Consider the following 41,054-nt stretch of genomic DNA (forward strand, 5'->3'; position numbering starts at 1 on the left):
GGCCCGCACGCCTGGCCCGCACGCCTGCTGATTCGCGCCTGCCTTCGATCCGCGCCGGACAGAACTCGTTCCTGCCTGATCCGCCAGCCTGATCCGCCACGCAGGCCAGCGACCTGGGACGGACCGGCCGCCCGGGACAGCCCGGTCGCCCGGGGGAGCCCGGTCGCCCGGGGGGAGCCCGGCAGCCCGGGACAGACCAGCCGCCCGGGGCAGATCAGCTACCCGACGGCCGGCGAGTGGCTACGTCATCCTCGACGCCGCCAGGTTTGTCCGCGCGTGAGCACGGGCGAACCCGTCCGGGCGTGAACCTCGCTGGCGGCTGGACTTCCTCGCCGCTGGTGGGCACGGCTCACATCCTGGTGGGCAGGGCTTCGACCGCTGGGTGCCGGGGTGACCGCTGCAAAGCAACCCTACCCCCGCCCAACAAATCGATCTTCGGCGTCGTGACGGACCGTAGTTTCCGGGCTTTCACCAGGGGCGGAACGGCGGGGGACGGCGTTGCGAACCGTGACGGAGGGGCTACGGGTTCTCGTCGTTGCGGGTCTGTTCGGCGAGGAAGCGCTCCAGCTCCGCGCCGATCTCGTCCGCCGTTGGGAGTGGGGTGGGGGAGTCGGCCAGGAGGTTGTTGCCCTGGCGGCCGCGGGTGTAGGCGTCGTACTGCTCCTCCAGCGCCCGCACCAGCGACGCGGCCTCGTCGGCCTGGGCGATCTGCACGTCGATCTCGGCGCGGACCGACTCGGCGGCGGTGTGCAGCTCCTCGGTGGGCAGCTGCAGGCCGGTCGCCTCGGAGACGCAGGAGAGCAGCTTCTCCGCCGCCGACGGGAACTCCGCCTGCGCCACATAGTGCGGCACGTGGACGGCGAAGCCGAAGGCGTCGCGGTCCTGCTGGCCGATGCGGAACTCGAGGAGGTTGCCGACGCTGCCGGGCACCTGGACGCGCTGCAGCCACGGCTCGAACCCGGCGATCAGGTCGCGGCTCGTGCCGTGGGCGGTCACGCCGGTGGGGCGGGTGTGCGGCACGGCCATCGGGATCGCGGTGAGGCCGACCGTCGCCCGCACGTCGAAGCGCTCGATCAGCTCGATGACCGCCGCCGTGAACCGCTCCCACTGCAGGTCCGGCTCGGGGCCGTCGAGCAGCAGGAACTCGGTGCCGGTCGCGTCGCGCAGGACGCGCAGGAGCAGGCGCGGCTGCTCGTAGTGCTCCCAGTGGTCCTCGACGAACAGCATCGCCGGGCGCCGGCTGCGGTAGTCGTAGAGCTGGTCGAGGTCGAACGTCGCCACCGTGCGCGGCGAGCCGATCGTCAGCAGATGCTCGCGGGCGAGGCGGCTCGCGTTGCCGGCGTCGACGAAGCCCGTCAGCGCGTGCACGAGCACCGGCCGGTCGACGGCCGGCGGGTCCTCGGTGAGCGTGTAGAGCTCGCTGGGGTTGAGCACCGGAACGCAGCCTCCTTGAACAACGATTGCAAGAAACGCAACTCGCGGGTGCGCTCGATCATTCCATCCCGGCGGACCAGGGATTCGTGAGGATCGCGTAGACCAGCTCGTCGACGGCCGGCGCCAGGGACGTGAACGACGGCCCGGCGCCCGTGTACGGGTCGGAGACCTGCAGCATCATCTCGTGCACCCCTCCCACCAGCGCGATCGCGAGCAGCTGGGACAGCTCGGGGATGGCCGGGTCGGCGGCCCGCGCCGCATCGACCACCTCTACCAGCGTATCGGCGAACCGGCGCTGCATCTGCTGCCGCAGCCGGTACGCCTTCGGGCCGGCCGCCTGGATCTCCACGAGCAGCGTGCGGGTGACCGCCGGCATGCTCTCCAACGCGTTCAGGTATGCGGTCACCCCGTGGTTGACCATGGCCTTCCAGCTGCCGCCACCACCGCCGGCGGCGCTGCGCACGACGGCGAGCAGGTGCACGCAGCCCTGCTCGTACAGCGCCATGAGGCACGACTCCTTGTCGGTGAAGTGCTCATAGAACGTCCGCTTCGACACCCGCGCGTGCATGACCACGTCGGCGATCGTCGTCGCCGCGTAGCCCTTGTCCGCGATCGCCGCCGCCAGCCCGCCGGTCAGCGCCTCGCGGACCTCCTCGGCGGTTCTCGTGCTCGTCATGCGCCTGCCTCGGCCTTTCGCCAGAATGTCCGTGGGTGTTAGTTTGCCTGGTACTGGACGGTACCGCCGACGGGAGGCCCACGGTGCAGCACAGCTTGTCCGGCCAGGTGGTGCTCATCACCGGTGCCGCCAGGGGGATCGGGGAGCACACCGCCCGCATCGCGGCCGCCCGCGGCGCGAAGGTCGTCCTCGCCGGCCTCGAACCCGACCGCCTCGCCGCCGTCGCGGCCGACCTCGACGCGGCGTGGTTCCCCTGCGACGTCACCGACCAGACCAGTCTCGCAGCCGCTGTCGAGGGCGCCGTCTCCGCCCACGGCCGCATCGACGCCGTCCTGGCCAACGCGGGCGTCGCCAGCCGCGGCACCGTCGCCACCGGTGACATCGAGGCGTTGGTGCGGACCGTCGAGGTCAATCTCGTCGGCGTCATGCGCACCGCCGCCGCCGTCATGCCACACCTCATCGAGTCCCGCGGCTATCTGCTCATCGTCGCGTCGGCGGCGTCGTTCGCCGCGCTGCCGGGGATGGCGCCGTACTGCGCGTCGAAGGCCGGCGTCGAGCACTTCGGCAACGCCCTGCGCCTGGAGGTCGCCCACCACGGCGTCCGCGTCGGCACCGCCCACCCGTCGTGGATCGACACCGACCTCGTCCGCGACGCCCAGGACGACATGCCCACCTTCCGCGAGACGCTGCGCAAGCTGCCGCCGCCGCTGGGCTCGACCACGTCGGTGGAGCGCTGCGCCGAAGCGTTCGTCTCCGCCCTCGAACACCGCCGCCGCAAGGTCTTCGTCCCGCGCAGCGTCGCCGTCGTGTACTGGCTGCGCACGTTCCTCAACAGCCGCCTGTCCGAACGCGTCATCGAACGCCAGGCGCGCACCAGCGTCCCCGCCATGGAGGAGCAGGTCCGCACCCTGCGCCGCGGCTTCGGCGCCAACACCGCCCACGGCCTGCCCGCGACGGGCGCGCCCGCGGAACCACCCACCCCGGGCTTCATCGCCGACCGCTACCACCGCTGACCCCCGCACGGCCCTCCGCGACGGACCGCCGCCGCCCGCCGTGCCCCGCGGCCCGGGCCGGTCGCGACCCTGGCGGTCGCGGGCTTCGTGGCGGTCAGCTGCCGCGGGTCGTGCGTGTCTCGTGGACCATGATGGCGATCTGGACACGGTTGGTGCAGCCCAGCTTGCCGAGGATGCGCGACACGTACGTCTTCACGGTGGCCACGCTCATCAGCAGCGCCGCACTGATCTCGGCGTTGGAGCGGCCCTCGGCGACGGCGTCGGCGACCTTGCGCTCCGCCGGGGTCAGCGCGTCCAGGGCTCGTTCAGCGACCGCGCGCCGCTCGGCGGTGTCGTCGCGGACCACGTGGTCGACGAGCCGCCGTACCACGGACGGTGACAGCATCTGCTCGCCGGCCGCGACCCGCCGCACCGCGTCCAGGATCGCCAGCGGCGGCGTGTCCTTGAGCAGGAACCCGTGCGCCCCGAGCCGCAGCGCCCGCAGCACGTGCTCGTCCGTGTCGAACGTCGTCAGCACCACCACCGCCCCCGGCACCCCGCCGGCCCGCAGCGCCTCGAGCGCGGCGAGCCCGTCCATCCGCGGCATCCGGATGTCCATGAGGATCACGTCGGGGTGGCTGGCCCGGACCACCTGGACGGCCGCCACGCCGTCGCCCGCCTCCCCGACGAGCTCCAGCTCAGGATCCCCGCCGAGGACCATCGCCAGCCCTGCCCGGACCAGCGCGTCGTCGTCGACGACCACGACCCGGATCATCCCCGCCACGGCAGCCACGCCTCCAGGTGAAACCCGACCTCGCCACCGTCCCCAGACCCGCCGTGCCCGTGCTCCCCGCTGTCCCTCGCCCCGTCGTGCCCCCGGCCGCCACCGTCGCCCGACCTGCCACGCCCGTGGCCCCCACTGTCGCCCGCCCCGCTGTGCCCTTGCCCGCCGCCGACCTGCGAATCAGAGCCTGCCTGCCGGACGCCGCCGGCCTGCTGCGCTCCGCTGACCTGCTGCGCCCCGCCGGCCTGCTGTGCCCCGCCGGCCTGCTGTGCCCCGCCGGCCTGCTGTGCCGCCCCCGACAGCTGCACCCCGCCAGACCGTTGCGTCCCACTGGACTGCTGGGCCACGTCGGATCGTGTCCCGTCGGACGGCCGTGTCCCGCCCGGCTGCTGGGCCCCGCTGAACTGCTGGGCCATGCCGAATTGTGTCCGGTCGGACAGCTGCGCCTCGCCGGGCTGTTGTGCCGCGCCGGCCTGCTGTGCCCCGCCAGACCGTTGCGTCCCACTGGGTTGCTGGGCTATGCCGGATTGTGTCCCGTCGGACGGCTGCGTCCCGCCGGGCTGCTGGGCCCCGCTGAACTGCTGGGCCACGCCGAATTGTGCCCGGTCGGACAGCTGCGCCTCGCCGGGCTGTTGTGCCAGGCCGGGCTGCGGTGACGGGGTGTGTCGTGGGGGCGGGGTCGTGCGGCGGGGGCCGTGTTCGAGGCGGCCGCCGGCGAGGGTGACGCGCTCGGCCAGGCCGACGAGACCCGACCGCGATCCCGGCAGCGCGGGCCGCACCGGGACGGCCGGCAGCGGGTTGCGCAGCCACACGTGCAGCTCGCCCTGGCTCGTGCGGTCGAGGCGGATCGCGACGGCGGCGCCGGGCGCGTGCTTGCGGGCGTTGGTCAGGCCTTCCTGCACGAGGCGGAACGCGGTCCTGTTCACCGCGGCGGGCAGCGTCTCCGGCCCCGCGTCACCGCCGGCGGTGAGCCGGTTGTCGAGGTCGACGGGGGTGCCGGCCCTGCGGACCTCCTCGATCAGCTCGTCGAGGTCGGCGAGGTCCTGGCGCGGCCGCAGCTCGTCGTCGTCGCTGCTGCGCAGCACACCGAGGATCTCCCGGAGCTCCTCCATCGCCTGGCGCGCGCTCGCCCTGATGGTGCCGCCCGCCTCGGCGACCTGCTCCCGCGACAGGTCGCGGCGGATCTCCAGGGCGCCGGCGTGCAGGCTGATCAGCGAGATCCGGTGGGCGAGCACGTCGTGCATCTCGCGGGCGATCCGCTCCCGCTCCAGCCCGCGCAGCAGGTCGGCGCGCTGCTCGGCCTCCGCCTCGGCGCGCACGGCCCGGTCCCGCAGCGACGCGATCAGCTCCCGCCGGGCCCGCACCGTCGACCCCCACGCCAGGACGATGCACGTGAGCAGCGCCGCGGCCGTGGCGTTGCCCACGATCTGCAGGTCAGGGTCCGGATAGCGCAGCATCAGCGGGACCGGCACCAGCAGGTGCGCGACCGCGACGCCCAGCGCCACCCGGAACGGCCGGTGCACCGCGACCGTGAACACCGCGATCAACGCCGCCCCGCCGACGAAGTCGGTGAGCGCCGCCGGGACGAGCAGCAGGAGCGCCACCTGTACGGGCCACCGCCGCCGCCACCAGATCAGCACCAACGCCGGCACGGTCACGGCCGTCGACAGCAGCAGCCGCTCGTCGCTGAGAGCGCCGCTGTCCAGGCCGGACGCCGCGGCGACCACCATCGTCAGCGCCGAGATGACGAAGACGGTCGCGTCGACGACGAGGTTGCGGGCCTTCACGAGCGCACCAGGGGACGCCAGTGCTGCGTGGTGCCGTCGTCGCGGACCGTGTACCCCAGCTTCTGGACCTCGTCGCGCAGCTCTGTGGCGTCGGTGGTGCTCTTGCTGGTCAGCGCCACCGCCCGGGCGGCGAGGACCGCGTTGACCGCGGCCGGCAGGTCCGGCAGGTCGGGCACCCAGCGCCGGAACAGCTCCCCGAACGGGTCCTGCCTCTGCCACGGGTAGCCGTGCGCCCGGAACGCCTCCGCCACCTGCCGGTCACCGGCCCGCTCCAGCCGCTCCCGCACCACCTGCCGCGAGTCCCGGTCCAGCACGACGAGCAGCCGCCCGTCGACGAACACCGCCGACACGTCCTCCCGGCGCACGACCCAGGCGGCGTCGCCGAGCCGCAGCCGCAGCTCGCTGTCTGCGACGGTCACCCGCAGCGTCTCGTGCACCGCGACGACCACGAACACCACCCCGAGCAGCAGCCCGGCGGCCATCATCGCGATCCGCCCGAACCCGTGGTCGAGCGCCGCCACGAGCCGGACCGGCCCCCCGAACGGCACCCACGGCAGGGTCAGCAGCCAGCGCGCCAGCAGCGGCAGCGCCCAGCCGACCGCGACCCCGGCCAGCGGAAACCCGGCGCCGATCAGCCACTTGTCGGCGCGGGACAGCCCCAGCTCGTGTTCTGCCATACACCTCACGGTAGGCAGCCGGACCGTGGCGGGACAGTCTCCGAAAGTTGTCGCGTACACCTGGATCAGCCGCCATCGGTCGGTGTGATGTGCACCGACTCCACCCACGACGGCGGCAGCGGGGGGTTCGGTCCGATCAGCCCGGCGATGAGCCGGCACCCCGTCGGCTCGTCGGGCCACGGCGTGCCGCCGTCGGTGAGGACGACCACGATCTGCGGCTTGTCCGGCGACCGCAGCGCCGCCGCGATCCCGACCCGCATGTCGGTGCCGCCACCACCGCCGAGCTCGACCTGCTCCGTCTTCACCACCCGCGTCACCGCGTGCACGTCGGCGTCGCAGGCGACGACGGTGACCCGGTTGCCGCGGATGCCGACGGTACGCAGCACGCCCGTCACCTCGCTCAGCGCCGCCGCCAGGTCGTCGGTGCCCATCGAGCCCGACGTGTCGACGACCACCGCGACCCGCGGCAGCGGCCGGCGCAGGCTCGGCAGCACCACCCCGCGCATCGCCCCGGTCCGCCGCCCCGGCCGCGCGTACGTGTAGTCGACGGCACCGCTCGCCCACGCCACCGCCTGCCGCAGCGCCCCGGTCAGCAGCCGCCGCCAGTCGACGACCGGCTCGGCGATCTCGTCCGCCCACCGCTGCCAGCCCCCGGGCACGGTGCCACGCGACCGCACGTGCGCCCGGATCGCGTCGGCGGTCTGCCGGCGGATCGCCACCGCCTCCACGTCCCGCACGCCGGGCTCCGCGGCGTCACCGACCTCACCCGCGACCGGGATGCCGTGCGCGCCCGACCCGCACTGCACGTCATGCGAGTGCGTGTGCGGTATCCCGGCCAGGTACTCCTCGAACAGCCGCCCCTCCGGCAGCCCGAACGTCGCCGGCTCCACCCGCGACGCCGGCAGCACCAGCTTGTCCGCGACCAGGTCGTCGTTGATCTCGCAGTCCTGCGCGAGGTTGACCCGCAGGTGGTCGCCACGGTCGCCCGCAGGCAGCCGGTCCGCCCGCCCGTGATGGTCCCGCAGCAGGTGCGCCACCTCGTGCACCCACACCCCGGCGAGCTCCTCGACACTGTGCCCGTCCACGAACTCCGGCGACACGTACAACCGCCACCGCCGGTCGACCCCCATGGTCGCCAGGTGCCGGCTCGGCACGACCGACAACGCGTACAACGCCGTCGCCAGATACGGCCGCAGCATCGCCGCCTTGTACCGCGCCGCGAGCAGCTTCGTCCGATCCAACGCCCGCGCCGCCCCGACCGACGGCCCAGCAGGAACGGACGGCGCCGCCTGCGGTGTCGCTGGCACGGACGGCGTCGCTTGCGGTGTCGCTGGCACGGACGGCGCCGCCTGCGGTGTCGTGGGCACGGACGGTGGTGGCTGTGTCGCCGCGGGCAGGGGCGTCTGGGCGGGTGCGGGTGGCACAGGTTGCGCGTGTGTAGGAGAGCTGCATGCCGGCGGCACCGCGTCAGGGTGTCCCGGCTCGACCACCGCGGTGAATGGGGGACCGACCGCCCCGGCCGGATGCGGCGGACCGACCGCCCCGGGCGGATGCGGCGGACCGACCGCCCCGGGCGGATGCGGCGGACCGACCGCCCCGGGCGGATGCGGCGGACCGACCGCCCCGGCCGGAGGCGGCGGACCGACCGCCCCGGCCTGGGACGGCAGGCGGACCGCACCTGTCGGCGACGATGGGCCCACCGCGCCGGCTGGGGACGGTGGACCGACCGCACCTGCTGGGGGCGGTGGACCGACCGCACCTGCTGGGGGCGGAGGACCAACGGCACCTGCTGGAGGCGGAGGACCGACGGCACCTGCTGGGGGTGGAAGACCGGCCGCGGCCGCTGGGAGTGGTGGGTCCACCGCGCCCGCTGGGGGTGGGGTGGTCATCGGAGGGCGCCGGAGAGGCTCAGGATGTCGATGAAGGCGTCGATCGTGGCGGGCACGGGCCAGGCGGGTTTGCGCATGGCGGCGAGGTCGGCGGCGGCGCGGGCGGCGACGTCGGGGACGCCGGCCTCGACGGCCTTGCTCAGGACGGTCCAGCCGGCTTCCCAGCGCTCGCGGGTGGTGTTGCTCTGGACGGCGGAGACGACGGCGGTGAGGAAGGCGAGCTGGCGGTCCCCGCGGGCGGGGAGCTGGAAGGCGTCGGGGTTGGCGAGGACGCGGTTGGGGTCGGGGAGGTCGAGCTCGTCGAGGTAGTTGACCAGCTCGAGGCCGGCGCCGTCGCCGATGGCGCCGACGAGGGCGGTGGACAGGGCGGCGCGGGTGGCGTCGCTGGCCATGCCGAACGTGAGCAGGCGTAGCGCCATCTCCCAGGTGCGCGGGGACGGCCAGGCGCCGCCGCGGGCCTCGGCGTCGGCGGGCAGGTGATGGGCGAGGCCGGGGCGGGCGGTGAGGAACCCGGACAGCGTGCCGCGGGCCCTGGCGAGCGCCGACGCGCCCTTGCGCGGGTCGACGCGGGGGATGTCGGCGGTGGGCCAGGTGCCGGCGAGGCCGCGGGCGACGACGGCGGGGTCGTGCGTCCAGTGCAGGTGGACGAACCGGTTGGCGAGGGGTGGGCTGAGGTGCCAGCCGTCGGCGGCGCTCGACGGTGGGTTGGCGGCGGCGACGACACGGACCGCGGGCGGGAGCTCGAGGCTGCCGACGCGCCGCTCCAGGACGACGCGCAGCAGCGCGGCCTGCACGGCGGGCGGGGCGGAGGACAGCTCGTCGAAGAAGACCAGACCATAGCCGCGCTTGGCGAGCCGGACGGCCCAGTCTGGCGGGGCCATCGGCACGCCCTGCGTGGCGGGGTCGTCGCCGACGACGGGCAGGCCCGCGAAGTCGGACGGCTCGTGGATGCTGGCGATGACCGTCTCCATCGGCACGTCGAGCCGGTCGGCGAGCTGCTGCAGCGCCGAGGACTTGCCGATGCCGGGCTCGCCCCAGAGCAGGACCGGAAGGTTGGCGGAGACGGCCAGCGCCAGGGCCTCGAGCTGGGTGTTGTCGCGCCGCTCCACGCGGGTCGAGCGCGTCGCGGCGAGCAGCTCGTCGGCCGCGGCGAGCAGGGTCAGCGCCGTTGGTTCTGCGGTCATGCGCGACACGGTAGCCGCCGGGTACGACAATTCCGCGACCCAATTACCCATGAACGAACGACCCAATTACCCCACGAACGCACGACCCAACTGCCCCGAGAGCAAGCGGCCCGATCACCCCAGGAACGACAGCTCGTCGAGCCGCCCCGACCCCCGCGCCAGATCCGCCCACCCGAGACCGGCGAACGTGACGGCGTTCACGTCGGCGCCCATCGTCACCAGCGCCCGGACCGTCCCGGCGGGCCCGCCGTGCCCGACCGCGAACAGCAGCGGCGTCATGCCGGCCGCGTCCCGGGCCTCCAGGTCGAGCCCGGCGGCGAGGAGGTCGAGGAGCAGCGTCTCGGCGTCCGGCACCCACGCGAGCAGGTGCAGCATCGTCCGCCGGTTGCCGTCGCGGAAGTACGGGTCGCCGCCCGCCGCCAGCCACGCCGACAGGGCCGGTGCGTCGCCGTGACGCGCCAGTCGTACCAACGCCGCATGACGCAACCGGAGCTGCTTCGGCAGCGCCGCCAGGGGGTCGTGCCAGCCCGCGTCCGCGGGGTCGGTGAGCCGCCAGGCGCCGTCGCGGCGGACCCGGACGGGGCCCGTGTCCGGCACCGGCGACGGCGGCATGCACCGCAGCCCGGGGAAGAGGGCCGCGCCGACCAGCGGATGCAGCGCGCTCGCCGGCAGCATCCCGAGGCGGACCAGGTCGGCGTCGACGGGGCGTTCGACGAGCGGCGCCGGCAGCCGCAGCCCTGCCGCCTCGGCCGAGCCGCTGACCGTCGTGTCGCGGATCAGGGTGGTGTACGCCCCGTCGACGTGATCGATGAGCGCCTCCGAGGCCCCGGCCGACCGGATCGCGGCGGGCAGGCCGGTCAGGTCGAGCCGCCAGGTCCTGCGGGCCGGCCCCAGCGACGGCGTGCGGACCGACGCGCGCAGGTCGGCCCGGCGCTGCAGGAGCGGCTGGAGGTCGAAGCCGGCGAGCCGCCACGCCCCGATCCAGTCCCCGGCGTCCTGCAGCGTGATGACGTGCTCGGCGAGCCCCCAGCGCTCCGGCGGCAGCCGGTTCCCCGCGCCGTCGAGGAACGGCACCGGTCTCCCGCCGCCGAGGGTGCCGGTGCACCGGCCGTCCCACAGCGCCCGGTTGTACACCAGCGAACTTCGCGACGAGCCGGCCGGGACCGCGCCGTAGCGCAGCGACAGCCGCTCGGGCTCGCGCCGCGACACGATGAGCGCGCGGGCGCCGTAACCGTTCAGGACGGTGTCAGGCCGGGCTGGGTCGAGGTGCCAGCGCAGCAGGTCCGGCACGACGTGCCGCAGGTCGTCCTCGACGCGCGCCGCGACGTCCCGGCCGTCGCCGCGCCCGATCCCCGCCAGGTCGAGGTCGATGTCGACGCGGGCCGCCGCGCACGCACCCCGCCAGTCGCCGGCGGCCCGGCGCTCGGCCACCGCCTCGATCATCCACGCGGGCACCCCGACCCGCCGCGTCCACCGCGCGGCGGCCAGCTCACGCCGCCACATCGGACACCGCCCCCACCAGGGCCTGCGTCATGTGCAGCCCAGCTCCTCCAGGGCCCGGATCGCCGCGGGTGTGCCGCCGAGGTCGAGGGCGTGCCGGAGCGGGGTGAGGCCGGTCTTGTCGCGGGCGTGCGGGTCGAGGCCCGCGTGCCGCAGTCGTGCGACGACCGGTCCGGGGTCCGGCAGCCACGCGAGCAGGTGCAGCAGCGTGCGGCCGTGGTGGTCGCGCAGGTGCGGGTCGAGCCCGGCGTCGAGCCACGCGGCGATCGCCGGCCCGTCGCCGTTGACGGCGTGCAGCACGATGTCGCGGCGGCGCAGGCGCAGCGCCTTCGGCGTCCACGCGTCGGGGTCGCGCCAGCCGTCCCGGGCGGCGAAGCACCCGCGCAGCGGCGCCCCGCCGAGCGCCCGCAGCGCCAGCTCCCGGCGGGTCTCGTCGGGGGTGTGCTCGTGCCCGCCGAGGATGTGCCACTCGCCCTGGCAGCGCACCCGGACCGGCGCCATGTCGGGGACGGTCTCGGGCGGCCCGTCGAAGAGTCCGGCGAGGTCGGGGAAGAGGGCGTCGCCGACGAGCGGGTGCAGGTGTTCCAGCGGCAGGATCCCGTGGCGTACGAGGTCGAAGTCCACCGCCCGTTCCGCGCGCACGACCGGCACCATCGGTGGCAGGGGCGACGAGGTGCCGTACCAGACCCGCAGGTCGGCGTCGACGGTCAGCGAGGTGTCCGGGGAGAGCCCGAGCGGGACGCCGGCCCGGGGCCGTCCGGTAGCGAAGACGGCGGCGACGGCGGTCCGCAGCCCGGTGAGGTCGTGCCGGCGGTCGCGCAGCGCCCTGCCGACCCAGTATCCCTTGCCGGTCGTCGCGAGCAGCGGCCCGACGTCGAACCCGGCGAGCGTCCAGGCGGCGGCCCAGTCGCCGGCGTCCTGCAGGGCGATGATCCGCTCCGGGCCGCCCCACGCCGCCTCCGGCAGCCGTTCGCCGGACGCGGTGAGGAACGGCAGGTGCCCGTCGTAGCCGCCGCACCGGTCGAGGAGCTCACCGGTGCGCCGGCTGTCCCACCGCTCGCGGGCGCCGTCGAGCGCGGACCGCTGGTCGCCGTCCAGACCGGCGAACTCGAGCTCGAGCCGCTGGCTGGGGGTGCCGGGGTGCCGCCGCCGGACCCGCAGCGCGTGCCGCCCGTACACGGCGAGGGTCACCGGGCCCGGCGCAGGCGCCTGGAACAGGTGCCAGCGCAGCAGGTCCGGCGCCAGGTGCAGCAGGTCGTCCTCGACCGCGGCGGCGACCGCGGCGCCGTGGTCGCGTCCGATCCGGGCCAGGTCGAGGCCCGCGTCGACGCCGGCCGCGTCGCACGCGCCGCGCCAGTCCCCGGTGCGCCGGCACCGCGTCGCCCGCTCGATCATCCAGCGAGGCACCGCGAACCGCCGCGCCGTGCGCAGCGTCCTCACCCCGACTGCAGCAGGGTTTTCAGTTCGGGGCGGCCGAACCGGTCCAGGGTGTCGGCGACGGAGACGCCGTTGTCGTCCTCGCCGTCCGGGTCGGCCCCGGCGGCGAGCAGGGCGCGGACGAGCTCGGCGGATCCGGTGTCGTACACGGCGGTCTGCAGCGGCGTCATGCCCCGCCGGTCCCGGGCGTGGACGTCGAGCCCGAGGCCGATCAGCCGGTCGAACAGGGTCAGGTCGTCCGGCGCCGCCATCAGGCCGCTGATGTGGTGCAGCAGCGTCCGGCCGTGCGGGTCGCGGGCGTGCGGGTCGACGCCCGCGTCGAGCAGCTCCACGACGCCGGGCAGGTCGCCCTGCTGGGCCCGCAGCATGAGGTCGCGGCGCAGCTCGTGCAGGGCGCGGGGGAGCTTCGCGTGGGGTTCGCGCCAGTTCCGTTCGGCGGCGATGCAGCCGTGCACCTCGCCGCCGAGCGCGAGGAGGGCCTGCTCGCGGCGGCGCTCCTCGTCGGTGTGGGGGATCTCGAAGCGGCCGCCGGCCATCCGTACGTGATGCCACGCGCCGTCACGGCAGCGCAGCCGCGCCTCGGGCACCGCCGTCGCGCCCACCCGCGGCGAAGGGGCCACGGCCTCGGGGAAGAACGCGGCGTGCACGAGCGGGTGCAGCCACGACGCGGGGATCGTGCCGGTGCGGACGAGCTCGGCGTCGATGGGCCGCTCGTACGGTCGGGAGTCCAGGTGCCAGTCGGCGTCGCGGTCCCGGTAGCCGGTGCCCACCCACTCGCCGGTGAGCCGCTGGTCGGTGAAGCCGGTCAGCTTCAGCACGTAGTTCCAGCCGAAGACGATCCCGACGGCGTCGGTGCCGCGGGCGCGGGCGGCGTCGAGGACGGCGAGGTGCTCGCCGAGGAACCCGCGCCACAGCCGCCGCAGGATCCGCGCGTTCCAGTGGCTGCCGTCGTCGGGCAGTTCGGGCACGTCGGCGCCGGCGGCCTGCCACGCCTCGCGGAACCGTCCGGCGTCGTGCAGCGCCAGGACCCGCTCGGTGGCACCCCACGCCGCCTCCGGCAGCGGGCGGCCGGCCGGGTCGTGGAACGGCAGGTGCGTCCAGCCGCAGCCCTCGAGGAGCCGGCCGGACTCGCGGGCGTCCCAGAGGTGCCGGCGGGTCCGGTAGTCGTGCAGCGCGTGGAACGGCCGCGGGCCGTCGTCCCACTCCCAGTCGTCCCAGTCGTCGCTGTCGAGCGGCTCGTCGGTGGCGAACAGCCGCAGCCGCTGCGAGCCGAACCCGAGGCGGGTGCCGCCGACGTACAGCGCCGGCCCGTCGCCGGCCAGGTGCACGACCTGCCGGGCGTCCAGGTGGGTGTCGCCGCGGGCCGGTTTGCGCGGCAGGTGCCAGCGCAGCAGGTCCGGGGCGAAGTGGGCGAGGTCGTCCTCGAACAGCTTCGCCTGGCCCTCGTCGAGCTCGACGTCGACGTTGGCGGCGGCGCACGCGGCCCGCCAGTCGCCGGCGAGCCGGGCCTGGGTCGCCGCCCGGATCATCGACGGGGGCGTCGCCCAGCGCCGGATCCGCCGCCAGTTGCCGGCGCCCGCTCGGGTCAGGGTCGTCACCGGTACACGCTCACGATCTCGCTGCCCGGCTGGCTGTCGGCGGCCGGGAGCAGCGCGCTGATGGCCCGCTTCACGCGGCGCGGGACGTCCGGGCCGAGCGCGAGGCGGGTCAGGGCGGTCTGGGGGAGCGCCGCGAGGAGCGCCTTCGCGCCGCGACCACCGACGCCGGTGTGGCGCAGGTCGAGGCGGCGCAGCCGGGTGCCGGGCAGCGCGGCGGCGAGGAGCGCGGCACCGTCGTCGCCGACCTGGTTGTCGGTGGCGCCGAGCACCCGCAGCGACTGGGGCCGGCTCAGGTCCAGGCTGTCCAGCAGGTGCAGCCGCGGTGCGAGCGCGGCGACGGTGCCCGCGGTGAGCCCGTTGCCGCCCAGGCCCAGCGTCATGTCGCCGCCGTGCATCGCCTCGACGACCGGCAGGACCCCGTCGTCGCCCAGCCGGTTCGCGGCCAGGAACAGGCCGCGGACCCCGGCGTCGCGCAGCAGCCGCCGCAGGAGCGGGCCCGCCGACGGGCCGAGGCCGTTGCCGCCGAGGAACACCCGGGTCACCGGGGCGGGCCGGGCGGCGAGCGCGTCGACGAGCACCGCCAGGCCCGCGGTCGTCAGGCCGGTGTTGACGAGGTCGACGGTGTCGATGGTCGTGTTGCGGCGCAGCGTCTCCGCGAGCGCGGCGACCCCCTCGTCGCCGAGCGGGTTGCGCTTGAGCCACAGCGCCCGCACCCGGTCGTCGGCGGCGAGCCGCTCGAACAACGGTGCGGCGCCTGCCGCGTCGATCGCGTTGCAGCCGAGGTACAGCGTCTCGACCCGGTGCCCTTCCGGCAGGCCCTCGGCGAGGGCGGCGGTCCCCGGGGCGCCGAGCCCGTTGGTGCCCAGCAGCAGGTGCACGGCGTGCGGGGAGCCGACGACCCGGTCGAGGACCTGGGTGACCCCGGCCGCGCCGAGGCCCTGCTTGCACAGGTCGACCCGGCCGTCGGGCTGCAGCGTGCCGAGCGGGAAGCGCTCGGTCTCCCGGACCGGCTCGGGGTCGCGCAGCCTCTGCAGGAGGGGAGACAGGTCGGCGAGGTCGGCCTGCGGCACGGCCGGCACCGTCAGCACCGGGCACGCGATCTCTGGGGTGTCTACCACTGCACCACCTGGTAGTCCTTGAGGAAGACGCCGGAGATCCGGTCACCGTGCACGCCGCGGACGATCGGGTCGTACACCCTGGCGGCGCCGTCGACGACGTCCAGCGGCACCCGGAAGCCGGCCTCGTGGAAGGCCTCCTTGGTGCCCTGCGGCCGCTCGTCGGTGACCCAGCCGGTGTCGACGCTGGTGACGTGGATGCCGTCGCGGGCGTAGTCCTCGGCGATCGTGCGGGTCAGCATGTTGAGGCCGGCCTTGGCCATGTTGGTGTGCGGGTGCCGGCTGGTCTTGTTGCGGCGGCTGAAGCTGCCCTCCATCGCCGAGACGTTCACGACGTACCGGTCGGGGTGCGGCGAGGCGAGCATCAGCGGGCGCAGCCGGGCGGTGAGCAGGAACGGCACGAACGCGTTGACGACCTGCACCTCCATCCACTCCCGCGGGGTGACCTCGTGCAGGTGCAGCACCCAGCTGTTGACGGGGCGCAGGTCGAGCTGCTCACCGGTCTCGTCGACCATGCCGGCGGGGAAGAAGTCCACTGTGGACCTGATGGCGGGGACCGGCACCGGGACGCCCGGTCCGAGCGCCGCTGCTTCGGCGGCCCGCAGCGCACGGTAGTACTCAGCCGGCCGGGAGATGGTCTGGGCCGCGTTGTTGACGAGGATGTCGAGGTGGCCCCACTGCTCGGTGACCGCGTCGACGAGGCCCACGACGGCGGGCAGGTCGAGGAAGTCGACGCCGTGCACCCGCAGCCGGTCGCGCCAGTCGGCGAAGTCGCTCTCCGCGGCGAACCGGCGGGCCGCGTCGTGCGGGAAGCGCGTGGTGACGATGACGTCGGCGCCGTCGCGCAGCAGCTTCAGCGCCGTCTGGTAGCCGATCTTGATCCGCCCGCCGGTGACGATCGCGCGCCGGCCGCGCAGGTCGCAGCGGGCCGTGCGGCGGGCCGTGTTGCCGGTCGAGCAGGGCCGGCACATCAGCGGGTACGCCCGGTTGACCGTGCGGTAGTGCCGCTTGCACACGTAGCACCGCCGGGCCCGCAGCAGTTCCTCGTCCTGCTCCGTGGCCCTGGTCAGCACCCGCAGGTCGTGGGCGGCGCTTTCGGTCTTGCGCGCGCTCTTCTGGTGTTTTTTGCGGCTCTTGTACGAGCTGACGACCGCCTCACGGACCGCCTGTGCCGACGGGTCGTCGTCGTCCGCGCCGTTGAGCGCGGCGAGCACACGCAGGCACGCCGCGACGTCGGAGGGGTCCAGACGAGGCACCGGCAGAGCCTAGCCCCTGTGCGCAAGGAAGCGTGTGGGTGGACCGGCCGGAATCGAACCGGCGTCCTCCGCTCTGGCAAAGCGGTGCGTCGACCTCTGCGCTACGGCCCACCGGGGACGAGCATAGAGGGGCAGGGCCGGTCGGAATCGAACCGACGTCCTCCAGCGTGCTGTGCGGGCGCGACGACCTCTGCGCTACGACCCTGCCGGCGGGTAGCTTAGTACCCTCGTGCGCGGTTGGTAGAGCTGGTGCAGCACGAAGGTGTTGCCGTCGGGGTCGGAGAAGCTCGTGACCCGCGAGAACGGCCCTTCCTCGATCGGTCCGTCGAAGATGATGCCCCGCTCGGACAGCTCCTCGTAGGTCTTCTCGATGTCGTCGGTGTCCAGCACGATGCCGCGCAGCGAGCCCGGGGGCATGGTCTCGAACCAGGTGACGAGCGTGAACGCGGTCTGGCCGTGCTTCGGGGCCACCTCGACCCACCGGCGGTCGCCGGAGTCGTTGTCGCTCACCAGCTCCCAGTCCAGCGCGTTGACGTAGAAGTCGCGTGCCCGGTCCTGGTCGCTCACCGGGATGGACACGATCTGCACGTGATCGATCGGCATGCCTTGCAGGGTACCGCCGGATGTGTCCGTCTCGTGGCGAATTGCCCCTCTTAGAGCAGCACCCATTCCGTGTGGACGGGCGCACCGTCGGCCGGCTCGCACCGCAGTCGTACAGATGCCGCGACGACACCCTGGAAGCGGAAACGCCCCTCGTCGTCGACGTCGGTCTCGTGGCTGCCCGTCGGGGACTCCAGGACGATCCTGGCCGGCACCGCGGGGGACACCGTGCCGACCACCTCGACGGCGCCCGCGCGGGTCGTCGCCTGCACGTCGATCGTCAGTGAGCCGCCGAAGAACGACAGCAGCCGCGGCGAGCCGCCACCACGGACCGCGACGAGCCGCTCCCGGGCCGAGTCGGCGGTCAGCTCGGCCAGGGCCGCGTCGGGGTCACGCCAGCCGATGCTGGCCCGGGCGGCCGCGAGCACGTCGTCGGGCACCGGGTCGTGACGGCCCGCGATGTCGCGCAATGCCCTGAGCACCTCTTCCTCCCCGATCATCGGGTCGGCCCTGCCTGCGGCTGTGCCTGCGTCTGTGCCTTTGGAGTGGTCGGTCGTGGCCTCGGGTCGTGGTGTGCCTGTGTCTTTGGCGTGGTCGGTCGCGGCCTCGGGTCGAGGTGTGTCTGTGCCTTTGGCGTGGTCCGTCGTGGCCTCATGTCGTCGTCGAGCCCAATCTGCGTCGCAGCGTGCCGAGGCAGCGCTGCCGGGTCGGTCCGATGCTGCCGACCGGCACGTCGAGGGCGGCCGACACCTCGGCGTAGCTCGGCGGCGGGTCCGCGATGAGCACCCGCAACAACTGCTGGCAGGGGCCGGACAGCGAACGGAACTCGTGCCACAGCGCCTTGTCCCGCTCGTCGCGCAGCACCCCCGCGTCGAGCTCCTCGTCCTCGCCGGCGAGCACGCCGCCGAGGATCCCGATGAAGTCGGTGGCCGAGCCGGCCGGCACGTCCCGCCCGCCGCGGCGCAGCAGCGCGAGCGCCTCCCGCCGGGCGGTGGTGGCCAGCCACGAGCCGAGCCGGTCCGCGTCGCGGACGTCGGCGATGTGCTCGACCAGCCGTAACCAGGTCGCCTGGCTGACGTCGGCGGCGTCGGAACGGCCGAGCTGGAAGCTGCGCGCGACCGACCAGACAAGGTTGGCATATCTGTCCACGATGGACTCCCAGGCCTTCTGGTCGCCGGTGGCGGCCGCCCTCAGGAGCTCGGCGTTTTCAGGCTCAGCCATGGTCTCGAAGGCTATCATCGCGCCCTGCCGGTGACGGGGTGCGGCGACCTTTGTGCCGCACCCCGTCACCCCCCTCCCCCTGGTAATGCTCCCGGTGTGGCACCGCTGCCCCCTGCCGTGGCGCATACGATCACGCCAGCCCCGCGTAGCGGCCATACCGGCGGGACGCGCCGGCGATGACCGCCTCCGCCGCCAGCCGGGCCGAGCCGGCACCGGGCAACGCGTCGGCGATCGCCGCCGCGACGAACGGCGCGGCGAACGAGGTCCCGCTCCACCGCGCCCAGCCGTCGCCGAAGTCCTCGTGATGCACGAACGTGCTGGTGACGTCGGCGCCCGGCGCCACGAGCGTGATCCACGTGCCGGTGTTGCTCCAGTCGCTGATCCGCCGGCCGTCGTGCGCCGCGACCGCGACCACCCGCCGCCGCCACGACGCGCTGGTCCCCGCATACGCCGCCGGCCAGAACGGCCGGTCGTGCTGCCCGTCGTTGCCGGCCGCGGCGACCACCACCCGGTCGCCGCTGCCCAGCAGCTCCGTCAGCGCCGCCGTCAGCAAGACCGGCGGACGGTCGTCGAGCGTGTAACCGCCCAGTGACAGGTTGATGAGCTGATGGTCGTACGCCTGCCGGAGCCCCGCGATCAGGTCGGTCTCCCGGCACACCCCGTGCGTGTCGACGATCCTCACCACCCGTGGCCGCACGTGTGCGGACCTGGAGACCAGCACCCCGGCGACGAAATTGGCGTGCCCGACGTCACCGTCGCGCACCTCCTCGTCGCCCTGGATGCCGGACTCGAAGTCGTCGGTGACATACCGGTCCTTGGGCAGCGGGCTGTTGAGCCACACCCCGGTGTCCAGCACCAGCACCTCGACATCCGGCACCGCACGGTCACGGACCGTGAGGTGCCCCGGCGCCGCCGGCCGCGGCGGTCCATACGGCCCCGCGTGCTCGAACGGCGTCGACACGAACACGTGATTCGGCCCGGCGGCCACTCTGGTGTCACCGGCCGCCTCGGCCTGGACCCGCACCCGCCTCGCGGCACGCGCGACGTCCAGGCCAGGCAACCGCACCCGCCGGAACCCTTCCGGGACATCCCCCTCCTCCACGATGTCCCGGACGGTGAACCCCTGCTCCATGAACGCCTGACGAGCGGTGGCGAAGCGGTCGTCGAGCACCAGGAGCTCGTCCGCGACGAACCGCACCGGAGTGCCGTCCGCCCGGTCCTCGCGACGCACCCACCCCAGCCCGGCGAGCCTGCGGGCGCGTCGCGACCGCCACTGCTCCGAACGGGCGTCCGCTGGTGCCATGGGCTCTCCTCCTCACGTGGTCTGGAAACTAGAGGGAGGAAGTCAGCTTCCTGATACAAGAATCCCCGGCTGTTTTCTGTCGTACGTGGGCGGCATGATGATGGCCGTGGCGAGCAATGACCAGCAGACCGTGACCCGCGAGCTCACCGTCCTCGAAGTGACCGTCACCGGCCCCGCCGGTGAGGCGCGCTCACTGGTGCGGCCCGACGACACCGTGACCATCGGCCGCGACGCGGCCAACGACCTGGTCGTCGAGGGCACCCTGATCTCCCGCCGGCACGCCGAGGTGATCTGGAACGATGACGGTTGGTTCCTGCGCGACCTCGGCAGCCGCAACGGGACGTATGTCGACGGGGAGAAGGCCGCCTTCGTCGCCGCCGTCGACGGGGGAGCGGTGCACCTCGGCGCCGCCGACGGTCCCAAGGTCGCGTTCAAGGTCGTCACGATCACCGAGCCGGTCCCCGCGGCCCAGCCACCGGCGCAGCGGGAGGCCGCCCTGCACGACGCGGCGGCGCTGATCCGCCTCGGCCGCGGCCCTGACAACGACATCGTCCTCACCGACCTGCGCACCTCGCGCAACCATGCCGAGCTGCGCCGCACCCCGACCGGCTATGAGGTCGTCGACCTCGGCAGCCGCAACGGCACGTTCCACAACGGCAAGCAGGTCGCCCGCCAGGCGATGCAGCCCGGCGACATGATCTCCATCGGCCGGCACGAGTTCATCTTCGACGGGATGCGCCTGCACGAGTTCGAGGACGCCGGCCCGTCCTCCCTCATCGCCGACGACCTCACCGTGCGCATCAATGACGCGATCCTGCTCGACGACGTCAGCTTCGCCCTGGCGGAGGGCAGCCTGCTCGGCGTCATCGGCCCCTCCGGCTGCGGCAAGTCGACCCTCATCAAGGCCGTCGCCGGGCTGCGGCCCGCCACCCAGGGCACGGTCCGCTATGACGGCCGCGACCTCTACGCCGACTATGCCGAGCTGCGCTACCGCATCGGCATGGTCCCGCAGGACGACGTCCTGCACCGCCAGCTCACCGTCCGCCGCGCCCTGCGCTTCGCCGCCGCGCTGCGCTTCGCCGACGACGTGCCGCGCGAGGAGCGCCGCGGCCGCGTCGCCGAGGTGCTGCGCACCCTCAACCTCACCGAGCGCGCCAAGATGCGCATCGACAAGCTCTCCGGCGGCCAGCGCAAGCGTGTCTCGGTCGCGCTGGAGCTGCTGACCGAGCCGTCGCTGCTGTTCCTCGACGAGCCGACGTCGGGCCTCGACCCGGCACTCGACAAGGAGGTCATGGAGGAGCTCCGCGACCTCGCCGACAAGGGCCGCACCGTGGCCGTCGTGACCCACAACGTCATGCACCTCGACCTGTGCGACCGCGTCCTCGTCCTGACCGTCGGCGGCCGCATGGGCTATTTCGGCCCGCCCGGCGAGCTGCTCTCCTTCTTCGGCGCCGAGGACTACGCCGAGGTGTTCCGCGAGGTCACGACCAACGCCGACCACTGGATGCGGACGTATCGCAGCTCGGAGCTCTACACGAAGTATGTGACCGCCCAGATCGCCGAGGCGCCGCTGCCGAAGCCCGCCGCGGTCGAGCGCGTGACCGTCCCGAAGCCCCGCGACCCGGCTCCGTCCGAGACCGGTGTGGACTCGCAGACCGCGGAACAGACCATGCCGCAGCGGCCGGCGTCCCCTGCCCCCGTCGCTGCTCCTGGCTCCACTGCTTCCGCCGCGCCTGGTTCGTCGTCGGGTTCGTCGTCGGGTTCGCCGTCTGTTTCGCCGTCTGTTTCGTCGTCTGGTTCGTCGTCTGGGAGGCCGGCGCGGGCGGTCGGGCGGGCGCGGGTCAAGCTCGGCGGCGCGTCACTGCGCAGCAGAGCCCTGCACCCGGCGGCCCCGGTCCGGCAGTTCCTCACGCTGTGCCTGCGCATGTTCTGGGTCATCGGCGCCGACCGCGGCCTTGCCCTGTTCACCTTGGGCCTGCCGCTCGCCCTGGCCCTGCTGACCCGCACCGTCCCCGGTGACAACGGTCTCGCCCCGGGCACGGGCAGGATCAGCCTCGAGGCCCAGCGCCTCCTGGTGGTCCTGGCCGTCGGCGCCGCCTTCCTCGGCACCGCCGCCGCGATCCGCGAGATCGTCAACGAGGCCACCATCTACAAGCGCGAACGCGCCGTCGGCCTCTCCGCCGGCGCCTACCTCGCCTCGAAGGTCTTCGTCTTCTCCATCATCATCGTCGCCCAGACGGCCCTCTTCACCTGGCTGGCCCTCCTCGGCAAGAACCCGCCCAAGGCCCCCCTGATCTTCCCCGAGCACTGGCTCCTGGAGATCAGCATCCCCGTCGCCCTGGTGGCCCTCGCCTCGATGGCGTTCGGCCTGCTCGTCAGCGCCCTCGCCAAGACCACAGAGCAGACCACCCCCGTCCTCGTCGTGGTCGTGATGGCCCAGCTCGTCCTCTCCGGCGGCCTCTTCGAGCTCGAAGGCCAGACCGTCCTCCAGCAGATCGCCTGGCTCTTCCCCACCCGCTGGGGCCTGGCCGCCGGCGCCTCCACCGTCGACCTCACGTCGATGATCCCCTTCGACGACAGCCTCTGGGCCCACACCACCGGCGCCTGGTGGCGCTCGGTCCTGATCCTCCTGCTCCACATCACCGCTCTGATCGCCCTGGCCCGCCTGGCCCTCCGCCGCCTCGAACCCGGCCGCCAGTAACCCCCAACCCACGACCAGCACCCGTCCCGTCCACCCCACTCGCCCCCGCGCCGCGACCCTCACCCCAGCCCGCCAACCACGGCGTGGCGTGGCTGGGGTGCGGCGGTGCTGGGTGCCGAGGGCTCGCGTCACGTCGCCCGCCGCCCTCGCCGCGGTCGGTGAGCTGCCTCCGGCCGCAGCCGCCGCGCAACTCCGCCCAGCTGCGGCGCTGCTCATCCGGCTGCTGGTCGCCGCGTGGCGCTGCTGGCTGCTGCGTGGCGTCGTCGGCTGCTGCGCGGCTCCGGTGTGCCGCGGCTTGCTGGGTGCCGCGTCGCTTCGTCGACCACCGCTTGGCGCCGGCGCTCGGGTGCGGCGTGGCTTGGCCGGCCGCTGCGTGGCTCTTTGGCCGTGTGCCGCGTCGATGGCCGTTGCCCCGTTAACCACCGCGTGGGTGCGGCGGTGCTGGGTGCGGCGGTGCTGGGTGCGGCGGTGCTGGGTGCGGCGGTGCTGGGTGCCGTGGGCCCGCGTCACGTCGCCCGTCGCCCTCGCTGAGGTCGGTGAGCTGCCTCTGGACGCACCCGCCGCGCAACTCCGCCCAAGTGCGGCGCTGCTTAGCTGGCCGCGGCGCTGCTTAGCTGGCTGCTGGTCGCTGCGTGGCGTCGTCGGCTGCTGCGTGCTCCGGTGTGCCGCGGCCTGCTGGGTGCCGCGTCGCTTCATCGACCAGCGTTTGGCGCCGGCGCTCGGGTGCGGCGTTGGCTCGGCCGGCCGCTGCGTGGCTCTTTGGCTGTGTGCCGCGTCGATGGCCGTTGCCCCGTCAACCACCGCGCGGCGTGGCTGGGGTGCGGCGGTGCTGGGTGCCGCGGGCCGCGTCACCTTGCCCGTCGCCCTTGCTGAGGTCGGTGAGCTGCCTCTGGACGCAGCCGCTGTGCAACTCCGCCCAGGTGCCGCGCTGCTCAGCGGGTCGCCGCGCTGCTCAGCGGGCCGCCGCGCTGCTCAGCCGTCAGCTGACCGCTGCGTGGCGTCGTCGGCTGCTGGGTGGGTCCGGTGTGCCGGGACTTGCTGGGTGCCGCGTTGCTTCGTCGATCACCGTTGGGCGCCAGCGCTTGGGTGTGGCGTGGCTCTATGGCTGGTCTGCTGCGTTGAATGGTCGTTGCTCCGTCAACAACCGCGTGGTGTGGCTGGGTGCGGAGGTTCTGGGTGCCGCGGGCCGCAGCACGTCGCCCGTCGCCCTTGCCGTGGTCGGTGAGCTGCCTTCGGATGCAGCCGCCGTGTGACTCCGCCCAGGTGCGGCGCTGCTCAGTCGGCCGCCGCGTTGCGGCGGTGGTCGTTGTGTGGCTCCGGCTGGGCGTGGTTTTGGCCGTCGCGCCGCTTCGTCGGCCGAGGTGTGGCTCTGGCTTGGGGTGCGGCGTGGCTGGTCGTTGCGTGACTTTTGGGTCGGCTGCCGCGTCGATTGCCGTTGGGTGGCATGGCTGGGTGTGGCGCCGCGTCCTCGGGGCTGCTTCGCCCAACGCGGCGTTGGCCGGACAGGGCTCTTGGGTCGGCTGTCGCGTCGATTGCCGTTGGGTGGCATGGCTGGGTGTGGCGCCGCGTCCTCGGGGCTGCTTCGCCCAACGCGGCGTTGGCCGGACAGGGCTCTTGGGTCGGCTGTCGCGTCGATTGCCGTTGGGTGGCATGGCTGGGGTGTCGCGCCGCGCCGTCGGCTCTGCTTCGCCCAACGCGGCGTTGGCGGGACCGGCGGCCGGACTTCGACCTGCGCGGTCCGTGTCGCTCCCCGCCGTGGGCTGGCCGGTCGCGGTTTGGTCGCCGCGTGGTTCGCTTCGTGGGTGACGGTTCGGTGGGCGTGGTATGGGCTGGATCGGTGCCCGGCTTCGACCTGCGTCGTCCGGGTTCGGTTCGTGGCACCCCGGCCGATCGGCGTGGGCAGGCGGATGACGTTCGTGGCGCCGGCCGGGTAGCGGCTCGGTGCGGTGTCGGCCGGGCGGTGTGGGGCAACCCGCGTGGGTCGGGTCTGTGCGACTTCGATCCGATCCGTGGCGTCCCGCAGTGAGCTGCCCTGTGCCGGGCTGTGCTGCTCCGTTCTGGCTCGCGCTGTGCCGGGCCTTGGTGAGCAGTGCGCTGTTTAGCCCGCTTTTGTCCTCGCTGCGGGGATGTGGTCGATCGATGCGCGGGGGCTTGTGTCGGGGGAGGGAGGGGGCTGCGGCGGGGCTGTTCGTCGGGTCGTCCTGTGTGGTGGCGGTGGTCGCGGCGGCTGGTGGGGACGTAGATCGAAGGACGGATCTGGCTGTCGTCGCGGCCGGAATCCTCCTTTGATCATCACGTCGGGTGGTGGCGTTGAGGTGGGTGGGGGCGGCAGTACGTTGGGGGTATGTCTGATGCGATCCGTGCCGAGACGGTGTACGTCGGTGACGAGAAGATCCAGGCCTACCAGGCCCGGCCGGTCGGGCCGGGGGCGTTTCCGGGGGTTGTGGTGATTCATCATCTGCCGGGGTGGGACGAGTCGACGAAGGAGATGGTGCGGCGGTTCGCGGTGAACGGGTACCTCGCGATCTGCCCCAACCTGTTCTGGCGGGAGGCGCCGGGGGCGTCGCCGGATGACGCTTCGGCGTTCGTGCGGGGGCAGGGCGGGATTCCGGACGAGCAGATCATCCAGGACGTGCGGACCGCGGCGGACGCGTTGCGGGCGATGGACGGGCACAACGGCAAGGTCGGGGTGATCGGGCACTGCTCGGGTGGGCGGCAGGCGCTGCTGGTCGCGACGGCGATGCCGCTGGACGCGGCGGTGGACTGTTACGGGGCGTTCGCGTTGGAGCCGCCGGCGGCGTCGACGGGGCTGAAGATGACGTCGATCAAGGATCGGCTGCCTGACCTCGGGTGCCCGGTGCTCGGGCTGTTCGGCGACGACGACAGGAACCCCGCGCCGGCGGAGGTCGAGCGGCTCGCCGGGATCCTCGCCGAGCACGGCAAGCAGTTCGAGCGGCACAGCTACGAGGGGGCGGGGCACGGGTTCTTCTCGCCGGACCGGCCGGGGTACCGGCAGCAGGCGGCGGTCGACGGGTGGAAGCGGATCTTCGCGTTCTTCGACCGGCACCTCGGCGGCAAGCGGCTGGAGGCCTGAGCATGTGCACGTACGACACCGAGACCGTCGAGATCGAGGGCAGCGCGAAAGGGCCGGACGGCTGGTTCGGGGTGACGCGGGCGGCGGTGTACGTCGACCACCCGCACCACGCGCCGTTCGGGCACACGCTCAACATCGACTTCGCGGACCCGGCGCGGGGGCCGGCGGCGCGGGTTGCGGTCGAGCTGACCGAGGAGGCGGCCAGGGCGCTGGTGGCCGCGATCCAGGCCGCGCTCGACCATGCTCCAGCAGGTCTGGCCAGCCGGAGTGCTCCGGTGTAAGCATCGAGGGATGGGCGCCTATCGCGACACGTACGATCGCAGCCTCACCGACCCCGACGGGTTCTGGCGGGACGCCGCCGCCGGGGTCGACTGGGACCGCATGCCGATGCGGGTGCTGGACGGCGACCGCCCGCCGTTCTACCGCTGGTTCCCCGACGCCGAGCTCAACACCTGCTACAACGCCGTCGACCGGCACGTCGCCGCCGGGCGCGCCGACGAGACGGCCCTCATCTACGACAGTCCTGTGACGGGCACGCTCCGCTCGTACACCTGGCGCGAACTCAGACACGAGGTCGCCAGGTGCGCGGGAGCGCTGCGCGAGCTGGGGGTCGAGAAGGGGGACCGGGTCGTCGTCTACATGGCGATGGTTCCGGAGGCGGTCATCACGATGCTCGCGTGCGCGCGGCTCGGCGCGGTGCACTCGGTCGTGTTCGGGGGGTTCGGGCCGAAGGAGCTCGCCGCCCGCATCGACGACGCCCGTCCGAAGGTGGTCGTCGCGACGTCGTGCGGGATCGAGGGCAGCCGCGTCGTGGAGTACAAGCCGCTGCTCGACGCCGCGCTCGCCGAGGCCACCCACCGGCCCGACCGCTGCGTCGTCCTCCAGCGGCCGCAGGCCCCCGGCGTGTTGCAGGACTGCGACCTGACCTGGGAGGACGCCCTCGACGGTGCGGCGGAGGCGGCGTGTGTACCGGTGGCCGCCACCGACCCGCTGTACATCCTGTACACGTCGGGCACGACGGGCCGGCCGAAGGGCATCGTGCGCGACAACGGCGGGCACGCCGTCGCGCTGACCTGGTCGATGGCCAACGTGTACGCCACGGGGCCCGGCGACGTGTTCTGGGCGGCGTCCAACGTGGGGTGGGTCGTCGGCCACTCGTACATCGTCTACGGCCCGCTGCTCGCCGGCGCCACGACCGTCCTGTACGAGGGCAAGCCCGTCGGCACCCCGGACGCGGGCGCGTTCTTCCGGGTCATCGAGCAGCACGGCGTGACGGCCCTGTTCACCGCGCCGACCGCGATCCGCGCGATCCGCAAGGAGGACCCGTCGGGCAGCTTCGCCGGCCGGTACAGGACGGACTCGCTCCGGACGCTGTTCCTGGCGGGGGAGCGGCTCGACCCGCAGACCTACGAGTGGGCCGGCACCACCCTCGGCGTCCCCGTCGTCGACCACTGGTGGCAGACGGAGACCGGCTGGCCGGTCGCGGCGAACCTGCGCGGCCTGGAGCCGATGCCGACGAAGGCGGGCTCGCCGTCGGTGCCGGTGCCGGGCTTCGACGTGCGGGTCCTGCAGCCGGACGGCGCACCCGCCCCGGCCGGCGTCGACGGCGCGATCGTCATCGGCCTGCCGCTGCCGCCGGGCTGCCTGCCGACCCTGTGGCACGACGACGAGCGGTTCGTCGAGTCGTACCTGAGCGCGTTTCCCGACGTCTATCTGACCGGCGACGGCGGCCGGTTCGACGACGACGGCTACCTCTACGTCATGGGCCGCACCGACGACGTCATCAACGTCGCCGGGCACCGGCTGTCCACGGGCTCCATGGAGGAGGTCCTGGCCGCCCACCCGGCCGTCGCCGAATGCGCGGTCATCGGCGTCGACGACGAGCTCAAAGGGCAGGTGCCGCGCGGGTTCGTGGTGCTGAAGGCGGGCATCGACACCGAGCCCGAGGTCATCGAGCAGGAGCTGGTCGCGTCGGTACGCCGTAGCATCGGCGCGGTCGCCTCCCTGCGCCGCGTGCAGGTCGTGCCGGCGTTGCCGAAGACCCGGTCCGGCAAGATCCTGCGCAAGACGATGCGCGGCATCGCCGCCGGCGCCGACCCGGCGGTCCCGTCCACGATCGAGGACCCGTCGGTCCTGGACACCCTGCGCCCGATCCTGCGCCCCGAATGAGCGTCCCGTTGTGCTCCGGCCTACCGGACACTCTGCTTCCGCGTGCTTCCGGTCCTGTCAGGCGCTCCGCCCCCGTGGGCTCCCGGCCCTGCCAGGCGCTCCGCGCCCGTGGATTTCCGGTTTATCAGGCGCTCCGCGCCCGCTAAACCGGAAATATCAGCATTTGGCCTCATCGAGCACGCTGACAGCGAACACGCTCACAGCGAACCAGGGCTCCCTTCCCGGGGTGCGATCACTACGGTCGAGGAAAGCCCCGGGAAAGGACGCCGCTCATGGCAGACACGCAGATCCCCTTCGACAGCGCGGTGTTCGACCGGCTGCTCACCAAGCGCATCATCGTCCTCGGCACCGAGGTCAACGACGAGAGCGCCAACCGCATCTGTGGCCAGCTGATCCTCCTCGCCGCCGAGGACAGCGAGAAGGACATCAGCTTCTGGATCAACTCCCCGGGCGGCGTCATCAGCGCCGGCCTGGCCATCTACGACACCATGCGCTTCGTCCCCAACGACGTCTCGACCGTCGTGATGGGCATGGCCGCCTCGATGGGCCAGTTCCTGCTCAGCGCCGGCACCCCCGGCAAGCGCTACGCCCTGCCCCACTCCCGCGTGATGATGCACCAGCCCTCCGGCGGCATCGGCGGCACCGCCTCCGACATCGCCATCCAGGCCGAACAGATGCTCTTCACGAAGAAGACCATGCAGCGCCTGATCGCCGAGCACACCGGCCAGACATATGAGCAGATCGAGGCCGACTCAGACCGCGACCGCTGGTTCACCGCCCAGGAGGCCGTCGACTACGGCTTCGTGGACAAGGTCGTCGCGGGAGCGGAGCAGCTCGCGGTGAGCTGACCCGCCGCCGTCGCCGCCCTGGCCCACGCCGACCCGCCCCGCAGAGGCAAGGTCGCGCAACGGGCCAGGGCCGCGGACCGGTCCACCAAGAGGGTCTCGCCGGTGATGAGGGACGCGGCGGGCGAGACGAGGAAATCCAGCCGCGCCGGCACGGAACCGCCCGCCGGTTCGTCCCCACGAGGGTGTGGGTTCCGCATCTCGCGCGGAGCTGAGGTCGCGTTTAGGCTGCCGGGCGTGAGCATCGAACCTGAGGTCGCGCCGGGGCAGGTTGGCATCGACGCGAAGCGGCTGGCTGGGCTGGACGAGCACTTCGCCAGGTACGTCGACGACGGGCGGCTGGCGGGGTGGCAGCTGGTGGTGAGCCGGGACGGGCGGGTGGCGCACGCCTCGACGTACGGGTGGCGGGACATGGAGGCCGGGCTGCCGGTCGAGCCCGACACGCTCTGGCGCATCTATTCGATGTCGAAGCCCATCACCTCGGTCGCCGCGATGATGCTCTGGGAGGAGGGGCGGTTCGAGCTGACCGACCCGATCAGCAGGTGGCTGCCCGAGTTCGCGGCGCCGCAGGTGTACGACCGGGGGTCTGCCTCCGCGCCGTTCACCGTGCCGGCGGTCGAGCCGATCCGGGTGTGGCACCTGCTGACGCACACGTCGGGGCTCACGTACGGGTTCCTGCAGACCTCGGTCGTCGACGCGCTGTACCGCAAGGCGGGGTACGACGTCCTCGCCAAGACGGGCGTGGACCTGGCGCAGGCCAGCCGGGACTGGGCGGCGCTGCCGCTGCTCTTCCAGCCCGGCACCGGGTGGGGCTACGGGGTGTCCACCGACGTGCTCGGGCGGCTCGTCGAGGTGGTGTCCGGCCAGAGCCTCGGCGACTTCCTGCGGACCAGGATCTTCGAGCCGCTCGGCATGGCCGACACCCGCTGGTCGGTGGACCCGGACGGTGCCGACGCGAAGCGGCTCGCCGCGCTCTACGTGCCCAGCCCCGCCAGCGGCAAGGCGACCAGGTTCGACGCCATCGGCAAGTACGCGCTGGAGGAGCCGGCCATGCAGTCCGGCGGCGGCGGGCTGATCTCCACCGCCGCCGACTACGACAGGTTCACCGCGATGCTGCTGCGGGAGGGCACGACGAGCCGGGACGGGACGGCGGGGGAGCGGCTGCTGAGCAGCCGGACCGTGCGGTTCATGACCCGCAACCACCTGCCCGGCGGGGTCGACCTCGACCGGCTGCAGACGGGCGGGTTCGCCGAGACGACGTTCGAGGGGATCGGCTTCGGGCTCGGGTTCGCCGTGGTCCGCGACCCCGTCCCGGCCAGGACGCCGTCCACGCCGGGCACGTACTACTGGGGCGGCGCGGCCAGCACCGCCTTCTGGATCGACCCCGCCGAACGGCTCACCGTGGCGTTCTACACGCAGCTGCTGCCGTCGAGCACTCACCCGATCCGGCCGCAGCTGCGCCAGCTGATCTACTCGGCACTCACCGACTGAAAGCTCGAACCGACAAAGCTACTTGAAGGTCAGGCTGCCGCCGCCGGTGATGACGTGCACCTTGTGCACGGAGGCCGCGTCGGACTTCACGGTGCCGGACTGCTGCCCGCCGTCGAGCTGGACGTCGAGGGCGTAACCGTCGGCGGTGAGCTTCAGCGACACGTCGCCGCCACCGCTGTCGAGGTCGATGCGGTCGGGGGACTGGGTGACGGCCACGTCGACGGCGCCGCCGCCGGTGCGGGCGGTCAGCTCCGGCGGGGCCAGGCCCGCCCCGGTGAGCGCGCCGCCGTCGGTGGACACGTCGATGATCCCGGTGAGGCCGTTGAGGGAGACCGTGCCGCCGGCGCTGTCGAGGCGCACGCTGAGCGTCGACGGGATCTCCACCGTGTACGCGATCGAGCAGTCGCCGCTCGCGCAGCCGGTCGACGCGAGGACCAGCTCGCCGCCCTCGACGGTCTGCTTGCGGCCGGGCTTGTCGGCCTTGAAGGTCGACGTCTCCGTCACCTTGATCGTGGGGCCGGAGCCGACCTTCACGGTGATCGCGCCGCCCGCGCTGTCGATCTCGACGACGCTGACGTCGTCCTTCACCTCGAACGCGTTGGTGGCGGTCTGCGCGCCGCCGCCCTTGCCGCCGGTGGAGGGCGAGTCCCCCGAGGAGCCGCAGCCGGCGAGGGCCGCCGGCGCCGCGAGGGCCAGCAGGGTGGCGAGGGTGAGGATCCGGGGTGACTTCACGGAGGTCAGCTTCGCACGGCCCGCCGGGCACCGTTCGGTAGGGTCGGTGCCATGAATCTCGTCGATGCCGCGTATCAGCGTGCCGAGACCAGTGGCTTCCCGATGTCCTGCGAACAGCCCGTCGGCCGGCTCCTCGCCGTGTTCGCCGCGAGCATCCGCCCCGGCGGCCACATCCTCGAGCTCGGCACCGGCGCCGGGGTCGGCGTCGCCTGGCTCGTCGCCGGCCTCGGTGAGCGCACCGACGTGACCGTGACCTCGCTCGAGCTGGACGAGAAGGTGGCGGCGGTCGCGGCGGGCGAGACCTGGCCGTCCTATGTGGACCTGCGGGTCGCCGACGCGCTGGCGTTCCTGCCGTCCGCCGTGGGCATGTTCGACCTGATCTTCGCCGACGCCCAGGGCGGCAAGATCGAAGGGCTCGACCTGACCATCGCCGCGTTGCGGCCGCGCGGCATCCTCGTGGTCGACGACATGCGGGTCGTCGACGACTGGCCCGAGGACTTCAAGGCCCGCCAGGCCGGCGTACGCCAGATGCTGACGTCTCACCCCGACCTCGTCTCCGTGGAGCTCGACCACGGCTCCGGCATGGTGATCAGCACCCGGCGCTAGGGCCGTTTGTGCTGCTCATGGGCGGGTATGCGGACATCAGTCAGGCTGCGCCCAGGAGGAGACCCGATGTCCACCGACGCGATCGTCGTGCTGAAGGAAGACCACAAGAACGTCAAGCGGCTGTTCAAGGAGTTCCAGGCCGCCGAGCACGGACCGGCGGGGGCGAAGGGGCGGATCGTCAAGCAGATCCTGACCGAGCTGACCGTGCACACGTACCTGGAGGACGAGGTGATGTATCCGGAGGTCCGCCGGTTGGTGCCGGACCTCGACGAGGAGATCCTCGAGTCGTACGAGGAGCATCACGTCGCCGACGTGCTGTGCATGGAGCTCGCCAAGATGAAGCCTGACCACGAGCACTTCGACGCCAAGGTCACCGTCCTCATCGAAAGTGTCACGCACCACATCGACGAGGAGGAGCACGGGTGGTTCCCGAGGGTCCGTGAGGCGCTCAGCCGCGCCCAGCTCCAGGAGCTCGGCGCCCGTATGCAGCAGCTCCGCCCGGACGCACCGACGACCCCGACCGCGCCGAAAGCATTGAAGAAGACGCTGGAGGCGATCCGCGGGTGACGGGACGGCCCGGGCGGGGTCATCCGACCGAAGGAGACGATTGGGCAGGGGTCTGCCGGTACCGTCGACAGCGATGAACGCCGTGGTGCTTGCCCTGCACGGGTTGCTCGTGGAAGGGACCGTCGAGACCGTCGAGCCGGTGCTCGTCGGTTGCCTCGTCGCGGCCGAGCCGCGGCTCGTCCTGGACGTGTCCGAGGTGACGGTGTGCGACACCGCCGGCGCGGCCCTGCTGGTGCGGGTCGCCGAGCTCGCCTGGCAGCGCGGCGGGGAGCTGCGCCTCGCCGCGCCGTCGCCGGCGATCCGGTCGTGGGCGCAGGTCGCCGCCGGGATGGACGGCATCGCCGCCTTCGCCAGCGTCGAGGGCGCGGTCGAGGCGGACCCGCGCGACCTGCTCGCGCCCCCGGTCGTGGCGAGCGGGCCGGCCGCGTGCGTCGACGATCCGGTCCCCCCGCAGCGCCGCCGCCCCCGCTGGCGGGTCAACCCTTCGGCCCGCGGACGATCACGCCGAGGTCCCGCATCACCGCGTCGGTGAGGCCCGGCAGCTGCGCCGGCTCGATCGTCACGCCACGCAGGCTGCTCACGCCGCTGACCTCCGACAGCTGGTTGCCGCGCAGGTCGGCGCCGCGCAGGTCACAGCTCTCGAACGACATCTGCCGCAGCCGGCAGCCGGACATCGCCGCGTGCGGCAGGACGCAGTCCCGGAAGACGGTGTTGACCAGGACGCATCCGACGAATCCGGTCGGACCGATCGTCGTGATGTCGTCGAGGTTCGCCGCGTCCAGCCGGCAGCCCTCGAAGAGCACGTCACCGAGCCGCGACTCGGCGATGTGCGCCCAGGTGAGCTTGCAGTTGACGAAGTGGACCCGCTCGAACGTCAGGCCGGTCAGCCGCGCCGCGGTGAAGTCGACCTTCTCGAAGCGGCAGCCGGAGACCGTCACGTCCTCCCACACGACCCCGTTGAGGTCGAGATTCTCCAGGTGGGAGCGGCGCAGACGGGCGTCGATGAGCGTGGTCCGGATGGCGCGCCCGGTCTGCACGTGGGCATCGTTGAGGTTGCCTCCCCATGGTGCGCTGACGGGCTCGAGCTCACCCTGGTCGATGACGGGGAGATCGATGTCGAGTTCGTGCACGGTCCGCAGTGCCACGCACCTCACCGTACACACGTAGGCTGATCAGTCATGAGCGGTACGGAGCACCGTGCAGGGACCGCGAATCAGGGGTGGCGCGAATGAGCGTCCAGCGGAGGTGATGGCATGAGTGAGGCAGCGGTCGGGCAGCGGCGGGTCGACGGGCGCACGCTGCGGGCCGAGCGGACCCGGCGGGCCATCGTCGACGCGCACCTCGCGCTGCTGGAGGAGGGCGACCTCAAGCCGACGGCGGAGCGGATCGCGGAGCGGGCCGGGGTGTCGCTGCGCGCCCTGTGGACCAACTTCAAGGACATGGAGCGGCTGTTCGCGGCGGCCGGCGCGCGCCTGATGGAGCGGCAGACCGCCGAGCACCGGCCCGTCCCGCCCGACCTGCCCCTGCCGCGGCGGATCGAGGCGTACTGCGAGCAGCGGGCCAGGCTGCTGGAGCTCATCGCGCCGGCGGCCCGGGCGGCCCGCCTGCGGGAGCCGTTCTCCGCGGCGCTGCGGCACAACCGGACCTGGTACGTGACGAACGCCCGCGACGAGCTGGAGAAACTCTTCGCCGAGGAGCTGGACCGCACCGGCGACAGCCGGGAGGAGACCCTGCACGCGCTCACGGTGGCGACCACCTTCGCGTCGTGGTCGATGCTGCGCGACGAGCTGCACCTGGACGTGCCCGCCGCGACCGGGGTGCTGCGCCGCGGGGTGACGGCGTTGCTCAGCGCGACCGAGGCATAAGTTTCGCTTAGATCGTCGTGAAATCGGCATCGCTGGTTGGGTCCGGCGGCGGCGCGGCTCATAGGCTTCGGTGCGGTTGAGTCGTCTGTGCCTCAGGAGGCAGCTGGTGTCCGCGTTCGGCCCGTACGACGCCCGCAACACCGAACCCGCCCGCCCCGCCTACGGCGCCGACCCCCGCACGCCCTACGGCGACGGCCGGGACGCCGGCTTCGGCAGCGGCTACGGCCCCGCCGACGGCTACGGCCAGGGCGACGGTTACGGGCCGGGCGACGGTTACGGCTACGGGAGCGCGCCGTACGGCGACGGCCAGGGCGACGACGCCGCGGACGCGCAGGGGCCCAGGCACCGCCGCGGCACCCGGCTCGCCGTGATCGTCGGTGTCGGGGTCGCCGCGCTGCTGGTGGTCGGCGCGACCGCGTTCGGCGGTGCCCTGCTGCTCGGCCACGACGGCGACACCGGCGAGGCGGCCCGCACCTCCGTGGCGGGCGACGCGACCGGCGACCCGGCGAACGCGGGCGACCCCTCCGCCGCCGGGAACGGGGACGCGAGCGCCACGCCCGAGGCCGCGGCCAGCAGCGCCGCGCCGCCGAGCGCCACGCCGACGAAGGCGCAGACCACGCCGCCCGCGAAGCCGAAGACGACCGCCCCCGCCGCGCCCGGGAACCTCTCGTACGAGCAGCAGGTCCTCGTGATCGTCAACGCCGAGCGGGCGAAGGCCGGCTGCAAGCCCCTGGCCTACAACGCGAAGCTCGCCACCGCGGCCCGCAAGCACTCCCAGGACATGGCCGCCAACGACTACTTCTCGCACACGTCGCAGGACGGCACCAGCTTCGCGACCCGCATCACGAACGCCGGCTACAAGTGGTCCGGCGCGGCGGAGAACATCGCGAAGGGCCAGAAGACGCCTGCCGACGTCATGAATGCCTGGATGAACAGCTCCGGCCACCGCGCCAACATCCTCAACTGCGGCCTCAAGGACCTCGGCGTCGGGCTGGCGTACCAGGGCAAGACCCCGATCTGGACCCAGGACTTCGGCAGCCCGAGATAGCGAGGCGGCCCGAGGCAGCGAGGCGGCCCCGAGACAGCGGGCGGCCCGAGGCAGCGAGCCCGCCCGAGATGGCAAGGCGCCCCGAGACAGTGATCGTTACCGATCAGTGACCACCCAGTAGCGGAAAAGGACCGTCCAGCGGTTGTGTTTCGCCGCCCCGTTCGGCATCGTGCACATCGGTCAGTGCTTATGGTGCCCGGACGGATTACTCAGTTTCCCTCGCTCGGGTACGTACCCTCGAACCATCCCTCCTGGTGGTCCTTCGAGCAAAGGGACATGATCGTGATCGGTGCTTCACTGCGGCGACGGACCGCGGCGCTCTCCGCGGCGGCACTGCTCGGCCTCGGCCTCTCGTTCGCCGGCGCCTCGCCGGCCTCGGCCGCCGGGGTCGGCTACGTCCGCCTCGCGCACCTGTCGCCGGACACGCCCGCCGTCGACGTGTACCTGAGCTCGGTCAGCGGGTCGATGGCGACGCAGAAGTTCGACGCGGTCGGCTACGGCGTGGTGTCGAAGTACCTGCCGCTCGCGCCCGGCACGTACGCGGTCGCGATGCGCACCAAGGGTGCCGCCGCCGACAGCCCGCCGGTGCTGAGCACCCAGGCCACCGTCGTGGAGGGCAAGGCGTACACCGTGGCGGGCGTCGGCAAGTTCACCGACCTCGGCCTGCGCGTCATCCCCGACGACCTGGCGCTGCCGGAGCAGGGCAAGGCGAAGGTCCGTGTCGTGCAGGCGTCGGTGAAGGAGCCGGTCCTGGACGTGTCGATCGCGGGCGGCGCGAAGGTGGCGGGCGGTGTCCAGTTCGCCTCCACGACCGACTACCAGCTGGTCGACCCCGGCAAGTGGACGCTGCGGCTCACCCCGCCGAGCGTGACCACCGCCGCGACCACGGTCACCGCCCCGCTGCAGGCCGGCAGCGTCTACTCGCTGATCGTCCTGGACGGCAAGAACGGCCTCACCGCCCAGCTGCGCACCGACGCGACCAGCAACGGCGTGCCCGCGGGCGGCGTCGACACGGGCGCCGGCGGCACCGCGGCCGACCCGGACCGCACCGGCCTCTGGCTGACGTTCGGCTCCGCCGCGCTGCTGGTGGTCCTCGCCTCGGCCGGCCTGCTGGTCCTGCGCCGCCGCCACCGGGTCCCGACCCAGCTCTGACGCACCGGGGAACGGCACATGGTCAGGTCCGCGGGCCGGGTCGTCCGGCACCGCACGCCGCGGCGCCGGACCCTGACCCTCGTCGCCTGCGTCCTCGCGCTCGCCGCGCCGGTCTTCACCGGCGCGGCGACGCTCGTCGGCCGCCGGATCGACATCGACGCCGGCGAGTCGACCTGGATCGTCCCGCACCGCATCGACCTGGACCTGCCGGGCGAGTCGGGGCAGGACACGCCGCCGACCCGGCTGCGGATCGCGTCGCTCGGGGTCGACACCGGCCTCGAGTCCCTCCAGGTCGACCCGAAGGGCGAGTTGCAGAGCCCCAAGGTGTACGACGAGGCCGGCTGGTTCGCCGCCGGCACCGTCCCGGGCGACCCGGGCCCCGCGGTCCTCGCCGGCCACGTCGACTCCCGCACCGGCCCGGCGGTCTTCTACAAGCTGCACGAGCTGAAACCCGGCGACCGGGTCGAGGTCCAGCGCGCCGGCGCGTGGCTCACGTTCAAGGTGACGGCCCGCGAGCACTACGAGAAGGCCAGGTTTCCCAGCGCCAAGGTCTACGGCCCGACGCCGCTGCCGGAGCTGCGGCTCATCACCTGCGGTGGCGAGTTCGACACCGCTCGGCACTCCTACCGCGAGAACGTGGTGGTCTACGCGGTGCTGAGCTGAGGCTCGGCGGGCGGGGAAAGTTTAAGGTCGGTGTGCCAGGTCGCCTCGCGGCGATAGGCGCATCACGGCTCCAGCCGAACGGTATTCCGTGAAGGCAGTGTGGTGAGGCCCGGGGACACACAGCACACCGACTCACCAAACAGTAGCGCGCCCACCACCCGCCGTCCCGTGATCTGCGTCTCTCACCACAAGGCCGGCCCCACAGCAAGGCCGTCTCCCACAGCGAGACCGCCAGGCCGGGCTCTCAGAGCAGGGCCGAGGACCGCCACAGGCGCTTGGCCGGGCCGGCGACGAGACCGAGCTCCTGCAGGTACGTCGTGATCCGCTCGGCGGACCAGCGCAGCGTCTCCCGGAACGCGGGGTTGCGCCACGCCGCCGCGCGGGCCTCGGCCGGGTCGAGGCCGACCGCCGCGTACGCCCCCGGGTGGATCAGCGAGTGGGTGACGGTCCAGGCGGCCCGCCCGATCATCAACCGCGAGTAGGCCAGGCTGATCGGGCCGGCGCCGGCGACCTGCCGGGCCAGCTCGTCGCGGGCGTAGCGGATGTGCCGGGCCTCCTCCACGACGTGGATCCGCGACACCATCCGCACCAGCGGCTGGAGGCTGTCGTCGGCCATCGCCTCGCGCTGCAGGGCGTCCAGGATCTCCTCGGCGATGAGCGCGGCGGCGAAGGTCTGCACGCCGCCGGCGGTCGCGCCGAGGTACTTGCCCAGCGCCCGCTCCAGCGGTGCGGGCCGGTACGCGGGGGTGCCGAACGCCTCGATCATCCGGGCGAACATGATGGAGTGGCGGCACTCGTCGCCGATCTCGGTGAGCGCGTACTGCACGTGACCGGTCCGCGGATCCTGGTCGCTGACGTGGCGCAGCAGCAGCCGCATGAGCAGCATCTCGAACCAGATGCCGACGCTGGCGATGCTCGCGACCTCGTGCTTGGACAGCTCGACGCGCTGCTCGCGGGTGAGCCCGTCCCACAACGGGGTGCCGGCCAGCGACAGCCGGTGCTCGGGCGCGTACATGCGGCCGGGGTCGAGCGGCGCCCGCCAGTCGATGTCCACGTCAGGGTCGTAGGAGGTGCCGGCGGAGATCTTCAGCAGCCGCGCCGCGGTCGCCTCGCGCGCCGCCTGAAGGGTGTCGGTCGTCGGCATCGCAGCTCCCTTGACGGCTCCGGCAGGACTTGGTACTCATCAGTACCATGCCTGAGGAACCGCGACCGGTCAAGGCCGAGCTGCTCGTCGACGGCGCCGCCCACGCCGTTGAGCTGCACCTGAGCGGGCACTTCCAACCGCTGGACGGCCGCTACCACTGGGGCGGGCGGATGACCGGCGGTCCGGCGGTGCCGGCGCTGGTGCGGGCAGGCCGCCGCGACGTGCTGCTGCGGTGCGCGCCCGATGACGCCGTGCCGGCCCGCCTGCTGGAGATCGACCCGTGGGGCAACGTCCGCTTCGGCGGGACCGGCGCTCCGCCGTGCACCATGGAATGAAGGGAAGGAAGCCCGGACTCCATGGAACGCGGCGAAGGAAACCCGATGGGACGGCGGCGGAAACGTCGGGCGCCACGCCTCGGCCGGGCCCTCGGCAGCTGGCGGGCTGCTCGCGGAGGGTGGTCGTCGGTGTGGCGCCCGGTTGACGCGGTCCCGGTGCTGCGGTTCGCGGTCGGTGGCTGTGCCGTGGGGCGCCCCGCTGGCAACTGCGGGGCCGGCCCGTGGGCGGTTGCGAGGTCAGCGCCCCGCGAGCAGCCGGCTGACGGCGTTGTCGACGTCCAGGTGGTCCGTCTCGTGCCCGCGCGGCACGACGCTGTACGTCCGGCGCAGGAACCGCACCAGCACGCTGCGTGGGACCTCGAACAGTGCGTTGCCGTCCGGCGAGGACAGTGCCAGTGCGACGAAGTCGCCGCGCGGGCCGTTCCAGGGCCAGACCCGGACGTCGCCGATGCCGGCGGGCTCGTCCAGGCCGGTGAAAAGCAGCTCACGCGCGAAGGACCAGCTGACCGGCTCGCCTCCCGCCGACTCGGCGTGGAAGAGGACGTGGACCGCGTACGGGTCGTTCGGGTCGTAGCGCAAGCTGGCTCGCACCGGCAATGCAGTCGCGTCGGGCGCGACGAGTCGTAGGGATGTCTCGACCTCGACGGTCGATGGTCGGATAGCGCTCATGTCGTACTCCCCCCGGCACCGCTGCGGAGCATGCCGTGCCCCGCCTCTCTTATGTTGAGGCGATTCCCAGTGTTACGCGTAGTGATTCTACGATCTCACTCTGTAGTGTTTCTGGGCCCGATTTGCCGTCAACCGAACAACGTGCGCGCGATGTCCGGTTTTCAGTGCGTGACCGGGGTCCTTGACGTGACGTGTGGGCCGTACGTCAATTCATTCGGGTAACGTCCAGTGGTTCGTGGGAGTGACGGGTTATCCAGTGATGGGAACGGAAATTGCGCGACAGTGAGGCGGACGGGTCGGGCGTTACGCCTGATTCCGGACGGCTTGGCTCTCCCCAGGGTGACTTCCGGCGTGTCGCTGCGCCGGACCTGGCCGTCGGAGCGGGTAGTGAGCCCGAAGCCGACCTGCGGGGCGCTCTCGGGCCCGGTGGCCGGTGGCGGCGGATCGCCGACCGGTTGCTGGGCTGGCGGGAGCGTCTCTACGCGACGCGGATCGGCCGCTTCGGCGTGAAGATCGTGGTCGCGTTCGCCGGCACGCTGGTCATCGCCGTCGGCGTGGTGCTGCTGCCGTTGCCGGGGCCGGGATGGCTCGTCATCCTCGGCGGGCTGGCGATCCTGGCGATGGAGTTCCACTGGGCGCGGCGGCTGTTGAAATTCACGAAACGGCAGTTGCAGCGCTGGACCCGCCTGGTACGGGAGGGTTCCTGGCTGGTGCGGATCGTCTCCGTCGGAGGACTGCTGCTCGTCGTTGGTGCGGCGTTGCTGCTGTCGCTCCGGATGCTCGCCTGACTTCACGACAGCGATCATGCGAGCGCCGGGGATGAGGCAAGCACATCCGGGCGGGGTGACTCGGCGGCCGCGGTTCGCCGACCTTAACCGATTGTGCGCGTTTCATGTTGTATGCGTTTCGTGACGGTCTGATTCAGCGACGGGTGAGCGAAAACGGTACGGTGGGAGTAATGTCGCCCCGATCGGGGCGTACTATCCCGCTGAGTATCTTGGTTCGTGTCCAAATGATGCGGCACGCACGTGTCGGTGATGCGGCACGCATTGGCAGCACCTGAAGAAAGGCCACCCATGGCGAAACGCGTCATCCACGAGCTGATCGACGACATCGACGGCAAGCCCGCCGCCGAGAGCATCGTGTTCGCGCTCGACGGCGTGCAGTACGAGATCGACCTGTCCGCGTCCAACGCGGCGAAGCTCCGCGACGCAGTCGCCCCGTTCGTCGCCGCCGCGACGAAGATCGGGCGGGGCGGCGTGGTGAGCACCGTGCGCGGCCGCGAGGTGCGCGGCCGGGGCGTCACCCGCGGCGACCGCGACCAGAACCGTGCCATTCGGGAATGGGCGCAGGCCAAGGGTATCGACGTTTCCGACCGGGGCCGGATCAAGCAGGACGTGGTGGACCGCTACCACGCCGAGGCCGGCCGCTAAACACGATCAACCGGCTGCGGATCAGCACTGGATCAGCGCCGGATTTCCACGGGTTGAGAAACCGGTCGATGCAGTGTCGCATTCCGGTGAAAGCGCGAACGAGCCGCGGCCCCAACGGGGTCGCGGCTCGATCACAAAATGCGGCTGAGTGTCGCGCCCGGATGGACGGTGCACGGCAGCAACCGCTGCACGGCACCACCGCCCTCGATCGTCTCGGTCAGCTGGTCCACGGCCTGCCAGCCCATTTCCCGGCGCGGAATCCGCAGCCCGGTGATGCTCCCGTCGACCGGCGCCAGGCCGCTGGGCTCGCCGAGTGCCACCACCGACAGGTCCCCGGGCACCGCCAGCCCCCGCTCCCGGGCCGCCGCGACCAGCGCGGCCGCGTCGGCGTACTCCTCCAGGAACACGGCCGTGAGCCGCTCCCGCTCGATCGCGTCCAGCCATCCGGTCGACGGCGGCGGCAGGTGTACGACGGCCGCCGGGCCGGCGGAGAAGAAGCCCCGGAGCCGGTCGGCGTGCGACTCCGCGGGCCCACCGGTCCCCAGGTAGCCGATCCGGGCGTGTCCGAGCCCGGTGGCCCGCTCGACCAGCGCCGCCACCGCCGCGGGGTAGTCGGCGCCCACGTAGGGGACCGGCCCACCGGCGTCGTCGCGACGGCCGACGGACACGAACGCGTGCCCCTCGCCGACGAGCCGGGCCAGGTCGTCGCGGTCGACCCGCCGCCCGAGCAGGATCGTGCCGTCGGCGATCCCGATCCGGCTGTCGGCGTGGAAGATCCGCCGGCTGTCGGCCCGCGACGTGAAGAGCAGCAGGTCGCAGCCGACCTGCTCGGCCCGCTGCTCGATGCCGACGAGGAACGGGTGGTAGAAGTCCGCCGCCGTGCTCGGGAACACCGGCTCGTAGGTGAACACCCCCAGGATCCGGTTCCGCCCCGAGACGAGCCGCCGCGCCACCGGGTCGGCGACGTAGCCGGTGGCGCGGATCGCGTCGAGCACCCGTTGCCGGGGTGGCGGCCGGAGCCCGCCCGCGGCCCCCCGGGGGGGGGTTGTCGCCCGCCCCCACCGCGCCCGGCGCACCCCCCGCCAAC

Annotated in this window: 38 protein-coding genes and 2 tRNA genes; 17 read left to right on the forward strand and 23 right to left on the reverse strand. The window is 73.0% G+C overall.

Going from position 1 to position 41,054, the window contains the following annotated elements; translation table 11 throughout:
• Window positions 1–519: 519 nt before the first annotated feature.
• The gene (locus AB0I21_RS32875; RefSeq protein WP_360567017.1) at window positions 520–1,434 is read right to left on the reverse strand and encodes a PAC2 family protein; all 915 of its coding nucleotides are present in this window, start codon (window positions 1,432–1,434) and stop codon (window positions 520–522) included.
• Window positions 1,435–1,492: 58 nt separating this feature from the next.
• A complete protein-coding gene (locus AB0I21_RS32880; RefSeq protein WP_344503332.1) occupies window positions 1,493–2,110 on the reverse strand; it encodes a TetR/AcrR family transcriptional regulator in 618 nt (205 codons plus the stop codon).
• Window positions 2,111–2,193: 83 nt separating this feature from the next.
• Between AB0I21_RS32880 and AB0I21_RS32885 the strand changes: the two genes are divergently transcribed.
• Window positions 2,194–3,123: an SDR family oxidoreductase gene (locus AB0I21_RS32885; RefSeq protein WP_344503333.1), complete on the forward strand. Its 930-nt coding sequence runs from the start codon at window positions 2,194–2,196 to the stop codon at window positions 3,121–3,123.
• Between the two features lie 94 nt (window positions 3,124–3,217).
• On the opposite strand, the gene AB0I21_RS32890 is transcribed toward AB0I21_RS32885, so the two are convergent.
• The 16 genes from AB0I21_RS32890 to AB0I21_RS32965 all read right to left on the reverse strand — a co-directional run bounded on the left by AB0I21_RS32890 (window position 3,218) and on the right by AB0I21_RS32965 (window position 19,453).
• Window positions 3,218–3,877, reverse strand: coding sequence for a response regulator transcription factor (locus AB0I21_RS32890; protein ID WP_344503334.1), 660 nt, complete (start codon window positions 3,875–3,877; stop codon window positions 3,218–3,220).
• Window positions 3,874–5,673, reverse strand: a complete 1,800-nt coding sequence (locus AB0I21_RS32895; protein ID WP_360567020.1) for a histidine kinase — start codon at window positions 5,671–5,673, stop codon at window positions 3,874–3,876. Before AB0I21_RS32895 ends, AB0I21_RS32890 begins: the two co-directional genes overlap by 4 nt.
• Window positions 5,670–6,350: a hypothetical protein gene (locus tag AB0I21_RS32900; protein ID WP_360567022.1), complete on the reverse strand. Its 681-nt coding sequence runs from the start codon at window positions 6,348–6,350 to the stop codon at window positions 5,670–5,672. The genes AB0I21_RS32895 and AB0I21_RS32900 overlap by 4 nt, the downstream gene beginning before the upstream one ends.
• Before the next feature lie 65 nt (window positions 6,351–6,415).
• Window positions 6,416–7,591: a VWA-like domain-containing protein gene (locus AB0I21_RS32905; protein ID WP_360567024.1), complete on the reverse strand. Its 1,176-nt coding sequence runs from the start codon at window positions 7,589–7,591 to the stop codon at window positions 6,416–6,418.
• A 644-nt stretch (window positions 7,592–8,235) separates the two neighbouring features.
• Window positions 8,236–9,423 carry an AAA family ATPase gene (locus AB0I21_RS32910; RefSeq protein WP_344503339.1) on the reverse strand — a complete coding sequence of 396 codons (1,188 nt, stop codon included), beginning with the start codon at window positions 9,421–9,423 and terminating at the stop codon, window positions 8,236–8,238.
• A 114-nt stretch (window positions 9,424–9,537) separates the two neighbouring features.
• A complete protein-coding gene (locus AB0I21_RS32915) occupies window positions 9,538–10,926 on the reverse strand; it encodes a hypothetical protein (protein WP_360567026.1) in 1,389 nt (462 codons plus the stop codon).
• 27 nt (window positions 10,927–10,953) lie between these two features.
• Entirely contained in the window at window positions 10,954–12,363 is a 1,410-nt protein-coding gene (locus AB0I21_RS32920) for a hypothetical protein (protein WP_360567028.1), read from the reverse strand.
• Entirely contained in the window at window positions 12,360–13,958 is a 1,599-nt protein-coding gene (locus AB0I21_RS32925; protein ID WP_360567030.1) for an ankyrin repeat domain-containing protein, read from the reverse strand. The genes AB0I21_RS32920 and AB0I21_RS32925 overlap by 4 nt, the downstream gene beginning before the upstream one ends.
• Window positions 13,955–15,076 (reverse strand): gala protein, encoded by a 1,122-nt coding sequence (locus tag AB0I21_RS32930; RefSeq protein WP_360567031.1) that lies wholly within the window; start codon window positions 15,074–15,076, stop codon window positions 13,955–13,957. Before AB0I21_RS32930 ends, AB0I21_RS32925 begins: the two co-directional genes overlap by 4 nt.
• A complete protein-coding gene (locus AB0I21_RS32935) occupies window positions 15,070–16,329 on the reverse strand; it encodes an SDR family oxidoreductase (RefSeq protein WP_360567033.1) in 1,260 nt (419 codons plus the stop codon). The genes AB0I21_RS32930 and AB0I21_RS32935 overlap by 7 nt, the downstream gene beginning before the upstream one ends.
• 35 nt (window positions 16,330–16,364) lie before the next feature.
• Window positions 16,365–16,440, reverse strand: a tRNA-Gly gene (locus AB0I21_RS32940).
• Window positions 16,441–16,461: 21 nt separating this feature from the next.
• Window positions 16,462–16,534 (reverse strand) — tRNA-Ala (locus AB0I21_RS32945).
• Window positions 16,525–16,932, reverse strand: coding sequence for a VOC family protein (locus tag AB0I21_RS32950; RefSeq protein WP_344503345.1), 408 nt, complete (start codon window positions 16,930–16,932; stop codon window positions 16,525–16,527). The genes AB0I21_RS32945 and AB0I21_RS32950 overlap by 10 nt, the downstream gene beginning before the upstream one ends.
• Window positions 16,933–16,982: 50 nt before the next feature.
• Window positions 16,983–17,429, reverse strand: a complete 447-nt coding sequence (locus AB0I21_RS32955; protein ID WP_354895295.1) for a hypothetical protein — start codon at window positions 17,427–17,429, stop codon at window positions 16,983–16,985.
• Window positions 17,430–17,580: 151 nt separating this feature from the next.
• A complete protein-coding gene (locus AB0I21_RS32960; RefSeq protein ID WP_360567035.1) occupies window positions 17,581–18,150 on the reverse strand; it encodes a sigma-70 family RNA polymerase sigma factor in 570 nt (189 codons plus the stop codon).
• Window positions 18,151–18,280: 130 nt separating this feature from the next.
• Window positions 18,281–19,453: a S8 family serine peptidase gene (locus AB0I21_RS32965; protein WP_360567037.1), complete on the reverse strand. Its 1,173-nt coding sequence runs from the start codon at window positions 19,451–19,453 to the stop codon at window positions 18,281–18,283.
• Window positions 19,454–19,559: 106 nt separating this feature from the next.
• Here AB0I21_RS32965 and AB0I21_RS32970 point away from each other — a divergent pair, with 106 nt between their 5' ends.
• The 6 genes from AB0I21_RS32970 (at window position 19,560) to AB0I21_RS32995 (ending at window position 29,753) form a co-directional block, all read left to right on the forward strand.
• Window positions 19,560–22,154 carry an FHA domain-containing protein gene (locus tag AB0I21_RS32970; protein ID WP_360567038.1) on the forward strand — a complete coding sequence of 865 codons (2,595 nt, stop codon included), beginning with the start codon at window positions 19,560–19,562 and terminating at the stop codon, window positions 22,152–22,154.
• A gap of 2,344 nt (window positions 22,155–24,498) precedes the next feature.
• Window positions 24,499–25,248, forward strand: a complete 750-nt coding sequence (locus AB0I21_RS32975; protein ID WP_360567040.1) for a dienelactone hydrolase family protein — start codon at window positions 24,499–24,501, stop codon at window positions 25,246–25,248.
• A gap of 2 nt (window positions 25,249–25,250) precedes the next feature.
• Entirely contained in the window at window positions 25,251–25,529 is a 279-nt protein-coding gene (locus AB0I21_RS32980) for a DUF6295 family protein (protein WP_344503351.1), read from the forward strand.
• Window positions 25,530–25,539: 10 nt separating this feature from the next.
• Window positions 25,540–27,417, forward strand: coding sequence for an AMP-binding protein (locus AB0I21_RS32985; protein WP_360567041.1), 1,878 nt, complete (start codon window positions 25,540–25,542; stop codon window positions 27,415–27,417).
• Between the two features lie 272 nt (window positions 27,418–27,689).
• Window positions 27,690–28,265, forward strand: coding sequence for an ATP-dependent Clp protease proteolytic subunit (locus AB0I21_RS32990; RefSeq protein WP_360567042.1), 576 nt, complete (start codon window positions 27,690–27,692; stop codon window positions 28,263–28,265).
• A 234-nt stretch (window positions 28,266–28,499) separates the two neighbouring features.
• Window positions 28,500–29,753, forward strand: coding sequence for a serine hydrolase domain-containing protein (locus AB0I21_RS32995; RefSeq protein ID WP_360567044.1), 1,254 nt, complete (start codon window positions 28,500–28,502; stop codon window positions 29,751–29,753).
• 18 nt (window positions 29,754–29,771) lie between these two features.
• On the opposite strand, the gene AB0I21_RS33000 is transcribed toward AB0I21_RS32995, so the two are convergent.
• The gene (locus AB0I21_RS33000; RefSeq protein WP_360567045.1) at window positions 29,772–30,485 is read right to left on the reverse strand and encodes a hypothetical protein; all 714 of its coding nucleotides are present in this window, start codon (window positions 30,483–30,485) and stop codon (window positions 29,772–29,774) included.
• Window positions 30,486–30,536: 51 nt separating this feature from the next.
• Here AB0I21_RS33000 and AB0I21_RS33005 point away from each other — a divergent pair, with 51 nt between their 5' ends.
• The 3 genes from AB0I21_RS33005 to AB0I21_RS33015 all read left to right on the forward strand — a co-directional run bounded on the left by AB0I21_RS33005 (window position 30,537) and on the right by AB0I21_RS33015 (window position 32,190).
• Window positions 30,537–31,091, forward strand: a complete 555-nt coding sequence (locus AB0I21_RS33005; protein ID WP_360567047.1) for a class I SAM-dependent methyltransferase — start codon at window positions 30,537–30,539, stop codon at window positions 31,089–31,091.
• Window positions 31,092–31,157: 66 nt separating this feature from the next.
• Window positions 31,158–31,658, forward strand: coding sequence for a hemerythrin domain-containing protein (locus tag AB0I21_RS33010; RefSeq protein ID WP_360567048.1), 501 nt, complete (start codon window positions 31,158–31,160; stop codon window positions 31,656–31,658).
• A gap of 73 nt (window positions 31,659–31,731) precedes the next feature.
• Entirely contained in the window at window positions 31,732–32,190 is a 459-nt protein-coding gene (locus tag AB0I21_RS33015; protein WP_360567050.1) for an STAS domain-containing protein, read from the forward strand.
• Here AB0I21_RS33015 and AB0I21_RS33020 read toward each other — a convergent pair.
• Entirely contained in the window at window positions 32,135–32,803 is a 669-nt protein-coding gene (locus AB0I21_RS33020; RefSeq protein ID WP_344503359.1) for a pentapeptide repeat-containing protein, read from the reverse strand. The genes AB0I21_RS33015 and AB0I21_RS33020 overlap by 56 nt on opposite strands.
• Window positions 32,804–32,911: 108 nt before the next feature.
• On the opposite strand from AB0I21_RS33020, the gene AB0I21_RS33025 reads away from it, so the two are divergent.
• The 4 genes from AB0I21_RS33025 (at window position 32,912) to AB0I21_RS33040 (ending at window position 36,386) form a co-directional block, all read left to right on the forward strand.
• Window positions 32,912–33,523: a TetR/AcrR family transcriptional regulator gene (locus AB0I21_RS33025; RefSeq protein ID WP_344503360.1), complete on the forward strand. Its 612-nt coding sequence runs from the start codon at window positions 32,912–32,914 to the stop codon at window positions 33,521–33,523.
• A gap of 106 nt (window positions 33,524–33,629) precedes the next feature.
• Window positions 33,630–34,571: a CAP domain-containing protein gene (locus AB0I21_RS33030; RefSeq protein ID WP_360567052.1), complete on the forward strand. Its 942-nt coding sequence runs from the start codon at window positions 33,630–33,632 to the stop codon at window positions 34,569–34,571.
• 282 nt (window positions 34,572–34,853) lie between these two features.
• On the forward strand, window positions 34,854–35,723 hold the full coding sequence (locus AB0I21_RS33035; protein ID WP_360567053.1) for a DUF4397 domain-containing protein: 870 nt from the start codon (window positions 34,854–34,856) through the stop codon (window positions 35,721–35,723).
• A gap of 18 nt (window positions 35,724–35,741) precedes the next feature.
• Window positions 35,742–36,386 (forward strand): class F sortase, encoded by a 645-nt coding sequence (locus AB0I21_RS33040; protein WP_360567054.1) that lies wholly within the window; start codon window positions 35,742–35,744, stop codon window positions 36,384–36,386.
• Window positions 36,387–36,630: 244 nt separating this feature from the next.
• On the opposite strand, the gene AB0I21_RS33045 is transcribed toward AB0I21_RS33040, so the two are convergent.
• Window positions 36,631–37,530 carry a diiron oxygenase gene (locus AB0I21_RS33045; protein ID WP_360567055.1) on the reverse strand — a complete coding sequence of 300 codons (900 nt, stop codon included), beginning with the start codon at window positions 37,528–37,530 and terminating at the stop codon, window positions 36,631–36,633.
• A gap of 47 nt (window positions 37,531–37,577) precedes the next feature.
• Here AB0I21_RS33045 and AB0I21_RS33050 point away from each other — a divergent pair, with 47 nt between their 5' ends.
• On the forward strand, window positions 37,578–37,865 hold the full coding sequence (locus AB0I21_RS33050; RefSeq protein ID WP_360567057.1) for a DUF4873 domain-containing protein: 288 nt from the start codon (window positions 37,578–37,580) through the stop codon (window positions 37,863–37,865).
• Between the two features lie 237 nt (window positions 37,866–38,102).
• Here AB0I21_RS33050 and AB0I21_RS33055 read toward each other — a convergent pair whose 3' ends face one another.
• The gene (locus AB0I21_RS33055; RefSeq protein ID WP_344503366.1) at window positions 38,103–38,534 is read right to left on the reverse strand and encodes an SsgA family sporulation/cell division regulator; all 432 of its coding nucleotides are present in this window, start codon (window positions 38,532–38,534) and stop codon (window positions 38,103–38,105) included.
• A 272-nt stretch (window positions 38,535–38,806) separates the two neighbouring features.
• Between AB0I21_RS33055 and AB0I21_RS33060 the strand changes: the two genes are divergently transcribed.
• Both AB0I21_RS33060 and AB0I21_RS33065 read left to right on the forward strand, forming a co-directional pair.
• Window positions 38,807–39,322: a TIGR02611 family protein gene (locus tag AB0I21_RS33060; RefSeq protein WP_360567059.1), complete on the forward strand. Its 516-nt coding sequence runs from the start codon at window positions 38,807–38,809 to the stop codon at window positions 39,320–39,322.
• A 288-nt stretch (window positions 39,323–39,610) separates the two neighbouring features.
• Entirely contained in the window at window positions 39,611–39,967 is a 357-nt protein-coding gene (locus AB0I21_RS33065; RefSeq protein WP_344503368.1) for an Lsr2 family protein, read from the forward strand.
• 131 nt (window positions 39,968–40,098) lie between these two features.
• Here the strand turns inward: AB0I21_RS33065 and AB0I21_RS33070 are convergent.
• Window positions 40,099–41,054, reverse strand: a 956-nt coding sequence (locus tag AB0I21_RS33070; RefSeq protein ID WP_360567061.1) for a LacI family DNA-binding transcriptional regulator, incomplete at its 5' end; no start/stop codon positions are given.

This window comes from Dactylosporangium sp. NPDC050588, assembly GCF_040654975.1.
Classification (GTDB): Bacteria; Actinomycetota; Actinomycetes; order Mycobacteriales; family Micromonosporaceae; genus Dactylosporangium; species Dactylosporangium maewongense.

Coding starts and splice junctions, on each gene's coding strand:
- AB0I21_RS33025 (WP_344503360.1), top strand. CDS start 32,912: ATGAGTGAGGCAGCGGTCGGGCAGCGGCGGGTCGACGGGCGCACGCTG.
- AB0I21_RS32965 (WP_360567037.1), bottom strand. CDS start 19,453: ATGGCACCAGCGGACGCCCGTTCGGAGCAGTGGCGGTCGCGACGCGCC.
- AB0I21_RS32960 (WP_360567035.1), bottom strand. CDS start 18,150: ATGGCTGAGCCTGAAAACGCCGAGCTCCTGAGGGCGGCCGCCACCGGC.
- AB0I21_RS33065 (WP_344503368.1), top strand. CDS start 39,611: ATGGCGAAACGCGTCATCCACGAGCTGATCGACGACATCGACGGCAAG.
- AB0I21_RS33040 (WP_360567054.1), top strand. CDS start 35,742: ATGGTCAGGTCCGCGGGCCGGGTCGTCCGGCACCGCACGCCGCGGCGC.
- AB0I21_RS33055 (WP_344503366.1), bottom strand. CDS start 38,534: ATGAGCGCTATCCGACCATCGACCGTCGAGGTCGAGACATCCCTACGA.
- AB0I21_RS32975 (WP_360567040.1), top strand. CDS start 24,499: ATGTCTGATGCGATCCGTGCCGAGACGGTGTACGTCGGTGACGAGAAG.
- AB0I21_RS32980 (WP_344503351.1), top strand. CDS start 25,251: ATGTGCACGTACGACACCGAGACCGTCGAGATCGAGGGCAGCGCGAAA.
- AB0I21_RS32990 (WP_360567042.1), top strand. CDS start 27,690: ATGGCAGACACGCAGATCCCCTTCGACAGCGCGGTGTTCGACCGGCTG.
- AB0I21_RS32955 (WP_354895295.1), bottom strand. CDS start 17,429: ATGATCGGGGAGGAAGAGGTGCTCAGGGCATTGCGCGACATCGCGGGC.
- AB0I21_RS32950 (WP_344503345.1), bottom strand. CDS start 16,932: ATGCCGATCGATCACGTGCAGATCGTGTCCATCCCGGTGAGCGACCAG.
- AB0I21_RS33045 (WP_360567055.1), bottom strand. CDS start 37,530: ATGCCGACGACCGACACCCTTCAGGCGGCGCGCGAGGCGACCGCGGCG.
- AB0I21_RS32880 (WP_344503332.1), bottom strand. CDS start 2,110: ATGACGAGCACGAGAACCGCCGAGGAGGTCCGCGAGGCGCTGACCGGC.
- AB0I21_RS32985 (WP_360567041.1), top strand. CDS start 25,540: ATGGGCGCCTATCGCGACACGTACGATCGCAGCCTCACCGACCCCGAC.
- AB0I21_RS33015 (WP_360567050.1), top strand. CDS start 31,732: ATGAACGCCGTGGTGCTTGCCCTGCACGGGTTGCTCGTGGAAGGGACC.
- AB0I21_RS33005 (WP_360567047.1), top strand. CDS start 30,537: ATGAATCTCGTCGATGCCGCGTATCAGCGTGCCGAGACCAGTGGCTTC.
- AB0I21_RS32915 (WP_360567026.1), bottom strand. CDS start 10,926: ATGTGGCGGCGTGAGCTGGCCGCCGCGCGGTGGACGCGGCGGGTCGGG.
- AB0I21_RS32910 (WP_344503339.1), bottom strand. CDS start 9,423: ATGACCGCAGAACCAACGGCGCTGACCCTGCTCGCCGCGGCCGACGAG.
- AB0I21_RS32900 (WP_360567022.1), bottom strand. CDS start 6,350: ATGGCAGAACACGAGCTGGGGCTGTCCCGCGCCGACAAGTGGCTGATC.
- AB0I21_RS32890 (WP_344503334.1), bottom strand. CDS start 3,877: ATGATCCGGGTCGTGGTCGTCGACGACGACGCGCTGGTCCGGGCAGGG.
- AB0I21_RS33010 (WP_360567048.1), top strand. CDS start 31,158: ATGTCCACCGACGCGATCGTCGTGCTGAAGGAAGACCACAAGAACGTC.
- AB0I21_RS33050 (WP_360567057.1), top strand. CDS start 37,578: ATGCCTGAGGAACCGCGACCGGTCAAGGCCGAGCTGCTCGTCGACGGC.